This is a genomic window from Streptomyces sp. PTY087I2 (genome assembly GCF_001687325.1).
GTDB lineage: Bacteria > Actinomycetota > Actinomycetes > Streptomycetales > Streptomycetaceae > Streptomyces.
The window spans coordinates 1-56,232 of sequence record NZ_LZRD01000006.1; the positions used below are offsets into that span (position 1 = coordinate 1).

Sequence of the window (56,232 nt, forward strand, 5' to 3'; positions counted from 1 at the left end):
GCCTCGACGGGGCCTGGGCCCCGGCCGCCATGGCCCTCGCCCTGGGCGCCCTGGCCCCGGTCGCCGAATCCGCAGCGGCGCTCGGCCGGGCGGGTGGTCTGCGCGCCGCCGCGGCCCGGGTCCGGGCCGCCGTGCACGCCCCCGCCGGGGCCCCCGCCTCCGCCGAACCCCGCCCCGTACCCCCGGGGCCTCTCGGCCTGCGGCTGCGCGGCGTACGGTTCGGCTACGGGGGAGAAGCCGTGCTGGACGGCGTCGACCTCACCGTCCGGCCGGGTGAGACCGTGGCCCTCGTCGGCGCGTCCGGGGCCGGCAAGTCGACCTGCGCCCACCTCCTGGCCCGCTACTGGGACCCGGCCGAAGGCACCGTGGAACTCGTGCCCACCGCCCCGGACCACCCCGTCGACCTGCGGGACCTCGCCGAGGACGACCTGCGCGCCGCCGTGTCCGTGGTGGGGCAGGAGGCCCCGCTCTTCCACGGCACGCTCGCCGAGAACCTCCGTCTGGGTGCCCCCGAAGCGACGGCGGACCAGCTGGACGCGGTGGCCCGGATCTGCGGGATCGACACCGTCGCCGACGCCCTGCCCGACGGTCTCGACACCGCCGTCGGCGAGCGCGGCGCGACCCTCTCCGGCGGCCAGCGCGCCCGGGTGGCCCTGGCCCGGGGACTGCTGAGCGGACCACGTGTCCTCGTCCTGGACGAGACGACCGCCCATCTGGACCACCGGGGCGACGCGGAACTCGCCCGGGCGCTCGCGGCCGACTCCGCCACCCGGGCGACCCTGGTGATCGCCCACCGCCCGGCCACCGTCCGCAGGGCCGACCAGATCGCCGTCCTGGACGGCGGGCGCATCGTCGAGGAGGGCACCTGGGACGAGCTGATCCGGGCCGACGGCCTGCTCACCCGCCTCTTCGCCCACGAGCAGACGCCGGACGCGGTGCTCAGGGAATCGGCTGCTCCGCCCAGATGATCTTCCCCCGGGGCGTGTACCGCGTGCCCCACCGATGCGCGAGCTGCGCGACGAGGAACAGACCCCGCCCTCCCTCGTCCGTCGTCCTCGCGTGCCGCAGCCGCGGCGAGGTGTTGCTCGCGTCGGACACCTCGCAGGTCAGCGCCGACTGGAACAGCAGCCGCAGCCGCACCGGCCCGGAGGCGTACCGGATCGCGTTGGTCACCAGCTCGCTGACGATCAGCTCCGTCGTCATCGACAGCTCCTCCAGCCCCCACACCTCCAGCTGGCGGGAGACCTTCGCCCGGGTCTCCCCGACCGCCGCCGGATCCACGGGGACGTCCCACGACACCAGGTGCTCCGGGCTCAGGACATGCGTCCGGGCGAGGAGCAGCGCGATGTCGTCCGGCTGCGGGACGGGCAGCAGTTCCTTGACCACCGCCGGACACAGATCCTCCAGCGGCAGCCCGCCCCGGGACACCTCACGGCCCAGCCGTTCCATGCCGCTCTCGACGTCCATGTCGGTCCCCTCGATGAGCCCGTCGGTGTAGAGACCGAGGAGGCTCCCCTCGGGCAGGACCATCTCCAGCGACTCGAAGGGCAGCCCGCCGAGTCCGAGCGGCGGCCCGGAGGGCAGGTCGGGGAAGGTGACCGCCCCGTCGGGGGTGACGACCACCGGCGGGGGGTGGCCCGCCCGCGCCATCGTGCAGCAGCCGCTCGTCGGGTCGTAGACGGCGTACAGGCAGGTCGCCCCCACCACCGTCGAGCCGCCCCGCTCCGCCGGACCCCCCGCGCGTTCCTCCTCGCTGAGCCGCAGGACGAGATCGTCCAGGCGGGCCAGCAACTCGTCCGGCGGGAGGTCCATGTCGGCCAGCGTCTGTACGGCGGTACGCAGCCGGCCCATGGTCGCGGCGGCCCCGATGCCGTGCCCGACGACATCGCCGATGACCAGGCCGACCCGGGCCCCGGACAGCGGGATCACGTCGAACCAGTCCCCGCCGACCCCGTCCTTCGCGTCCGCCGGAAGGTACGACCACGCCACGTCCAGCGCCGTCCCGCCCCGCAGCGTCTGCGGCAGCAGGCTCCGCTGGAGCACCAGCGCCGCGGTGTGCTCCCGGGTGTAGCGGCGGGCGTTGTCCACGCACACGGCGGCCCGCGCCACCAGCTCCCGGGCGGGCGCCACATCGTCCTCGTCGAACGGCACCGGGTTCTGCGACCGCATGAAGGTGGTCAGCCCCAGCACGGTGTCGCGGGCCCGCATCGGTACGGAGATCAGCGAGTGCAGCCCGAACTCCCGGATCCGGTCGGCCCGCGCCGGGTGCTCCGTCATCCACCCGTGGCTGTCCGGGTCGAGCACCGGCAGCAGAACCGGGGCGCCGGCCAGCAGGAAGTGCGCGTCGTGCGGCGGCGGCACGAAGTCCACCGCCTCCCCGACCTGGACGACCGCCTCCGGGCAGCCCTCCCGCACCGAGCTCATGCCCGCGCGGCGCATCGCCGGCCGCTCGCCCTCGGCCGGGGTGGCCGACCCGGGCCGGTCACCGCCGAACGGGGTCTCCAGCAGGTCGACGAAGACGAAGTCCGCGAACCGGGGCACCGCGAAGTCGGCGAGTTCCTGCGCCGTACGCTGTACGTCCAGGGTGGAGCCGATACTCGCCCCGGCCTCGTTGACCAGCGCGAGCAGCCGCCGCGCGTTCCACCGGTCGGTGACGTCGCGGACCATGTAACCGATGCCGATCCGCCGGTCCTGGGCGTCGGCCAGCGGAAAGAACGAGCTGGCGTACGCCCGTCGGCGGTGCGGATCGGCCCAGCTCCAGCCCAGGTACTCGTAATCCGTGACCGCCTCGCCCGTCGACAGGACCTGCCGCATCAGCCGCTCGATGGGCGCCGCCAGCGCACTGGGCAGCACATCGGCGGGCCGGCGCCCCAGACGCTGCTCCCGCGGTACGCCGCCGAACCGCTCCAGGGTGTCGTTGAGCCAGAGATAGCGCAGGCCGGGGTCGAGCACCGCCATCCCGACCGGGGACCGGGCCATGAAGTCGTCCAGCACGGACCCGCTCATCGTCCAGTGCGGGGTGAGCTCACGTCCGGACACCAGGAAGACCTCCTGCCCGGCGATCTGGAACGAGGCGGTGACCCGTACGTCGATGTCCAGGGACCGCCCGTCCCGGCCCCGCAGCGGGACCAGCCCGCTCCACGCCGACCCGGTCCGGCAGCGCGCCGCCACGGCGGCCGTCCGGCGGGGGTCCGGCGGGCCGGTCAGCAGGCGGGCGGCGGACCGGCCGACCACCTCGGCCGCCGGATACCCGAGCAGCGCCTCGGCCCCGCGGGTCCAGCCGATGACCGTGCCGTCCCCGGTGATCACCGCGGCCGCGTCGTCGTCCGTCCGCGCCGGCCCCGGCCCGCCCCCGGAGGGCAGCGGGCCGGACTCCGCCGGGAAGCCCTCATCGGCGGATGCCATTGCACCTCACCACCCTCTGTAGGTTTCCATGGTCGCGCGTCGCCCCGGACCGCGCCCGGTGCGGCGTGCGCGGTCCGCGCGCGAGCCGTCCCCCGTTCGGCGGCGTGACGGAGCGGGACGCGCCCGCGTTGGTGGGGTGACAAGCGGTTGCTCGTCCCCCTGCCCCCGCGCTGGACCCGTGTGGGTGGACGGCTCCGGCCCCCGACCCGAGGGCCGGAGCCGTTTCCATGCCCGGGGTCAGAAGCGGAAGCAGATCTCACGCTCCCGCAGCCACGCGCCCAGCCACTCGGCGAACGGCACGGTGACGCACCACCTGCGGGTCGGCGGCGGCTCGGCTCCGGGCGCCGGGGACGTGGGCGCCACCGGCGGCGACGGCTCCGAGGGAGGCGTGAGCGTCGGGGACGGGGCCGGATCCGTGGGCGTCGGCGTCGGCGAGGGGGTCGGTGTCGGGCTGGGGGAGGGCTCGGTGGGCGCGGCCATCTCCGTCATCATCGTCCGGAACACCTGCGAGGACCGCGGATTGCTCCTGCACTGCCAGACACCGTGCGGGCAGTAGTCCGTGACCGTCTGGTAGAGCGGTTCGTGCCGGTCGATCCACTCCAGCATCCGCCGCATGTACTCGGGGTTGTCGCCGTTGCGGAAGAGCCCCCACTCCGGGAACGAGATGGGCTTGCCGCGCTCCGCGGCGAAGTCGACGTGCTTCTGGAGCCCGTACGGGTCGGTGATCTGGTCGTCGAAGGTCTCACCGGGAGGCTGGTCGTAGGAGTCCATCCCGATGATGTCGACGACGTCGTCACCCGGGTAGCACTCGGTCCACGGCACCGCGTCCCGGCCCCGGCTCGGCGTGAAGTCGAAGCGGAACTCCTGACCGGGCACCGCACGCATCGCCGTGACGATCCGCTCCCAGTACGCCTTCCAGGACGTGGGATCGGGGCCGCACCGGTGCGTGTACGTCGTGCCGTTCATCTCCCAGCCGAGCACGATCACGGTGTCCGGCACGCCCAGCTCCACCAGGCGTTCCGCGAGCCGCGTGAAGTGCTGGTCGTGGTCGCCCGCCGCACCCGCCCGGAGCAGCCTGCGGACCTCACCGTCCGGGACCCGCTCCTCGTTGCGCTCCAGCATCGGTACGTTCAGGACGAACATCCGGTCCGGATCCGCCCGCCTCCACTCCGCCCAGGCGTCGAGGAAATCGGGGGAGCCCTCGATGTTCACCCACAGATCGCCCGGCAGATACGTGTGCCCCACCCGCAGCTCCGCCCCGCCGAGCCAGCGCGAGAACTCGGCCATCCGGCTGACCCCGGCGGGCCCGTAGTCCAGATACGCGCCGTGCGCCGTACCGCTGCCCGCCCTGAGCCCGCCGGGGGCCGCGCCGTCGACGGAGTCGGTGCCCGGAGACGACTGGCCCGCGATACCGCCACCCGCCAGGAGGCTGAGAGCAAGCGCCGCGATGCACGAAACGATGAGACGGCGCTTGGCCGGCATTGTTCCTCCTGGCTGCGGTGAATTCCGGCCGTTTCGGCCGATAGGGAGAGAGTCGCATCATCGTGCACCGGGGGCATGCGCAGGAGTCCATTTATCGTATTCGGCGTTGCGGACGTGCCGTTCAGGTGAATGTGGGGCCGAACGTGAACGGCAGCGATCCGACGCGGTTGTCGAAATTCGAATCCACCAGCCCCGGGTCCCCGAGATCCCGCATGACGGGACGCCGGTCGATCAGTTCCCGGAACAGAGCCGTCATTTCGAGCCGGGCCAGATGCGCTCCCAGACAGTGGTGCGGCCCCCCGCCGCCGTATCCCAGATGGGGATTGGGCGAGCGGGTGATGTCGAAGCGATCCGGATGGGTGAAAACCGTCTCGTCGCGATTGGCGGACGCGTAAATGAGTGCGACTTTCTCGCCCGGGAGGAATGTTCGGCCACCCAGCGCGAATTCCGCGGTGACGGTCCTGCGGAACTGGATGATCGGCGTCGAATGGCGCACGATCTCGTCGACCGCCCCGCCGATGTACCGGTCGAAGTCGGACCGCAGCAGCTCCCGCTGCTCCGGATTCCGGTCGAGCAGGAACAGCCCGTGCGCGATGGCGTTGCGGGTGGTCTCCACCCCGGCGACCAGCAGCAGCGAGAAGAAGGCGCCCAGCTGCCGCCCCGACAGCGCCTCGCCGTCGATGTCCGCACACACGAGCGCCGAGACGAGGTCGTCCCCGGGGCGACGGCGGCGCTCGGCGGCGAGCCGCCCCATGACCCACTGCATCCGGGCCAGGGACGCCAGCCCCCGCCCGGGGATCCGCAGCCGGGCCCGGCCCCGCCGCGCGACGCCGACATGCTCCGACGCGTGGTCGATCTGCTCGGCGATCCGCGCCCGGTACGCCTTCGGGATGCCCATCAGGTCGCAGATCACCTCCAGCGGCAGCCGCGAGGCCGCCGACGGCACGAAGTCCCGGGGCCGCTCGGCGATCAGCTCGTCCACCAGCCGCCCGGCGAGCCGGTCGACGTTCTCCTCGACGCCCGCCAGCAGCCGCGGGGTGAACCGCCGCGAGATGATCCGGCGCAGCGCCGCGTGCTCGGCCCCGTCCATGTTGACCATCGAGTTCCCGAACAGCGCCTTCGCCCAGCCGGCCGGCTCCGGAGTGGTGACCCCGGGAGCGCTCGCGAACACCCCGGGCGTACGGCTCGCGGTCCGCACATCGGCATGGCGCACCAGGGCGTAGAACGGCTTTCCGGCCGTACGCGCCGTACCGGGCCGGGGCGTGAACAGCACCGGTGCGTCCAGCTCCCGCAGCAGCGCGAAGGCCCCGAGCCGCTCGGGGCGCGGCAGCCGCCAGAACGCCGGGTCGGCCAGATCGACGTCCGCCGCGCGCAGCGCACGGTCCCCGGACGGCTGATACGGAACGGTCATGCCCACCACCTCCACGGTTCGCCAGGCCATGGTCCGGTCCACCGGTCACGGGAGCCCCCGCGACGCGGCCTGTCGCCGCCGATCGCCCCGCACCCTCACGCGTTTGCCGGAACGCGACCGCCGCGTGTGCGCCGTACGCCGCACGCACGAGAACTGTTTCGCCACCGCCTCGTTGTCAACATCGCCATCAGAAGCACCTCGGACGAGTTAACGAGAGGCAGGTAGTCATCTCATGAGCCCCACCCCCGCGAAACCGGGCGGCACCCGCATTCCCTCCCGCCGGACCGTCCTGCGCGGAGCCTTCACCGCCGCCGTGGTCACGGGCACCGCCGGCGCCCTGCTGCCGCTGCTCGACCGCGACCCGGCCGCCGCGGACCGGCCCGCACCGGCGCCCGGGCCCGGCTTCGGATCCCGCGCCACGACGGAGGAGTTCGTCGAGATGTACCGGGGCCGGGAGATCCGGGGGACGGCGACCGTCGTCGTCCCCGCGGGCGCCCCGGCCGACGACCGGGCCGCCGTCGCCGCCGAACCGGTCACCGAGATCCGCATCGACGGCCGGCCGCTGCACGTCATGAGGCGGGCGGACGGCACCTATCTGAGCGACGTCCGCCACTACGAGTCGTATCCGACGCTGCGCGAGACGGCCCGGGCCGCCGTCGACGAACTCGGCTCCGCCCGACTCGCCCCGCCCGCCGCGCACCGCATGTGAACCAGGAGGACCAGCACCGGTGTACACCCGCAAGAACCAGCGCGATCTCACGCGCACCGAGAAGCGCCGGCTCATCGACGCGATCCTGAAACTGAAGCGCTCGGGCCGCTACGACGACTTCGTCGTCATGCACCGGGAGTACTACGTCATGGACACCGAACGCCGGCCGCGCCCGGCGCACATGACGTCCTCGTTCTTCCCCTGGCACCGCCAGTACCTGCTGGAGTTCGAGAAGGCGCTCCAGCGCGTCGACGCCGGCGTCAGCGTCCCCTACTGGGACTGGACCCAGGACAACAGGACGACGTCCTCGCTCTGGGCGGAGGACTTCCTCGGCGGCAACGGCAGGCCCGGCGACCGCCGGGTCACCACCGGACCGTTCGCCTACGCGGCGGGCAACTGGAGCGTCGGCAGGGGCGTCACCGACGAGCATTACCTCACCCGCAACTTCGGCAGGCCGGGCAGCGACCCGGTCTCCCTGCCCACCAAGAACGACGTGGCGCGGGCCATGAAGGACCCCGTCTACGACACCGCGCCCTGGAACAGCATCAGCACCGAGGGCTTCCGCAACCGCGTCGAGGGATGGGGCATCCGGGACGTGCGCACGGTCGGCCTGCACAACCGGGTCCACCAGTGGGTCGGCGGGCCGATGGCGGGCGCGGCCTCCCCCGAGGACCCGGTGTTCTGGCTCCACCACTCCTTCATCGACCTGCTCTGGGACCGCTGGCGCAAGGCCCATCCCAAGTCCGCCTACCTGCCGGGCCGCAAACCCGCCTCACCCGGCCCGGACCGCGACTACGTCTTCGGCCTCGACGAGGCGATGCCCCCCTGGGGCGTGACTCCGAGAAAACTCCTCGACCACAGCAAGACCTACCGCTACGCCTGAGGCCGGACGGCGGAACGGCCGGCCCCCTCCGCAAGGAGGGAGCCGGCCGTTCCGGAACCGCGGGAGATCAGCGGCCGTAGCCGTAGTCCCCGTCGCCGCCGTTGTCGTCGTGGCCCTCGGAGACGTTGGCGCAGGTGTTGCCGAAGGCCGGGTTCAGCAGGCCGATCACGTTGATCGTGTTGCCGCAGACGTTCACCGGGACGTGCACGGGAACCTGGACGGCGTTGCCCGAACCGACCCCGGGGGAGCCGGCGGCGATGCCCTGCGCACCGGCGTCGGCGGACGCCAGGCCGGCGCCGCCGGCGATCAGGGCGCCGGTGCCGGCCATGACAGCGGCGACCTTCGTCATACGAGACATGGAGAACTCCTTGTAAAGAAGGGGGTTGTGCTGCGGACACGAGGCCCACACCCCCTGACAACGCGAAAGACGCCGGACGGTAACGGATCTGTGCATAGTGGATATCTCCGACGCCGCCGTCCGGCGTACGCCCGGCGTGTCAGCGTCCGATCACGGGCAGCCCCGACAGCCGTTCGTGCCAGTCCCGCGCCGCCGGGAACCGTGCCTTCACGGTCTCCACCGCCCGCTCCCGCACCGCGACCTGCGACTCGCGCAGCCGCAGCAGCGGCTCCAGACCCGAACGGGCCAGCAGCAGCCGCTGATTGACCACCGGCACCGGCCCCCAGTGGTTCTTGTAGCTCTCCGCGCCGCGCAGCAGGCTCAGCACCGTGCGCCCGCCGTCCGAGGCCTGCTGGGCCACCTCGCGCAGCAGCATCGTCGACACATCGACTTTCCGTTCGCGCAGCGCCGGATCCGCACCGTACAGATAGCCGCCCGTCAACCGCCCGGACTGCAACGACAGGTTGGACGCCACCACCTCGCCGTTCAGCCGGAACTCGGTCATGGCCGCCGTGCCGTCCCCGACCATCCGCCCCACCGACCGGATCAGATGGTCCGAGAACCGCGCCCGCAGATGCTCGGGGTTGACCGTCCGGCCCTCCCACTGCCGCTCGTGCAGCCGCAGCAGCGTGCCGATCGCGGCCGGTACCCGGTCCTGCGGAATCCGGTGCGCCTCGATGCCCAGGGCGTCGACCTTGCGCAGCTTGGAGCGCAGCCGCTGGCCCCGCGAGCCCGTCAGCCTGGCCACGCGGTCGTCCAGTGGCTCGGCCGGCAGCTCCATGCACGTCGAGTCCGTGAGCCGGCTCCGGGCCCCCGGCCACCGCCCGAACAGCAACTGCGCCGACGCGTCCGGCCGGACCTCCCGCAGATCCACCACGGTGTGCCGGGCCGCCCGGTCCAGACCGCGCCCCAGCGCCCCCACCGCGTACCCGGCCTCCTCCTGGTCCAGGAGGATGTCGAAGAAGTCGGAGACGGCCCCGCCCATCGGGACCAGCAGCGGCATCGGACGGTGCACCAGCATCAGCGGCGCCGCCCCGATCAGCCGCCCCGCCCGGCGGACCAGCAGCACCCGCAGCCGACCCTCCTGACCGTACGAGATCCACCACGAGTGCAGCCAGGCATGGCTCTGGAACGGGGTGGGCGTGGCACAGCGGCGGTGCAGCGCGTCCCACTCACCGGCGAGCGCGCCGAACTCCCCGAAGTCCCGGCACAGGGTCACGGCCAGGCCGCCGGCCCGGTGCGCCGTCATCGGACCAGCTCCCGCTCGTCCTGGGCGACGCCCCCGGCCGCCGGACCGGGCACCTGGGCCGAGACGCTCCAGCCTTCCCGGCGCGGCCGCACCAGCAGGACGAGACCGCCCAGGAGACCGCCCGCCGCCGCCCCCACGGCGGCCCCCAGCGGCACCGACGGCGAGACCGGCTGGTCCGGCGTCATCGCATGGGTGAACTTGATCAGCTTGACCCCGGTGTCCTTGGAGACATGACCGCTGCTCACGATGACGGCTTCGATGACCGCGTTGGCGATGTCGGCCGCCTTGTGACGGTCCGAGGAAGTGCCCGTGACGGCGATCATCGGCGAGTCGGGGGAGGTCTCCGACGTGACGTGGGACCGCAGTTCGCGCAGCGGCTCGCCCGCCGCGCCCTGCGCGTACGAGAGGGTCGCGTCGCTCGTCGTCAGCCGCCCGTACGACTGGGCGTACCCCAGCGCCGCCGCGGGGTCCGTCTCCCCTTCCGCGACCGCCATCGCATAACTGGTGGCCTCGTACTGCGGGGTGGCGAGCGCGCCGTACGAGAGCCCGGACGCGGTGCCGATCAGCACGCTGACGGGCAGCGGCCACCAGTGCGGCAGCCGGGTGAGGGCGGTGCGCAGCCGACGGACGCCGACGCGTCGCTGCTGCTGCTCGGGTGAGTCGGTCATGAATGAGCTCTCCGGTTCGGTGGGGCGGTGTCGAGGGCGTACGCGTACACGTCCATCAGGCGCTCGCTGCTGCGCCGGATGTCGTAGTGGCCGACGGCCCGGGGCGGCGGCCGGCGGTCCGGGCCGGCCTGTATCCGCTGCCGCAGCCGGGCCGTCAGCTCCTCGGGGCTCCCGGCGATCCGGGTCGCGCCCGGGGCGTGGGCGGCGGGCAGGTCGTCGATGGCGGGGCAGGCGTCGTGCAGCACGGGGAGCCCGGCGGCGAGCGCCTCCACGGCGGCCAGCCCGAAGGACTCCTCGCGGGACGTGGAGACGAAGACGTCCAGGGCGCTCAGCAGCGCCGGAACACCCGGGACCGGACCATCCCCGTCCTCGTCGCACTCCCCGAGGAACCGGATCCTGTCTACCGCGCCCAGGCGCAGGGCCAGCGCCCGCAGCGACCCGGCCTCCGGCCCGTCCCCGGCCAGCAGCAACCGGGCCTCCGGCAGGGCGGCGACCGCGCGGATCAGCACGTCGAACCGCTTGCCCGGCACCAGCCGGCCGACCCCGCCGACCACGAACGCGTCCTCGGGGAGGCTCAGCGCCGCCCGCACGGATGCTCGCCGCTCCCCGTCGAAGCGGAACCGGTCCGCGTCGATGCCGTTGGGCACCAGCCGGATCCGGTCGGCGGGCACCCCCCAGTCCCGCAGCCGGCCGGCCACGGTGGAGGAGACGGCGACCGTCGCCGCGCCGAGGCGTTCGGTGGAGAGGTAGAGGGCGCGGATGGACCGGGTGAGCGGGCGGCCCTCGATCTCGGCCCGCCCCAGGGAGTGTTCGGTCGCCACGGTGGCCCGCGTCCCCGCGAGGCGCGCCGCGATCCTGCCGTACACACAGGCCCGGTAGAGATGCGTGTGGACCAGGTCGTAGCGGCCGTCCCGGATCAGCCGGGCGAGGCGTCCGACGGCCGACAGGTCCCGGTTGCCGCGCATCCCGAGGTGCGTCACCCGGATCCCGTCGGACCGCAGCTCCTCGGCCACCGCCCCCGGGTTGGTGAGCGTCACCACGTCGCACTCCACCGGCAGATGGCGCAGCAGCAGCCGCAACTGCCGCTCGGCGCCGCCGACCCCGAGCCCGGTGATGACGTGCAGCGCCCTCACCGGGGGCCGCCCGCCCGCACCGGCGCGGCGGTCCGCGGGCCCGCACCGGGCACCGCCACCTGCCGCAGCCCGTGCCGCAGGTCCTTGGCCCACAGCCGCACCCCCCGGTCCGCCTGGCTGATGTGCGTACGGGGCAGGGCGAACCGGCTGAGCAGCGGACCGGGCGTCAGCGCACACGCGTAGCCGTAGCCCGCCGAGCGCGCGGCCCGCGTGACCCGGCGGTCGAGGAAGCCGTACGGGTAGCAGAAGCCCTCCGGGAGCGAGCCCGTGAGATCGCCGATCAGCGCCCTGCTCTCCGTGGTCTCGCGCCGCAGCTCCTCGTCACGGAGACCCGTCAGGTCCTGGTGGTACAGCCCGTGCGAGCCGACCTCCATGCCCGCGGCGGCGACCCGCCGGACGTCGGCGTGGGTGAGCAGCGGCTTGCGCGGGCCCAGCGGATCCCACTCGTTGACCCCGCCCGGGCGGCCCGGCAGCACGAACACCGTGGCCCGGAAGCCGTGCTTGCGCAGCACGGGCAGCGCCTCGTCGAGGAAGTCCGCGTACCCGTCGTCGAAGGTCAGCCCGACCAGCCCGCGCCGCCCCGCCGCCCCCGCGCGCAGCAGCTCCGACACGCCCACCCCCGTCAGCCGCCGGCTGCGCAGCCAGGACAGCTGCTCGTCGAGGCGTTCGGGGGAGACCGTGATGCCGTACGGATCGTCGCTCGGGTCCGTCACCGAGTGGTACGTGAGGATCCACGGCTGACGGCGGGTGTGCGGGCGGAGCCGGGACGAGGGAGCATCGGCGCGATGTACCGAGGATTCAGCGGCCATCAAGGAACCTCCGTCGGATGAGTGCCAGCAGGGAGACGACCTCGGGCGAGCGCAGGGCGAGGCAGGTCAGGAAGAACACGGCGGGGACGAGGAGACACCCGGCGGCCAGGCTCAGCACCGGATCGGGGACGAGCGGGGCGCACGCCCAGCCCGCCGCGCCCGCCACCAGCGACGCCCCGGCGAGCCGGCCCAGCGAGAGCGCCACGTCCCGGGCCCTGATCGGCACCACCCGGGTGCCGAGGCCCATCAGGAGCAGCAGGGCCGTGGAGCTGATCCCGATCGCGTTGGCGGTCGCGATGCCGTCCACACCGAAGCGGTACGTCAGCGCATACCCGGCTCCCATGGTGACCAGCAGCCCGGTCCCCATCGCGAACGCCGGGAACCAGGTGGGCCGCCCGGACGAGAAGAACGGCCGGCTCAGCGCGCCGACCAGACAGTGCCCCAGCAGCCCCAGCGCGTAGACCCGCATGACCTGGGAGGTCGACGCGGTGTCGGCGGAGTCGAACGCGCCGCGCTGGAAGAGCACTTCGACGATCTGGGGCGCGTAACCGAGGACGACCGCCGTGCCGAGCAGCACCACAAGGCCGGCCAGCCCGAGGTCCCGCTCGACCCGCCGCCGGGCCTTCTCGTGCTCCCCGGCCGCCATCGCCTGTGCGACGACCGGGAAGGTCACCGTGCAGATCATCAGCGACAGCACCATCGGCATCTGCGCGACCTTCTGCGCGTAGTTGAGGTGCGAGATGGCCCCGACGGGCAGGGTGGAGGCCAGGAACCGTTCCACCAGCACCTGGGACTGACGGCTCACCACGAACACGACCACCGGGGCCAGTACGGCGAACCCCAGCAGCGGAGCACTCCGCGCCGCCCGCCGCCTCAGCCGCCCGAACCGGGGCAGCCGAGGCCGGGCGAGCGGCACCAGCCGCAGGAAGACGGGCAGCTGGGTGAGGATCATCAGCGCACTGCCGACCGCGACCCCCGCCGCGGCCGCCCGCACCCCCCAGACCGCGTGCAGGGCCAGCGTCATCCCGATGATGCCGAGGTTGTACGCGACATAGACCCCGGCGGGCGGCAGGAAGCTGCCGTGCGCGCGCAGCGCGGCGCTGAAGTAGCCGGTGATCCCGAAGGTGAGGACGGTGACCGCGGTCAGCCGAGTGCAGTCCACCGCGAGCCGGGGATCGGCGAGCCCCGGGGCCAGCACCCCGACGACCCACGGCGCGCCCGCGATCAGCAGCGCCGCGCCGCCGGAGAGCAGCAGGAACAGCCGGGGGAGCGTGGCCGCCACCAGTTCCCGTACGGGGTCGGCGCCTCCCTCTGTCCCGCCGGAGGCACGACGGGTGAGGGCGAGGCTGAACGCCGGGACGAGGAGGAGTGCCATCCCGTCCTCGATCAGCAGCGTCGCCGCCATCTCGGGCACGGTCCAGGCGATCAGGAACGCGTCGCTGGCGTCGCTCGCCCCGAAGTACCGGGCGATGGCCTGGTCCCGCACCAGACCGAGGACGGCCGCCAGCACGGTCAGCACCGCCGTGCCCGCCGCCGCCCGGGCGAGGAACGCCCCGAGCCGGGGCGTCTCACCGCTCGGCGTCTCCGGTGCGGCGGGCCCTTCCGGACCCGCCCCCGGGGCGGGGAGCAGCGGCGGGCGCGGGCCCGCCGCAGCGTCAGCCGGACGTGCCTCGGCCTCCGTGCCCGTACCGGACTCGCTCATGCGGCGTTCACCCGGTCCGGCTCGGCCAGCGCCCACCAGGCGGCCAGCCCCAGCACGACACCGCTGAGCACCGTGGTGGGCCCGCCGATGTCCGCGTACAGGAAGTTGACGCTCTGCCAGGTCATCAGGGCGACCGCCACCAGACCGCAGTCCAGGGCCGCGTGGGCGCGGGAGCGGGCGAGCCACAGCCGGCGGATCGCGCCGACCAGGATCGCCGCCCAGCTGCCGACGAGCGCGGTCAGTCCGATGAGGCCCTGCTCGCCGAGGACGAGGAGATACATGTTGTGCGGGGAGAGAAGGGCCTGCCGGCGGAACTCCTGGCCCGCCCCGGCGGTGTCGCTGCCCGACGAGAGGCCGATCGAGGCGTGCCCGTCGCGGTGGTCGGGGAAGCCCTTGAGACCGACCCCGGCGGCCGGCTGCTCGCGCCACATCGCGCCCGCCGCGCTCCACATCGCGTACCGGTCGCTGACCGACCGGTCCGGGGTGCTGGTCACCCGGGTCACGCTGGCGGCCCGGTCCGCGATCATCTCGGAGCCGATGCCGAACCCGCCGACCAGCACCACGCCCGCCGCGCCCAGCACGGCCAGCGAGGTGAGCGCCTGCCGCCGCCCGCTCAGCGCCAGGGCGACGAGCACCGCGGCGGCCGTGGCGATCCACACGCCCCGGCTGAACGACAGTGTCAGCGGCACGATCAGCGCGACAGCGAGAACGGCGGCGCACGGCCGCAGCCAGGCCGGGGCGCTCCGGGGCGTGCGCAGAGCGCAGGCGGCCGCGGCGAGCAGCCCGTAGGCGACGACGGTCGCCATGCCCATGATGTCGCTGGGCCCGAAGGTGCCGACCGCCCGGATGTCCTCGCCCATGTACGAGGCGCCGGTCCCGGTGACGTACTGATGGACGCCCGTGACGCCCTGGACGACCGCCAGGAGGACCAGCGAACCGGCGACGACCCGGAAGCCGTACGCGTCCCTGAGCAGCAGGAACACCGTGGCGGGCACGAGCACGAAGACCTGGAGGTAGCGGACGAGCCCCGGCAGGGCCGCCCCCGGGTCCGCCGCCGTGACCGTGGCCACCGCGAAGCCCACCGCGGGCAGCCCCAGCACCAGCGCCGCGGTGGCGCTCAGTGGCCGCTGCCGCAGATACAGCACCCGCCCCACGCACACCAGCACGGCGATCCCCGAGGCCACGTCGGCCGGGCCGCCCCCGCCCGAGGTCCCGTACGGGAGGGCGGGCAGCAGGACGGTCGCGACCAGCGGCAGCAGCGGCCAACGTCCGCGCCAGCCGGTCCAGGGGGAGCGGGCGACGGCGCGCGGCGCGGCCGCCGGTGACGGCACGGGCGGGGTGAGGACAGCGGTCATGGTCAGCTGCCTCCGAGCCGGAACAGGGAACCCGCCGTTCGCGCCAGCACGCACGCGTCCTGCCACAGCGACCAGGTCTCGATGTAGTGGTTGTCGAAGCGGGCCCGCTCCTCGATCGAGGTGTCGCCGCGCAACCCGTTCACCTGGGCAAGACCTGTGATGCCCACGGGCATCCGGTGGCGGGCCTGGTAGCCGGGGTGGGCGCGGCTGAACTGCGCCACGAAGAAGGGGCGTTCGGGTCGCGGACCGACCATGCTCATGTCGCCGCGCAAGACGTTCCACAGCTGCGGCAGCTCGTCGAGGGACGTCCGGCGCAGCAGGCGGCCGACCCGGCTGAGCCGCCCGTCGGACGCGACGTTCCAGCGGGTGGCCGACTCCTGGACGTCGGCGGGGCGCAGCGTACGGAACTTCAGCAGGACGAAGGGGCGTCCGTGCCGGCCGACGCGCTCCTGACGGAAGATCACGCCCGGCCCGTCGGAGAGCCGTACGGCGAGCGCGCAGGCCGCCATCACCGGGGCCGCCAGCACCAGCCCGACCGCGGCCAGGACGGCGTCCATCGCCCGCTTCACCCCGTGGCCGAGGGGGCGGTCCGTCCCGTCGGGCAGCGGCTGGGCGGTGAAACCCCACAGATGGTCGGGCCTCCCGCCCGCCGGGGGTGCCGCTACGGCGCCGGGCCCGGTGATCAGCCACACCCGGCAGCCGTGCCCGGTGAGGAGGGTGAAGAGGGCGGCGCCGTCCGGGGTGGCCTCCGGCGGGGCCGTGAACACCGCGTGCCGCACACTGTTCTGCACCACGGCCCGCCCCACCTCCTGGGGCGAGGCCAGGACCGGCAGGGGCACGGCGTCGGAACCCGTCACCTGCTGCTCGTCCCCGGCCGCCGGGGCGACCAGACCGACCGGCCGCAGCCCGTACGCGGGATGGTCGTACAGCGCGGCCGTCACCTGACAGGCCGCCGGCCCCTGGCCCACGACCAGCGTGGACTGCGGGCGGCGCACGGCGGCCCGCCGCCGCGCCCGGTGGACCGCCGCGCGCCCGGCGCAGGTCAGCGCGGTCTGCGTACCGGCCCCGTACACCAGCACCGCCCAGCCGAACCCCTGCTGCGGGGCCCAGGCGTCCAGCACCTCCATCGTCACGTACCACTGGAGGAGGGTGAGACCGAGGAGCGCGGGCAGATCGGAGAGGACCGAGGGGGACAACCGCATCCGGTACAGACCGCGCCAGGCGAAGAGCAGCACCTGCGCCACCGCCTGGACGGCCATCAGCAGCCAGGGCCACGCGACCGGGACCACCAGGGCGAACGTCACCGCCGGGGCCAGGGCGTCCACGCACAGCAGCGGGACGGGACGGCCGTACCGGACGGCCCGGCGCTCACCCGGCCTCGCCTGCGCACCGCCGCCGCTTCTTCGCGGCGGATGAACCGTGTGAGCCTGCACGGCTGTTGCCTGGCCGGCTCCGGGAACCGGTGCACTCTCCATCGTCATCGCTCGGTGCGCTTCCTCGTCGTGGGGCCGGACATGCCGACAAGTTCCTGGTAGAGACCGGCAACCGCCCCCGCGGTCCGTCGGACGTCGAAGGCCGCCCGGGTGTGGCGCAGGGCCCGGCGGGACACCGCCTCGCGCAGATCAGGGTCGGTGAGCAGGGCGGTCAGCGCCGAGGCCAGGGCCGCCGGATCCTCCGGTGGTACGAGGCAGTGGTCCTCGTGGCCGGGCGGGAGACTCTCGCGCGCGCCGTTCACATCGGTGAGGACGACGGCGCGTCCGCAGGCCATCGCCTCCAGCGGGGCCAGCGCCATGCCTTCCCACCGGGAGGGCAGTACGAGGACGTCGGCGGCGTGGATCCACGGCCGCACGTCCTTACAGGCCCCGGTGAACAGCACGCCCGGCGGGGCCGACGCCTCAAGACCGTCCCGGTCGGGCCCGTCGCCCACCAGGACCAGCCGCGCCCCCGGCACCGGCATCCGGCGCCAGGCCCGCAGCAGGACGTCCTGGCCCTTCTGCCGGGTCAGGCGGCCGACGCAGACGACCAGCGGGGCATCCGCGGCGACCTCCTCCAGTAAGGGGAGGGTGGCCCGGGCCTCCGCCCGGACCGAGTGGTCGCCGGGGCGGAACCGGTCCAGGTCGATGCCGTTGTGGATGACCGACCAGCGGGCGGCGATGCCCGCCTCCTGCCCGGTGCGGCGCTCCGACTCGCTGACACACAGGATGTGGTCGGTCCAGCGTGCGCCGAACCGCTCCCAGCCGAGCGCGAGTTCGGCGGTGCGTCCGCCGACGGCCTCGAACGACCAGGCGTGCGGCTGGAAGACCGTGGGGACCCGGCCGCGTACCGCGATCCGGCCGGCCAGGCCCGCCTTGGCGCTGTGGGCGTGCACCACGTGCGGGCGGCTCGCGCGGACGATCCGGCGCGCGGCCGCGACCTCACCGGCCAGCCGGGGCCCGGGAGTACGGGTGGCGGCCCAGCCGTGGACCTCGGCGCCCGCCGCCGCCGCCCCGAGGGCCAGCGGGCTCCCGGGGGGACAGGCCACCACGGGACGCAGTCCGGCACCGGCCTGGGCCCTGACGAGATCGGTGACGACCCGGGCCACTCCGCCGTCCACGGGCTGAACCACGTGAAGGACCGTCAATTGTCTTTCTTCAGTACGACGCATGTTCAGCACGCACGGCTCTCTTCGCTCAATACGGTGAGTAAAGCCGAGGTGCACTTTGGCAGATATGTGGCGATATCGTGCGCGTGACTCGCTCATACGACCACATGGGGATTGCCCGTCCGGATGGGCCGTCCGGGTGGTCGCGCGGCAGACCGGCGCAGGCCCGGGTGCCTTCGCGGGCCGGTGGCGAAAGGGCACCGGGGGTCCGGCGCGGGGAGCGGGCCGATGTTCCGCGCGACGTCCGCCGGTTATACCGTCAGCCTTTTCCGGGAAAGCGCACACCGCCGAACGCCGCACTGGATGGCGTCACCATCCATCGGTGCCGTCGCCGAAAAGCAGGAGCGCCCCGGACGGTGTCCGGGGCGCTCGGCGAGGCGCCGGTGTCAGCCGGTGCGGTCCACCAGATACGGGATCAGCGTGAGCAGATCCCCCCGGGCCTCCTCCTCCAGCGGCACCCGGTCCAGGCAGGCGCGGGCCGCCGCCAGGTGCTCGTGCGCCTCGGCGATCGTCGCCTCGCGCCCGCCGGCCTCGTCGATCAGCTCCGCCGCGCGCCGCGCCGCCGCGTCGTCGAGCGGCCCGGCGGAGGTGAGCAGCGCGTCGAGCCGCCCGGCCGCCGGGTGGTCGGCGGACAGCGCCGCGAGCACCGGGTACGTCTTCTTGAGCCGCCGCAGATCGCTGTGCACGGGCTTTCCCGTCAGCTGCGGATCGCCCCAGATCCCGAGCAGGTCGTCCACCGCCTGGAACGCCACCCCCACATGCCGCCCCGCCAGGTCCAGCGCCTCGGCGGTCGACGCCGGAGCGCCCGCCAGCACCGCGCCCAGGGCGGCCGCGCAGCCGAGCAGGGACCCCGTCTTGTGGGTGGCCATCGCCCGGTACTCGTGCGGCAGGACGGCGCCGGGCCCGGACCACGGCCGGGACTCGAACAGCAGATCCTGCGCCTGCCCCCGCACCAGATCGCCCAGCGCGCCCGCCAGTTGCCGCACCGCGGCCGGGCCGCCGGGACCGGGGGCCTCCGCCAGCGTGGACACGGCCAGCGCGAACAGGGCGTCCCCCGCGAGGACCGCCGGGCCCGTGCCGTACGCCTTCCACAGCGTCGGCCGGCGGCGGCGGGTCTCGTCGCCGTCCATGATGTCGTCGTGGATCAGCGAGAAGGTGTGGATCAGCTCGACGGCGACCGCCCCGAGCACCCCGTCCTCCCCGCTGCCGCCCGCCGCCTCCGCGCCGAGCACCGCGAGCGCCTGGCGGACCCCCTTGCCCTGCGATCCGGGCGACGGTTCGCCGTCGGCTCCGCGCCAGCCCAGCGAGAAGGCCGCCGTCTCCGCGTGCCAGGGGTGCAGCCGGCCCACCGACTCCACCAGGGCCGGGCGGACCAGCTCGCGGCACCGGTCCAGTATCTGCGGCGCGCTCGCCCGGCGGGTCGTGGAGAGCGTCATCGGCGGCCGTCCCCGGCACCGGCCGACGCGGGTTCCACGTCCAGTTCGGCGTACGCCTTCTCGACCATCTCGCGGGCGTTGAGCAGCCCGATCCGGTCGAGCCTGCCCCGCAGTTCGTCCAGGTCGGCGGCGGTGGCGTCGCGGTCCCGGCCGAGCCTGGCCCGGGCCTTCACCAGGCCGAGCGAGGCCAGCGCCTCACCCCGGGGCTCGTCCATCGCGCGGAACTCGCCGAGCGCCTGCTCGTACACCGTGCGCGCCTCCTCGTACCGCCCGGCGCGGAACAGCACGTTGGCCCGCATCTTGTGGTTGTACGCCAGGGCGCTGGAGAGGTTCATCTCGCGGCAGGTGACCTCGGCCTCGGCGAGCAGATCGAGCGCCCGCCCGGTCGCCCCGTCCCGGAGGGAAACGATGTCGGCGATGCCGCGCAGCGCCCAGGCCCGGCCCCGCCGGTCGTCCGCGTCGCCCGCCAGGACCGCCGCCTCCTCGAACATCTCCAGGGCCGTGTCCAGCGAACCGGTGTTGCGGTGGATCTGCGCGATGCCCTCCAGCGCCCAGACGGTGTGCCGGGCCTCGCCCCGGGCGCGGGCCTCGGCCAGCAGCTGTTCGTGCAGCGTCGCGACGGTCGCGTAGTCGCCCTGGATCCGCCCGGTCTCGGCGAGGCCGGCCAGCGAGTAGCCGCGGGCGACCACGTCGCCGCCCCGCTTCCCCAGCTCCGCGGCGAGGCCGAGCAGCCGGAACGCCAGGCGCAGCGCCCCGCGTTGGCGCGCCAGCGTGCCGCCGCTCCACAGCGCCCAGGCCATCGCCCCGGTGTTCCCGGCCGACCGCGCCGCCCGGTAGCTGGCCTTCCAGGCCCGGTCGGCCTCCGCCACCTGGCCGAGCCTGCGGTGCGCCTCGGCCACGGCGAGGCCGGCGCGTGCCACCTCCTCCTGCGATCCGGAGAGCTCGGCCTGCCTCAAGTGGCGTACTCCCTCGGCCAGTACGTCGGTGAGGGAGGCGTTCACCGACATCTTGGTGAGAGCTCCCTGGTACTCGGGCGCCAGTGCCTTGGTCTGCATGGGTGCCTTCCGCGCGGTGCCGGGCCCGCAGCCAACCGGCTATACCTTCTGCGTATACATGGGGGGTATAGTCGGTCGGTCGTGCAGGCCCGGATCTTGTGGGGGTGGGGCGCCGCTCGTCATGTGCGGCGAACCGTCCTGTCGTCGATCAAGACGGCAGGCGGGTGCGGAGGGTTGCTCGGGCGGCCCAGGCCGTTCCGGGCCGCCCTGTCTATGTCCCGTTACGCCCTGCCCTGCACCTTCTCCGTACGTCGCAGCCGGTGACGTACCGCACGCCGGGCCACCGGTCCGAGCTCGTCCAGCACCCCGGCCGGCGCGGCGAGCTGCTCCAGCGCCTCGAAGGCCCGCTCCGCGCCCTCCGGGTCGACGCCCTCGTACATCTCCAGGCCTCGTACCCGAACAGCGGGCCGAAGCGGCGGTTGGTCACCGTGACCCGGATACGGAAGCGGCCCGTGGCGTCGTGGAAGGACTCGCGGACCTCGGCCTCGCCGCCGATCAGGTTCGGGACCCGCAGGTCGAACGGTCCCTCGCGGAACCGGTGCTCGCCGGAGCGGATCAGCAGCGAGCCGTCGGGCTCGGATCAAGTCCCGCCGTGTTCCAGGAAGCTGTCAGAGAGGGTTGAGTGCTCGCTCAACCCCCTCTGACAGGCCGTGCTCAGGCCGTATTCGCGGCGGGGCCGCCGGGGGCCAGGGCACATCGGCCAGGAGCGGCAGGATGTGCTCCTCCTCGTAGTCGAGGTGGGCGGTCAGCTCCTCGGTCATCCGGGCCAGTTCGGCACGGAAGCGGTCCGGTTCCGCGATGGCCACATCGGCCAGCAGGTCCGCGAGCGCCGACTGCACGGCCCCGATGGAGCGGTGCTCCTCCCGCAGCCGGTCGAAGACGTCCCGCAGGTGGGGGTGGTAGCCCTCCATGGTGGGGAACATGTGCCCGTCCTCGGCCGTGTGGTGGAACTCCAGCGCCTGGCAGAACGAGAGGCAGCGCTGCCGGATCTGCATCCCGAGACCGGGGGCGGGCGGTTCGCCGTCGCCCCCGTGCCCGGCCCGGGCGGCGAAGTGCGCCTCGGTCTCGTCGTGCACATGGCGCAGTTGGCCGCGCAGCCAGGTGTGCACCTCCACCAGCTTGTCGGCGAGCGAGGTGATCGGGGGAGCCGCCGCGTCGGGGTCGGGGAGCGCCAGCACCACGACGGGCAGCACCCGGTCGGTGGCGTCCTGGTACTCCGCGTACCCCGGCGCCTCGGCGACGACCCGGGCGAAGAGCTCGTCGCGCCGGGCCCCTTCGGCGGGTACGGCGAGCGAGTCGAACTCCTCACCGCCCAGCTCGACCCGCACGGTGGGGTGGGCGAGGAGATTGCGGTACCAGTCGGGGTGGAGGGGTGCGCCGAGGTTGGAGGCGACGACGAGGAGCCGGCGGCCGTCGCGGACATAGCCGAGCGGTGTGGTGTGCGGCTTCCCGGAGCGGGCGCCGGTGGTCGTGAGCAGGAGGAGATCGGCGCCCTCGAAGGGGCCGCCGACCTTCCCCGCGTTGGCACGGAATTCGGTGATGACGGACTGCTGGAAGGTCTGGGACATGGAGGTTCTGGGTCTCCCGGAAGGAATGCGGGCAGGCGAAGGCCCGGCGTCGCGGAGTGCGGAGTGCCGGCCGCGAGGCGCCCGGGGCAGGAGCGCTCAAAGGTGAGAACGCTCAGAAACAGGGGTGCTCAAGGCCGGAGATGCTCAGAGGCAGGGGGCGATGAATGGACTCATGGCGTCATCCCTGGAAGAAGGTGCTGGCTTGATCGCCGGCCGGCCCAGATCTCTTTGGCCGACGTCACGCTGCACAGACAGCATGAGAACCCGATCCGCTCGTCCCTGTCAACGCGGGGGCGGGCAACGGAAAGGCGGGCAAGGGAAGCGCGGACGACGGAAAGGCGGGCAACGCCGGAAATCGCGTTGCCCGCCCTGCGCCGCTATCTCGTCGTCGCCGGGCTGCTGGTCCGGCCCCGGGACGGGCAGCAGCTACCACCGCGGACGCTGACGGCGAAGACCGTCACCGCAACGGCGCGTCGAACTGCGTCAGTTGAGGGTGTCGGGGTCCGGGCCGGTGCGCATGCCCCGGTCCAGGGCGGCGACGGCGTCCATGTCCGCGGCCGACAGCTCGAAGTCGAAGACGTCGATGTTCTGCCGGATCCGCTCGGGCGTGACCGACTTCGGGATCACGATGTTGCCGAGCTGGAGGTGCCAGCGCAGGACCACCTGGGCCGGGGACTTGCCGTACCGCTCCGCGATGGAGACCAGGGCCTCCTCCTTGAGCAGGGCGCCCTGGGCCAGCGGGCTCCAGGCCTCGGTGGCGATGCCGTGCCCGGTGTGGAAGGCGCGCAACTCGCTCTGCTGAAGGCCCGGGTGCAGCTCGATCTGGTTGACGGCGGGGATGAGCGTGCCCGTCTCCAGCACCCGGCTCAGGTGGGCGGGCTGGAAGTTGGAGACCCCGGCCGCGCGGATCCGGCCGTCGGCGGCCAGCTTCTCCAGGGCGCGCCAGCTCTCCGGGTACAGGTCGTGGGCGGGCGTCGGCCAGTGGATCAGGTAGAGGTCCACATGATCGAGGCCGAGCTTGGCCAGGCTCGCGTCGAACGCGGCGAGCGTGGCCTCGTAGCCCTGGTCGGCGTTCCACAGCTTCGTGGTGACGAACAGCTCCTCGCGGGGAATCCCGGAGGCGGCCAGCGCCCGGCCCACACCGGCCTCGTTGCCGTAGACCGCCGCGGTGTCGATGGACCGGTAGCCCGCCTCCAGTGCGGCGGAGACGGCCGCGGTGGTCTCGTCGTCGGGCACCTGGAAGACGCCGAAGCCGAGCTGGGGGATGGTCACTCCGTTGTTGAGCGTGACGGTGGGAACGGTGGGGGCGGTGGACATGGGGGATCTTCCGTGGCGCGATGCGCGCCGATATGAACGGCGTACGGCGTTTACTGGCGTCAACAATAATTGCATACGCGGGTTATGTGCAAGCGCGGGCAAGGTGGGGCGGGGTGTCCGGGTCGGCGTCCGCCCCGCGGGCCTGTCGAAGGGGGCATGCCCGCGGTCCTGCCCCCTTCGCCGGACCGGTGCGGTCATGTGCTGGACTGGCGTTTTCGCCCGGATCGGCCAGCACCCCGGATCAGGAGTTCTTGTGAGCAGTTACCGGCAGCCCGGCGTCGTCCTCACCGACCGCCGTTTCACCGTGCCCCTCGACCACAGCGACCCCGGCGGCGAGCAGATCGAGGTCTACGGCCGGGAAGCGGTCGCCACCTCCCGGGCCGGCGAGGAACTGCCCTGGCTGGTCTATCTGGAGGGCGGCCCCGGCTTCGGCGCACGCCGGTTCGTCGGTACGGAGGCCTGGCTCGGCCGGGCCCTGCGCGAGTTCCGGGTGCTGCTCCTCGACCAGCGGGGGACCGGTCTCTCCACCCCGGCCAACCGGCAGACCCTGCCGCTGCGCGGCGGCCCGCGCGAGCAGGCCGACTACCTCGCCCACTTCCGCTCCGACTCCATCGTCCGCGACTGCGAGCTGATCCGGTCGCAGCTCACCGGCGGGGCGCCCTGGACGGTCCTCGGCCAGTCCTTCGGCGGCTTCTGCGCCGTCCGCTATCTCTCCGCCGCCCCGGAAGGGCTGAAGGAGGTCCTGATCACCGGCGGGCTGCCCTCGCTGGACGCGCACGCGGACGACGTCTACCGGGTCGCGTACCCCCGTATCGAGCGCAAGGTCGCCGCCCACTACGCCCGCTATCCGCAGGACATCGAGCGCGCCCGCGCGATCGCCGCGTACCTCGCCGAACACCGGCCCGAGAGCGCCGGACACCGGCTCACCCCCGAGGGCTTCCAGTCGCTCGGCATCCTGCTCGGCACCGGCAGCGGCAGCCACCAGCTCCACTACCTGCTGGAGAACGCGTTCGTCCGCACCCCACACGGCACCGAACTCTCCGACGCCTTCCAGGAAGCGATGCGCACCACCGCCTCCTTTGCCGGGCACCCCCTCTACGCCCTGCTGCACGAGGCCATCTACGGGCAGGGCGAGCGCGCCACGGCCTGGGCGGCGGAGCGCGTACGGGGAGAGTTCCCGCAGTTCGACGCGGCGACCGCGCTGGCCGGCGACGGTCCCGTCCTCTTCACCGGCGAGACCATCCACCCCTGGCACTTCGACGTCGACCCGGCGCTGCGCCCGCTGCGCGAGACCGCCGAACTCCTCGCGCGGCGCACCGACTGGCCGGTGCTGTACGACCCCGAGCGGCTCGCCGCCAACGAGGTCCCGGTCGCGGCGGCCGTCTACCACGACGACATGTACGTCGACACCGCGGACTCGCTGCGCACGGCGGCGGCGATCCGGGGGCTGCGGACCTGGGTGACGGACGAGTACGAGCACGACGGGGTCCGCGCGGGCGGTCCCCGGGTCCTGGACCGGCTGCTGTCCCTCGTGCGCGACGAGGCCTGATCCAGGACCCTTCGTTGGGATCATGCCGGGCCCGCGCGCCCGCCCCCGGAACGGGCCGGGCCGGCCGCGAACCGGCCGGCCCCGCCGGGATCAGCGCTGGAGCTCCTCCAGCGTGGCGTCCAGGTCACCGGCGGAGCGCGGGGCCCGGTTGTGCGGCAGCTTGGAGAGGACCGCCGCCATCCCGCAGGTGTTGCTGAGCGCCGAATACACCAGGCCCGTACCGACGCCCGCCGAGAGCCAGCGCGCCGCCGGGAAGCGGATGCCCGCCACCAGCCCCGCCACCACCAGCGAGCCCGCCGCGAGCCGCACCTGGCGCTCCATGGCCCACGTGGTGCGCGCGCCCTCGGGGCGGTCCAGGCCGCGGCCGTCGCCCTCCCAGGCCGACGTGCCGCCGGTCAGCGTCACGGCCTCGATGTCCGCGCCCGCGAGGATCTCGCACGCCCGCGTGGACCGGACCCCGGAAGCGCACACCACCAGCAGCGAACCGCGCGCGGAGGCGGACTTCAGCGCGGGCAGCGCGTCCGGGAGCTTGTCGAGCGGGATGTTCAGGGCGCCGGGGACATGCCCGGCGGCGTACTCGCCCGGAGCCCGTACGTCGATGACGGTGAACTCCTCCAGACGGGCTGCGGCCTGGGCGGGGGAGAGGGAAGCGGGGCTGGGCACGACGGGGTTCCTTTCGTTCGCCGGACTCCAGCGTCGCACGCCCGCCGCCGGTCCCGGAGGTAGCCTGCCCCTATGACGCCGCAGCGACTCGAACCCATGCCCGGCGACTGGCAGCGAGCCCTGGCCGTGGTCGCCCACCCCGACGACCTGGAGTACGGCGCGGCCGCCGCCGTGGCCGAGTGGACCGACGGCGGGCGCGAGGTCGTCTACCTCCTCGCCAGCCGGGGCGAGGCCGGGATCGACACCCTGCCGCCCGAGGAGTGCGCACCGGTGCGCGAGCGGGAGCAGCGGGCGAGCGCCGCCGTCGTCGGCGTACACACCGTGGAGTTCCTGGACCACCGCGACGGCGTCATCGAGTACGGCACCGGGCTGCGCCGCGACATCGCCGCGGCCATCCGCCGCCACCGCCCTGAACTGGTCGTCACCCTCAACCACCGGGACACCTGGGGCGGGGCCGCCTGGAACACCCCCGACCACCGTGCGGTCGGGCGCGCCACCCTGGACGCCGTCGCCGACGCGGGCAACCGCTGGATCTTCCCGGAACTCGGCGAGCAGGGACTCCAGCCGTGGAACGGGGTGCGCTGGATCGCCGTGGCGGGCAGCGACCGGCCCACCCACGCGGTCGACGCGACAGCCGGTCTCGAACGCTCGGTCCGGTCGCTGCTGGAGCACCGGACGTATATCGAGGTGCTGACCCAGGAGGACCCGGAGCGGTACTGCCGGACCTTCCTCACGGGCATGGCCGAGGCCGCCGCCGAGCGGTTCGGCGGCCGGCCCGCGGTCGCCTTCGAGGTCTTCGCCCAGTAAGGCGCGTCGTCCCGTCCGTTGCCCTGTTGACAAAACGGCTTGCCGATTCTGCAATGGCCCGATGAAGGAACACGACCGGGACGATCCGGAACTGGAGTCCGTCCTCTCCGGTGTCGGCCCCCGACTGCGCCGGCTGCGCAAGGACCGCGGTGTCACCCTCGCCGCCCTCTCCGCCGCCACCGGTATCTCCGTCTCCACGCTCTCCCGGCTGGAGTCCGGCGGCCGCCGCCCCAGCCTCGAACTGATGCTGCCGATCGCCCGCGCCCACGAGGTGCCGCTCGACGACCTCGTGGGTGCCGCACCGGTCGGCGACCCCCGGGTGCGGGCCAAGCCGATCGTGCAGCACGGCCGGACCATGCTGCCGCTGACCGCCCGGCCCGGCGGCCTCCAGGCGTACAAGCTGATCCAGGAGCCGGGCAGCGGCGGCCCGCCCGAACAGCGCACGCACGAGGGGTACGAGTGGCTGTTCGTGCTCTCCGGGAAGCTGCGGCTGCTGCTGGCCGAACACGATCTGGTGCTGGAGCCGGGGGAGGCCGCCGAGTTCGACACCCGGCTTCCGCACTGGTTCGGCCCGGCCGAGGACGAGAGGGTGGAGTTCCTCAGCCTCTTCGGTCCGCAGGGCGAGCGCATGCACGTACGGGCGAAGCCCAAGCGGGCCTGACGTCCGAAGCCTTCCCGGGCCGGGGGCGAGGTGTTCCCAGATCGGCAAGCGACCGCTTAGTATGCGCCGGAGCAGTGGTAATGCCGACCGCTTCGGCGGTTGACGCCGACAGTGTTGTGGAGGCCCCTCATGCAGGCATGGCGAGTGCACCGGAACGGCGAGCCGGGCGAGGTGATGCGGCTGGAGGAGACGGACCGGCCCACGCCCGGCGACGGGCAGGTGCTCGTCGAGGTCCGCGCGGCGAACGTCAACTTCCCCGACGCCCTGCTCTGCCGGGGCCAGTACCAGGTGCGGCCGCCGCTGCCGTTCACCCCGGGCGTCGAGGTGTGCGGCACCACCGAGGACGGGCGGCGCGTCCTCGCCACCCCCGCCCTGCCCCACGGCGGCTTCGCCGACTACGTCGTCGCGGACGAGGCGGCCCTGCTGCCCGCCCCCGACGCCCTGGACGACGCCGAAGCGGCCGCCCTGCACATCGGCTACCAGACCGGCTGGTTCGGCCTGCACCGCCGCGCGAACCTCCGGCCCGGCGAGACCCTGCTCGTCCACGCGGCGGCCGGCGGCGTCGGCAGCGCCGCCGTCCAGCTCGGCAAGGCCGCGGGCGCGAAGGTCATCGGTGTCGTCGGCGGCCCCGACAAGGCGGCCGTCGCCCGCGAGCTCGGCTGCGACCTGGTCGTCGACCGGCGGAGCGAGGACATCGTCGCCGCCGTGAAGGAAGCCACCGGCGGGCGCGGCGCGGACGTCGTCTACGACCCGGTCGGCGGCGAGGCCTACGCCAAGTCCACCAAGTGCGTCGCCTTCGAGGGGCGCATCCTCGTCGTCGGCTTCGCCGGCGGCGTCATCCCCACCCCGGCCCTCAACCACGCCCTCGTGAAGAACTACTCGGTCGTCGGACTCCACTGGGGCCTCTACAACACCAAGGACCCGGCCGCCGTCCGCGCCTGCCACGACGAGCTGACCAAGCTCACCGAGCAGGGCATCGTCAAACCCCTGATCAGCGAGCGTGTCGCCATGGCCGGGGCCGCCGACGCCGTCCAGCGCGTCGCCGACGGCACCAGCACCGGCCGCATCGTCGTCCTGCCCGGAGGCGCCCGATGAGCCCCGCCGTGGACGCCGCAGAGGTCCGCCGCCGCACCCGCGAGCTGCTCGCCGCGCACCCGCCCGCCACCACCGGCCGCACCGACTTCCTCAAGGCCCGCTTCGACGCCGGCCTCGCCTGGGTCCACTACCCGGTGGGCCTCGGGGGGCTCGATGCGCCCCGCTCCCTCCAGCAGGTCGCCGACGCCGAACTCGCCGCCGCCGACGCGCCGGACAACGACCCGCGCCGCATCGGCATCGGCCTCGGCATGGCCGCCCCGACCATCCTCGGCTTCGGCACCGACGAGCAGAAGCGCCGCTTCCTGCGCCCGCTCTGGGTGGGCGAGGAGGTCTGGTGCCAGCTGTTCAGCGAGCCGGGCGCCGGATCCGACCTCGCGGCCCTCGCCACCCGGGCCGTCCAGGACGAGACCGGCGACTGGATCGTGGACGGGCAGAAGGTCTGGACGTCCAGCGCCCATCTGGCCCGCTGGGCGATCCTCATCGCCCGCACCGACCCGGACCTGCCCAAGCACCGGGGCATCAGCTACTTCATCTGCGACATGACCGACCCCGGCGTGGAGGTCAGGCCGCTGCGCCAGATCACCGGCGAGGCCGAGTTCAACGAGGTCTTCCTCACCGGCGTACGGATCCCCGACAGCCACCGGCTCGGGCCCGTCGGCGAGGGCTGGAAGGTCGCCCAGACCACTCTGATGAACGAGCGCGTCTCCATCGGCGGCTCCCGCATCCCCCGCGAGGGCGGCATGATCGGCCCGGTCGCGAAGACCTGGCGCGAACGCCCCGAACTGCGCACCCCCGACACCCACCAGCGCCTGCTGACCCTCTGGGTGGAGGCCGAGGTCGCCCGGCTCACCGGCGAGCGGCTGCGCCAGCAGCTCGTCGCCGGACAGCCCGGACCCGAGGGCTCGGGCATGAAGCTCGCCTTCGCCCGCCTCAACCAGGAGATCAGCGGCCTGGAGGTCGAACTTCTCGGCGACGAGGGCCTGTTGTACAGCGACTGGACCATGGTCCGGCCGGAACTGGTCGACTTCACCGGACGGGACGCCGGCTACCGCTATCTCCGCTCCAAGGGCAACTCCATCGAGGGCGGCACCAGCGAGGTCCTGCTGAACATCGTGGCCGAACGCGTCCTCGGGCTGCCCGCCGAACCCCGTAACGACAAGGACGTCGCCTGGAAGGACCTGAGCCGATGACCGCGCCCAGCCAGACCACCGCCACCCAGCCTCCCGCCACCCCCGACCTGCTCTACTCGCAGGACGAGGAGGATCTGCGCTCCGCCGTGCGCGCCCTCCTCGCCGACCGGGCCGACGCGCCGACGGTGATCGCCGCCACCGAGTCCGACACGCCGTACGACCCGCGGCTGTGGTCCTCGCTGGCTTGCGACATCGGCGCGGCCGGACTCCTCGTCCCCGAGAAGCTCGGCGGCCAGGGCGCGTCCCACCGCGAGGCCGCCGTGGTCCTGGAGGAGCTGGGCCGCAGCGTCGCCCCCGCCCCCTACCTGACCAGCTCCGTCGTGGCCACCGAGACCCTGCTCGCGCTCGGCGCCGAGGACGGACCGGCCGCCGCGCTCCTCGGTGAACTCGCCTCCGGCGCCCGTACGGCCGTGCTCGCCGTGCCCTTCGCGACCCCGCCCGCCGGGGCGGGACCGGTCCTCGCCGCGCTCGACGGAACGGTCCGGGGCATCGCCGACGCGGCGGCCGCCGATGTGCTGCTGGTGCCGACCGCCGAAGGGCTGTACGCGGTCGAGGCCTCGGGCCCCGGCGTCACCGTCGAAGCGCTCGTCCCGCTCGACCTGACCCGCCCGCTCGCCGCCGTCACTTTGGCCGGGGCGGCCGGGACCCTGCTGGCCGACGCGGACGCCGGGGCCACCGCCGTACGGCGCGGACTGCTCGCCGGGGCCGGACTGCTCGCCTCCGAACAGCTCGGGATCGCCGAGTGGTGTCTGACCGAGACCGTCCGCCACACCCGCGAACGCCACCAGTTCAACCGGCCGGTCGGATCGTTCCAGGCGCTCAAGCACCGGATGGCACACCTCTGGCTGGAGGTCGTCTCGGCCCGCGCCGCCGCCCGCAACGCCGCCGACGCGCTCGCCACCGGCAGCCCCGACGCCCCGCTCGCCGTCGCGGTGGCCCAGGCGTACTGCTCGGGCGTCGCCGTGCACGCCGCCGAGGAGTGCGTCCAGCTGCACGGCGGGATCGGCATGACCTGGGAGCACCCGGCGCACCTGTACCTCAAGCGCGCCAAGGCGGACTCGATCGCGTACGGCACGGCGGGCAGCCATCGTCAGGCCGTCGCGGAGCTGGCGGAACTCCCGGCTCCGTAGCGCTCGACCGCCTTCCGAGGCGCCGGTCGGCTCGTCCATTGCGGTGGTGTGCGCGTGCGAGGCGACCCGTTCCGCCCCGGTGGGCGTTTGTCCGTGGGGCGCGAGCGCGCTCGGGCAGACGACCGACAAGGGTGTGAGGCAGGCGATGACGGACATGGATCGCAGGAGGGTTCTTCAGCTGACCTCGGCGGCGACCGTCGCCGGGGGACTGGCCGTCGGGGCGGGCGGGGCCGCCCACGCGGCGCGCAGGGCGGACCGCCGGATCGTTCTGACCGGCAGGCGTACGGGGGCGAACATCCCGGACGTCCTCACGGCCGGCGTCCCGTACTTCGTCCGGTACGACCTGTCGGACGCACAGGGCGACAGCGTGGGCACCGAGAACGCGCACTGCCTGCCCGTTTCCGTGGGGCTGGACGGTTCGTCCGTCCTGGCGACGCTGGTGCTCAGCCTCGACGACGGCCTGATCACGGCTGCCACGGTCTTCCAGCGGCCGCTGCCCGCCGTCACCGAGTCCCCGGTGAACGCCCAACCGTGGTCCCACGTCTTCGCTGTCACCGGAGGGACGGGGGCCCACGCCGGCGCGGTCGGCTCGATCACGATCGACCACCCGACGCGGGACGAGGACGTACTCACCATCGAGTTGGCCGACGCCTCGCTCTAGGCGGGCGCGGCCGCCGCGGGAGTCCATCCTCGGTCGTACCGGCCCTGGTACGCCCCGTCTCGTCTGTCGAGGCGGGGTGTACCAGGGCCTTTTTACGTGCTGTTTGACCCGCTGTTCCACCCAAGCCGCTTCGCCTCAGGTCATACGCTTCGGTTGTTCAATGCACTGCGAACTTTTGAGCCGCGATGGCTTACCCATAAGGCAACGGTGAGTTGCGGATGCAAGGGACCTTCGGATGAGTGCCCTTGTGTGAGGCCTGTACGTCTCACCGCCAATCGTGCACGAACTCGTTAGGCCCCAGCGCCAGGAACTTAGCCGCATTTGGTGTGGTAGGGGAGCATGGACAGGTGTTTCTGCCACTGCGAACGGGTCGGGGTGTCGGTGTTGGTACAGATCTGTCGGACGCTTTCGTCTACTGCCAATGGCCACAGCCGAACTGTGTTGTCCTGTCCACCAGTGGCGAGGATCTGGCTGTTGGGGAGGTAAGCCAGTGATGTGATTTCTGCGGGGCTGATGGCAAGGGGATGGTCGATTTCGGCAGGGCGAGCCGGGTCTGTTACGTCCCACAGGCGTACGCCGTCGCCGCTGGTGGCGAGAGTGCGCCCGTCGGGGCTGAAAGCCAGGTCAGTGACACGGGTGGTGTAGCCGCTCAGCGGCGGCCCGAGGAGCGTGGGGTGATTGTGGTCGGAGATGTTCCATAGCTTGACGTCGCCGTCTCCTGGGCCGCCGCTGACGCCAGCTGAACTGACTGTCGCGAGAGTGTCCCCGTCCGGGCTGAGCGCCATCCACCTTGCGCCGCCGGTGATAGGCGGCCCGGAGCGGACCGGATGTTCCGGATCGGTCACGTCCCACAACTGCACCGTGTTGGACGTATAGCGACCGGCAACGGCGAGGGTATGTCCGTCGGCACTGAAAACAAGGCTGGCCTGCGCCCAGTTGCTCGCGCTGTCACCGTCCGCGGTGATCGGCTCGCCGCGCAGCCGGGGACGGGCGGGTTCTGACACGTCCCACAGCCTCACGCTGTTGTCACCACCGACCACACCTGTGGCGGTGGCGGTGGCGAGGGTCTGTCCGTCAGGGCTGAACGCCACCGACACGACGCCAGCTCCGATGCTGGCGGAGATTTGCGAGAGGACGGCAGGCTTGGTCGGCTCTTCAAGGTTCCAGAGGATCACCCGTCTCTCGCCGTTGGCAACGGTGGCGAGGGTGCGGCCGTCAGGGCTGAACGCCAGCGATATCACGGGGCCGCTGAAATCTTTGATCATGCTGAGGGGAACGGGGTGCGCTGGATCCGAGGTGCTCCACAGCCACACGGTGTTGTCATTTGCGGCAGAGGCGAGAATGTGGCCGTTAGGAGCGGGCACGGTTGAGCTGACGGCTTCGGTGTGTCCGGTGAGTAGAGCTGTGGGCAGGTGCCACAGTTGTACCGTTTGGTCACCGTTGGCGGTAGCGAATGTGAGACCGTCCCGGGCGAACGACATGGCTGTCGTGGAGTGGCCCGCCAGGGGTGAGGCCATGGACTTCGGATGGGCAGGGTCGGCGATGTTCCACAGCCGGAGAGTCCGTTCTCCGTCGGGGGCGGCGAGGATGCGGCCGTCCGCGCTCAGCGCCATTGCGCTGCCTCCGCCAAGAAAACTTGTCACAGGATTGCCCAACGCGACCACGTGCTCCGGGTCAGTCACATTCAGGAGGTGGACGGTGCCGCCGTCGCCGATGGCGAGTGTGCGGCCGTCGGGTGTGAACGTCGCGGTACCGACAGCGGTCCAGATCTTGCCGCGCAAGACAGGTTGGGCGGGGTCCGTGACGTTCCACATCCGCGCGCCGTCGTTGACGGAAGACGTCACGAGTGACCGGCCGTCCGGGCTCCACGTGACGACGTTGACTGCGGACGCGTGGCTGAGGGGGTGGCCTAGCGGGACCGGGTTGGCCGGATCCTTCACATCCCATAGTTGCTCCTCCCAGTAGGTGTCGCCGCCGGTTGCCAGCGTGTGCCCGTCAGGGCTGAACGCCAGAGGGCTGCCGCCGTCGCTATGGGGGAGGGCCGCGCCGAGCGCGCGGGGACTGGCCGGGTCGGTGACGTCCCACAGCCGTACTCCCGTATTTCCAGGTACCGGGCCGGATGACGTGGCGAGTGTGTCTCCATCGGGGCTGAACACCATCCAGGTGGCGCCAGGAACTCGGAGGGGGGTACCAAGCAGCACGGGGCGCGTCGGATCCGTCATATCCCAGAAGCGCACTATGCCTGTGTCTTTGGCATCGTCGTGGCCAGCGGCGGCGAGCGTGCGGCCATCGGGGCTGAAAGCCACCTCGCTGACGCTGGAGGAGAATGCGTTCAGGACGGTGGGAAGCGGCTTGTTCGCGTCTTCGACCAAACGCGTGTAGCGGTCTGCGGTGGGATTCAGTCGATATGCCTCGATGTCTGCCCTGGCCGCGAGTGAGGGATCGGTAGCGTGTAGCTGGTCCGCTCGCGCGGTGACTTGGCTGATCAGTGCGGTCTGCTGCTGAGTTTGGGCGAGGTCGCGCTGGTGGAAGGCGAATGCCCCCGTCATCACGGCGGCAAGAATGAGCGCTGTGACAGCGATGCGGCCTGTACGGAACTGCCGGGCGTACCCGTCGGCCTCACGGAGGGTTGCGGCGAACTTTACGTCCCCGGGCCGGGGAGCGGTTGCGGTGACTTCGAGGCGGTTCGGCTCGGGGGCGACCAGGCGGAAGCCCTTACGGCGAGCAGCGAGCAGCTTTGCGTCCAGGCCAGCGACCCTGAGCAGGCGGCCGTCCGTATCGAGAGCGCCGGTCACCACGGTGCGCGGGCGCAGCCCGTAGAAGACATCTCGGAGCCGGCCCGCTCCTGGCCGGCGCCGCAGCAGCGCTCGAAGGCCGAGTGCGAAGGCTACGCCGAGGGAAGGCCCCTCGATCTGTTCCGGGGGCGAGGGTTCGTCGGACAGGACGATCCGCCACACTACGCAGCGGTCTTCGGACTGCGTGCCACCGGCCAGGTGCCAGGCCGTGCCCATCGCGGAGGCGAACTGGGCGTTCGGGCTGCGCACCCCGTCCATCGTTCGCGGGTCGGGATACAGTCCTGCCGGTCCCGGGGGAAACTCTCTCAGTTCCAGAATGCCAGTGGCGCCTTCGGCGGCCGGGCTCTCTCCGTTCTGTCCGGGTGAGCGGCCGAAGACCACTGGTACCCGCACGACGGGTCCCCTGCGCGGTGCTGTGCCCGCCATCATGAGCGTGGAGATCACCAGAAGTCCCTCGGCAGCCCGCGACGACCCGGCCGGAGACGCGGTATGGCGCAACTGCTGACTCCGTTGCAGGAGAGCGTCGACTCTGCCTGCGAGGCGGGGCGAGAGTTGGGCGATCCCCTCGCCAGACGGCTGTGCCGGCCCGGGGGCGGCTTGGGGGCACAGCAGCCCACTGCCTTCCCACGCCGCGAGCAGTCGCCGGAGCGAGCCGTCGTATTCCTCGGCATCGCCTTTGGACGGAACCAGCGCCCTGGCGAGGAGGAAGGGATGGTCGGCTCTCGCCGATTCCGTGTGTTTATGGTCTGGTGTATTCGCCGCGAGCCAGTCGCGTAGTTCCTCGGCTCCATGACTGCCGAGCCACGCAGGATCGTCACGAACCGCTTCACTGCAGCAGTTCCACCACAGTGCTGACTCACCCAGCAATTCCCGGACTGAGGCCTGCGGGCCTGATGCCTGCTCCAGCACTTTTTCGACCATGGTCCGAGCCGTGTAGCTGCCGCGAATTCTCGACAAACGCCAACCCGTTCGATGTCGCTCCGAGGTTCGCGCGGGAGCTACATCCTGGCTACCCGCGTGATGCCCAGGACCCGCTGCCCCGGTCACTGCAGTTCCTGGTCGATGACGCGACGAAGACCGGCGTCCGAAATCAGCGCCCGTACCGCGCGCCAGGCATCACGGGTCGCATCATTGAGCGAAGCGCCGGCCGACAGCGTGATCGTCTCGGCGGTCCACATACTGTCCGGACTCACCGGTGCTGCCGTGGAGGCTGTCCATTCTCTCCCGACGAAGTCCGGGAGCCGGACGTACGAAGCCGCAGGACCAAAGCGCCCCCGCACCACAGGCACCAGCAGCACCCGCTCAGAACCAGCCCCTCCCGTATACCTGACCGTCGTCATCAGAGGTGTGCCGGCGACGCCCTCGGCCCCGTGCACGACAAGTTCCAGACTGTACGCAGGCACGGTGTCCCCGTGCCTGCGCACGAGGAACCGGGCGGTGCCGTCAGGGGACGATGCCTCCACCAGCACGGTGTCGCCTCCTGCAGCAGCCAGTCCGCCGACCATCGGAAGCTGCGGGAGAGGAAACCAGCCCGGAGCAAGTGGCTGAGTGCCTGACCGATCGGGCGTAGTCCTGGAAACGGTATGCCGGTTCCCGGTTGGTTCTTCTCGGAGGACAGGGTCGGCAGTGAGCGGTGCGGAGGGCAAGTCCGCACCAATGAACGAGGCCCATAGCCGCTGCCGCACTGTGTACCCTGCACGGGCGCGACTTCCTGTCCGGGAGCGGTGGGTAACAGTGCTACCGGTGAACGAGCGCCAGGAGCGCCGGGCGATCGCGCTGATCGTCATGACGGCACTTCCCCAGGGACAGGAGACGCTCCCCCGTGATCCGCTGGGGCCACGGGCGTTGCTGGCGGTGCTTCGCCGGGTGCGCGCAGAGCCTCGGCCGGTGTCGTCGCACGCCCGATCTGGGCCAGCAGTGCCGGCGCGGAAGCTCCCACGGCCACCGCTGCGTAGATACCGGTGACCTCCGTGTGGAGCAGCCATCCGGCTGCGCCTCCCAGGGCCACGCGCATGAGCGCGGCGAGCGAGTCCGCAAGTGGATCGACGAACCTGCCGAGCGGTGGGAGCGGTGTCTCTGACATCCGCGCTGAATGTCGAGCCTCTTGCCAGCTGCGTAATCGTCCGTAGGTGACGGCCGCTTCGGCGATCAGTCCACCGACCGCCCCGGACGCCACAGCCTCTATCCACGTCAGCATCAATCCGCCCCCAGCCGACCCAGTAATTACACTGCCTGACGGTCAATTAGCCTACGCCCTCGGCGTGATCGCACCGATGGCGCAATCGGCAACGAGCTCGTCCAATTCGCTCCGCGGGAGCCGTAACCCGTTCGAGCTCCGACATCCCGCGCCTCTCTCGGCCTGGCGACACCGCACACGACGGATGGTAGACAGCCCCTCGCGACATGCGCAGCGGAACCTGAGAACCGCACCAGTAGTCAGGGCTGCCCCTGAATTTGTCCTACCGCAGGCGTTCGGTAGGGGCGAGGTGGCGGTGACCTGGGCCTTGCAGGTCACCAGCTTCCCGGGCGGATCATGTCGTGCGGCGCTCTTTGATCACCATTGTCGACGTCCTGAGCCGCGACGCCGGGCAGACGTGTTCCACTGCGGACACCACGCTGCCTGCCCCTCGGGCGCGGAACGGGTCATTGCTGGGGTTGTGGCCTCAACGTGCCGGGGCCTGCACTCATCGGCGTTCACGTCCTCCACTTTGCGACGTGGAGCACGGTGTCTACAGGGCGGTCGTTGGTGGAGATGGTTTCATCGGACAGCTGCCGACCGCATAGCCATGAGGGTGATGGCGGTTCAGGTGGTGAGGGTTGCTGAGGCCGAGGGCGGATTCGATGGAGTTGGGCTGGCAACGATGTGCCGCGCCCACTTGCTGTTCGTATGCCTCCAGACCAACTGATGAAATCTCAGTCTGGTGGGCCGGGCTTTGAACAGGACAAAGCGGACGTGTTTGCATGCCGTCTGGCGGCGTCTCCCTTGTGTCGGGAAGCGAGAGGCGCGACTACTCGCCCCGCAATATGACCGCGAGCTTGTCGCCCAAGTCGTCTCCTGGCCCACAACTTCACTCGTCAGCGTGGCGATCTGCCCGAAGGTGGGTATGCAGAGATCCACGGCCGTCGATTTCCCTTTTGCCGCGGCCGCGGGTTGATCGATCTTCCTCTCAGCGCAGACGATGCTGACGCGGAGATGTTCGACTTCGTCGAGCCCCCGTTCAGCTTGATCCATCCAAGCGATGAGATTGTCGCGGGACCTCGACGACGAGGAGGAGACGTTGCGTCGGCCCGGCCGCTGGTGTCCACGGAGAATTTGCGCCGCGCGGTATCGGCCAGCGGGCGAAGTGGCCGTTCTCGTCGGGACAGCTGGCCGTGGGGCCAGCCACCCAGAGTTCCACGCTCGTCGGTGTTCAGGTCCTCCAGCGCGTCTCCTCCAACCAGCAAGCCGATCGAAGAAGTTGTTCGCCGAGGCGGCGTGGCAGCGCACGTTCAGCTCCTGGAACCGGGTGGTGTGGTCGTCACCGAGACGGTGCTGGATCCGGCGCATGTGGTGCCAGGACGCACAGCCATGCGGGGTTCGCCGTTCGGCGAGGTCGGTGCAGGCCTGGACCGTCGCGGTGATCCATCGCTCCAGGGCGACCAGCTGTTCGTCGCGCGAGGTGAGTGCGCCGGTCGTGGCCAGGACACTCCGCAGGTGGGCCGGCACTCCCCGTGGGCAATTCGTCGAGAGCCTCGTGGGTCACGGGCCGCTCGTCGCGGGCTGCGAGTTCCAGGAGGCCGCGGGCCTTGGATCGGGAGGCCCAGGCGAAGGCGACGTCGGGCGCTCGGTACTCGTCAACGCGTCGTCGAACGGGCCGAGTTCGGGGCGGTCAGCTCTTTCAGGCACTGAGAACCCAGGAGTGGTATCCGGAATCGACCTTCGAACGGAGCCAGCGAAGTCTCGAGGATCGCGGTCGTGGAGGCTGTCGTGCGTCTGGTGCTGGGAGAGGCAGGCCCCGACATCGCGGCTCGGCCCGGCGAGCGGAGCCCGGCGCAGAAGTTCAGAGAGATTTCCTTTGGCTGCCTCCGATCACCTCTGCTACCCAATCCCGCAGGTCACAGCGGATTCGTCGCCTATTGGCACAGGTCGAAGAGGGGCAGCGGAAAACGTGCTGTTTAATTGCATGCTGTTCGCAACAACAGTCGATCTTGAACAGGGATGTGCAGAGTATGACGGCCCGATCCATACGGGTGGCGGTCGCCGCCACACTGGCGACCGCCCTGTCCCTGACCGCGGCGGCCTGCTCGAACCCGGACAGCGCCAAGAGCGGATCCGGTTCGGGCTCCACCTCGGCCGTCGTCGGCATCGCCTACGAGCCCGACAGCCTGAGCCCGCTGCTCGGCTACGGCAAGGACGGCAACTCCAAGATCTTCGACGGGCTGCTGGCCCTGGACGCGGACATGAAGCTCCGCCCCGCCCTCGCCGCCGCGCTCCCCGAGGTCAGCGATGACGGGCTGACGTACACGTACAAGCTGCGTCAGGGCGTGAAGTTCAGCGACGGCAAGGCGTTCGGCGCCAAGGACGTCGTCTTCACCTACCGCACCATCCTCGACGAGAAGACCAACAACCCCTCCCGCACCGAGCTGGACGCCGTCAAGGACGTCACGGCGAAGGGCGAGGACACGGTCGTCTTCACGCTCAAGTACCCCTACGCGCCCTTCGCCCAGCGCACCGTCCTGCCCATCGCCCCCGAGCACATCGCGGGCGAGCAGGACGTCAACTCCGGGGCCTTCACCACCAAGCCGATCGGCACCGGGCCCTACGTGCTCACCAAGTGGTCCAAGGGCGAGAAGCTCAGCTTCACCGCCAACCCCCACTACTGGGGCGGCGAACCCGAGGTGAAGAAGTTCACCATGGCGATCATCAAGGACGACGACGTGCGCGCCACCCGGCTGCGCTCCGGCGACCTCGACGGCGCGATCCTGCCGCCCAACCTCGCCAAGGGCTTCGCGAACGACAAGGGCAAGAAGACCTACGCGGCGACCAGCTACGACTACCGCACGGTGACGCTCCCGACCAACAACAAGGTCGCGGGCGACACCGCCGTGCGCCGCGCCCTCGATGTGGCGGTCGACCGGCAGACGATGGTCGACGCCATCCTCAACGGCAGCGGCAAGCCCGCCTACGGCCCCGTCCCCACCGACAGCGAGTGGTTCACCAAGGGCACCGAGCGCACCCACGACCTGGCCGCCGCGAAGAAGATCCTGGACGAGGCCGGATGGAAGCCCGGCAAGGACGGCATCCGGGTCAAGGACGGTGTGCGCGCCACCTTCCCCCTCTGGTACCTCAGCGGTGACAAGCTCCGCCAGGAGCACGCCCTCGCCTACGCCTCCGACGCCAAGAAGGCGGGCATCGACATCCGCACCGAGGCCGGGACCTGGGAGGTCATCGAGCCCCGCATGAAGCACGACGCGGTGCTCGCGGGCGGCGGCTCCCCGGCCGACCCCGACTTCGACCAGTACACCCTGCTCAAGTCCTCCCTCGCGGGCGACGGCTTCAACAACATGGCCTGGTACGACAACAAGGCCGTCGACGCCGCGATCGAGGCGGGCCGCAGGAGCGGCGACAAGGCCGAGCGGAAGAAGGCGTACGACACCGTCCAGCGCGAGCTGGTGAAGAACCCGGGCTACACCTTCCTCACCCACATCGACCACCTCTACGTCGTCGACGACCGCTTCGGCGCCCTCACCACCCAGGTCGAGCCGCACGACCACGGGCTGGCCTCCGGACCCTGGTGGAACGTCGAGAAGTGGTCCACCGAGAACGCCGGGGACACCGGGGACGCGAAGAAGTGAGCCGCCGCCTCCCCTGGGGGCCGATGGCGCGGATGGCGGGACGGCGGGCCCTGTTCGCCGTCCCCGTCCTCGGCGTCGTCACCTTCGGCGTGTTCGCCGTCGCCGCCGCGTCCCCCTTCGACCCGGTCAAGGCCTACGCGGGCACCGCCGGGCTCACCGCGTCGCAGGAGAACCTCGACCAGCTGCGGGCCAACCTCGGCGTCGACCAGCCGCTCGTCGCCCGCTGGTGGGACTGGCTGACCTCCGCCCTCCGGGGTGACCTCGGCGACTCCAGCGTGATGCGCCAGCCCGTCGCCGACGTCATCGCCGAACGCATGGGCTGGTCCGTCCTGCTCGCCGCCACCGCCTTCCTGATCGCGATCCTCCTCGGCACCGGACTCGGCGTCCTCGCCGCCCGCAGGCCCGGCGGCTGGCTCGACCGGTGCGTCAGCTCCGTCGCGTACACCCTGGAAGCCGCCCCCGCCTTCTGGCTCGGGCTGCTCGCCATCTGGTTCTTCGCCCTGAAGCTCGACGTCCTGCCGGCGGGCGGGCTCACCGACGCCGCCAGCGACGTCGTCACCTTCGGCCAGGTCGCCTCCCACCTGGTGCTGCCCGCCGCCGTCCTCGGCATCTCCCAGCTGCCGTGGTTCTTCCTGTACGTACGCCAAGGGGTCGCCGACGCGCTGGCCGAGGACCCGGTCCGCGGCGCCCGCGCCCGGGGACTGAGCGAGCGCACCGTGCTCATCGGCCACGCCCTGCGCTCCGGGATGCTGCCGATGCTCACCCTCATCGGCTCCCGCGTCCCCGAACTCATCACCGGCGCGCTGCTCGTCGAGACGGTCTTCAGCTGGCCCGGCATCGCCGCCGCCACCGTCCAGGCCGCCACCTCGGTGGACTTCTCCCTGCTCGCCGCGCTCACCGTGCTCGCCACCGCCGCCGTCCTGCTCGGCAACCTGCTCTCCGACCTCCTCTACGGACTCGCCGACCCCCGGGTGGCCTTCGATGGCTGAGACCGCACTTGCCCAGCCGGGGCGCACCACTCGCCGCGTCCGGGTCGTCACCTCGGCGGTGATCGTCACCGCCGTCGCGCTCGCCGTCCTCGTCGTCCCGCCGCTGGCCCAGCTCGACCAGCAGGCCGTCGACCTGGCCAACAAACTCGACCCGCCGTCCCTCGCCCACCCCTTCGGCACCGACGACGTCGGCCGCGACCTCCTGCTCCGCTGCGTCTACGGCCTGCGCGTCTCCCTGCTCGTCGGTCTCGTCGCCGCCCTCACCGCCACCGTCATCGGCACCGCGATCGGCGCGCTCGCCGGGGCGTTCAGCGGCTGGGTGGACCGGATCGTGATGCGGGTCGTCGACACCCTGTCCTCCATCCCGCACCTGCTGCTCGGCATCTTCATCGTCGCGATGTTCCGGCCCGGCGTCTGGCCGGTCATCATCTCGGTGGCCCTCACCCACTGGATCTCCACCGCCCGGATCGTCCGCTCCGAAGTGCTCTCGCTGCGCTCGCGCCCCTTCATCGACGCGGCCGTCTCCGGCGGCGCCTCCCGCACCCGGGTCATCGTCCGCCATCTGCTGCCCGGCGTGCTGCCGCAGGCGGGACTCGCGGCGGTGCTCATGGTGCCGCACGCCATGTGGCACGAGTCCGCGCTGTCCTTCCTCGGGCTCGGCCTCCCGGCCCACCAGGCCAGCCTCGGCAACCTCGTCCAGTCCGCGCGCGGTTCGCTGCTCGCCGGGGACTGGTGGCCCACCCTCTTCCCCGGCCTCTTCCTGATCATCCCGACCCTCGCGCTCGCGGGACTCGCCGGAGCCTGGCGCGACCGGATCAACCCGCGCCGGAAATCGGAGCTGATGCTGTGACCGCCGAGCCCCCTGTCCTGGACGTCCGGGACCTCTCCGTCCGCTTCCGCATGCGCGGCGGCCGGGACATCGCCGCCGTCACCGACGCCCGCTTCTCCGTCGCACCCGGGGAGTGCCTGGCCCTGGTCGGCGAGAGCGGCTGCGGCAAGTCCGTCCTGGCCTCCGCCCTGCTCGGCCTGCTGCCCGCCAACGCGGCCACCACCGGCAGCGCGCTGCTCGGCGGGGACACGGATCTGCTCACCGCCGGCGAACGCACCCTCGCCCGCACCGTACGGGGACGGCGCATCGGCCTCGTACCGCAGAGTCCGGCCGCCCACCTCACGCCCGTGCGCACCGTCCGGGCCCAGCTGGAGGAGAGCCTGCGCGAGCTGACCGGGGCGCGGGGCGGCGAGCTGCCGAAGGCCGCCGTGGCGGCCGCCGCCCGCGCCTCGTTCCCCGAGGGCCACCTCGACCGCTACCCGCACGAACTCTCCGGCGGCCTCGCCCAGCGCGCCGCGACCGCCCTCGCCCTGATCGGCGACGCCCCGCTGCTGCTCGCCGACGAACCGACCACCGGACTCGACCGGGACCTCGTCGAGCGGACCGTGGACGAACTGCGCCGCCACACCGACGGGGGCCGGGCGCTGCTGATCATCACCCACGACCTGGCCGCCGCCGAACGCATCGCCGACCGGGTCGCCGTCATGTACGCGGGCCGGATCGTCGAGATCGCGGACGCGGAGACCTTCTTCGGCGCACCCGGCCCCCGCCACCCGTACGCCAAGGGGCTGCTGGACGCCCTGCCCGAGCGGGAGTTCACCCCGATCCCCGGGATGCCGCCGGAGCTGGGGGCGCTGCCCGACGGCTGCGCCTTCGCCGACCGCTGCGCGTACGCCGATGCCCGCTGCACCGGCGAACGCCCGGCCTTCACGGCGGGCCTGGCCTGTCACCACGCGCCGGCGGGCCGGGCGCCCTCCCTGTCGAAGGAGTCCGCCGATGCTTGAGCTGACCCGGATCACCGCCGGCTACGACCGCCGCGACCCCGTCGTCCGCGAGGTGTCGCTGCGCGTCGCGGCGGGCGAGGCGGTCGGGCTGCTGGGCCCCAGCGGCTGCGGCAAGTCCACCCTGGCGAAGGTCGCCGCCCTCCTGCACCGCCCGGACGCCGGAACCATGACCCTCGACGGCACGGTGATACGCGGCTGGCGGCACCGGGCCCCGCGCGAGCAGCGCACCGCCGTCGGCGTGGTCTTCCAGCAGCCCCGGCTCTCCGCCGACCCCCGCCTCAGCCTGCGCGAACTGATCGCCCAGCCCCTGCGGTCCACCGGCCGCCGCCGCGACGTCCCCGAGCGGGTGGCGGAACTGGCCCCGCTGGTCGGCCTCTCCGCCGAACTGCTGGAGCGCCGCCCGCACGCGGTGAGCGACGGGCAGCTCCAGCGGGCCTGCCTCGCCCGGGCCCTGGTGCTGCGGCCCCGGCTGCTGATCTGCGACGAGATGACCGCGATGCTCGACGCGTCCACCACGGCAGCCCTCGTCGCCGTCGTCGAGCGCTACCGCGCCGAGTCCGGCGCGTCCCTGCTGGCCGTCGGCCACGACCGGGTGCTGCTGGAGCGCTGGTGCGACCGTACGGTCCGCTGGGGCGAGCGCCACACCGAAAAGGCACCGGCCGCGTGAGCCGCTAGGAGGAGAGTGAGAGCGAGTCGACGACCACCGTGGCCGCTTCGGCGATCAGCCGGTCGTCCGGCTCCGCGTCCTTCGTACCGCGGTGCGACAGGATGGCGATGACGATGGGCGCGGAGTCCGGGGGCCACACCACGGCGATGTCGTTGCGGGCCCCGTAGTAGCCGCCGGTCCCGGTCTTGTCGCCCACGACCCAGCCCTTGGGCACCCCCGCCCTGATCACCGCGTCCCCGGTGGTGTTGGTCCGCAGCCATGTCGTCAGCTGCGCCCGCTCGGGTGCGCGCAGGGCCTTGCCGAGGACGAACGCGCGCAGATCCTCGGCCAGCGCCCGGGGCGTGGAGGTGTCTCTCTTCTCGCCGGGAACCCAGCCGCTCAGCTCCGGCTCCTCCCGGTCCATCCGCGTGATGTCGTCGCCCAGCTTCTCCAGCGAGGCGTCCAGGCCCTTCGGACCGCCGACGTGGTCGAAGAGGAGGTTGGCGGCGGTGTTGTCGCTGTAGCGCACGGAGGCGTCGCACAGCTCCTTCAGCGTCATGCCGGTGTCCACGTGCTTCTCGGTCACCGGGGAGTTGGCGACCAGGTCCTCGCGGGTGTAGGTCACCCGCTTCTCCATGCCGTCCAGGGAGTAGGTGCTGAGCACGACCGCGGCCTGGAGCGCCTTGAAGGTCGAGTGGTAGCCGAAGCGCGCCCGGTCGTTGTGGGCCACCTCGCGCCCCGTGCCGGTGTCGATCGCGTACACACCCAGCCGCGCGTCGAACTTCCGCTCCAGCTCCTTGAAGTCGCCGGCGTACGGCTTCACGGCGGCAGCGGAGGCCGACGTACTCGCGGCGGGCTTGGGGGAAGAGTCCCGCGAGGCGGATTCGCTCTGCCCGCAGGCCGCCAGCGGTACGAGGGACAGCGCGGCGACCAGACCGGCGACGGCGGTCCTGGCACGGGAGTGACGCATGGGCGGAACCTCCAGGCGCTCCGGTCCGGAGCGCATCGGGGACGGGGCCGCACAGCTCCGTCCCGGGTACGTGATCATGCCTGCGAAGCCACCTTCGTCCCCGCCGGTCATGCGGTCCAATACGCTCTTGCGCGTTTCCATGCCGAAACCGCATAGGCTCGGGGGCGTGGATCTGGTCGGAGCGTGTCGGGCGTTCGTCAGCGTCAGCGAGTACGGCGGCTTCACCGACGGGGCCGCCGCCGCGGGGATGTCCCAGTCGGTGGCGAGCCGCCGGGTCGCGGCCCTGGAGGAGCGCTTCGGCGAGCAGCTGTTCGAGCGCACCTCGCGGCGGGCCGTGCTCACCCCCTTCGGGCGCGACATGCTGGCCGCCGCCAGGCAGCTCGTCCAGGCCGCCGACGTCCTGCTGGAGGAGGCCGAAGCCGTCAAGGACAAGCCCTGGCGACTGGCCGTCCCCGCCATCTGCTCCCCGTCCGCCCTGGCACGCCTGGTCGCCGAGGCACGGGGCCACGGCGTCCGGCTCGACCTCCGGACCGCCGGACCGGCGCGGCGCAGGGAACTCGTCCAGGCCCAGCAGGTGCGCGCCGCCCTGCTCGCCGTACCCGCGGAAGGGGCGCCCTGGTCCGTACCGCTCGGGCTGGCCGGGGCGCGGGAGGCCGGGGTGCGGCGGATCTACGTCGAGACACTGCGGCTCGGGCGGGCCTCGCCGGGCCCGGCCCGCCGCGTCTGGATCCAGCCGGAGGACGACGTACCGCACATCCGCGACCCTCTGACGCGGCTGCGGGACGCGGTGGGCCTGCGGCCCGCGCAGGTGCTCGCCGCACCGGACCTGACGGCCGCCGCGGCCGAAGTCCTCTGCTCCGGTGACCTGTTGCTGTGCTCCCGGGCCCAGGCGGCGGAACTCGCCCTGGCCTGGCACCCCATCGGCGAGATGACCCCGCGCCGGGGCTACGCCCTCACGGTCGTGGCGGACGGCAACCCCCTGCCCGTCGAAGCGCGGCTGGGCGAGGCCATCGCCCGCTGCCTGGGCGCGGACGACCCGGCCCGCGCCGGGGGAGGGAAGGCGGCATGAACACCGAGGCCCTGTTGCGGGACGTGCGCACCCGGCTGTCCGAGGGCGGCCTGCGCGCGTGCCTGCTGGTGCGGGACCTGGACACGGGGGAGGAGCTGGGCATCGAGCCGGACACGGAGCTGCCGTCGGCCTCCCTGGTGAAGGTTCCGCTCGCGTTCGCCACGCTCGAACGCATCCGGCGCGGCGAACTGGACGGCGCGACCCTTCTGGACGTGGCGCCCGGCCGCGTCGACACGCCGGGCCCGACCGGCCTCAGCCGCTTCCGGCACCCCGCCCGGATCGCCATCGACGACCTGCTCTACCTCAGCACCTGCCTGAGCGACGGAACGGCCGCCGACGCGCTGTTCGACCTCACGCCGCCCGCCCGGGTCGCCGGTCTCCTCCGCGAAGCCGATCTGCGAGGGATCACGGTCCGGCACCGCACGGAGGAGCTGTTCGACACGCCCGTGGAGCGTTTCGACGCCGACCAGGCGCACCTCGCCCACGCGCTGGCCATCGACGCGGGCACCAGCGGCCGCGGCCACCGGGTGCCCCAGCTCGACACGACCCGCGCCAACACCGGCAGCGCACGCGCTTTCGTCGACCTCCTCCAAGCCGTGTGGACCCCGTCGAAGATCCATCCGGAAGTGGCCGAACGGCTCCGCGACCTCCTGGCCCACAACGTGCTGCGCCACCGGCTGACCCCCGACTTCAGTTCCGACGCGAGCCGGTGGTCCTCCAAGACGGGCACCCTGCTGAACCTCAGACACGAGATCGGCGTCGTGGAGCACGCCGACGGACAGACCTTCGCCGTCGCCGTCCTGACCGAGTCGTCGGTCCCGGCGGGCGCGCAGCCGGGCGTCGACGCGCTGATGGCCGAAGCCGCCCGGCGGCTGCGCGACCACCTGCGACAGCTCTAGGGAATGTCCGGCCGGCCACGCGCCCCCGAGGTGGCCACGGCGTGAAACATCGCCGAACACCTGTCAGGTACCTGACGGAGGGGCCGGTCGCGCACGCATACTCGTCGCGACCCCGTCCGCCGCTCAGGGAGTCCCCATGGCCCACCTCACCCGCCGCCGCGCGCTCACCGTCGCCCTCGCCACCGCCGCCGCGGGCATCGCCGTCCCCGCCACGACGGCGGCCGCCGCGCCCGCCCGACCGCGCGGCCCGCGCCCGTTACGCCACGCCCACGCGCACAACGACTACCTCCACCCGCGCCCGCTGCACGACGCGCTCGCCCACGGGTTCACCAGCGTCGAGGCGGACATCTTCCTCGTCGACGGCGAACTCCTCGTCGCCCACGAGCCCGCCACCCTCGACCCCACCCGCACCCTCGCCTCGCTCTACCTCGACCCGCTCGCCGCCCTCGTCCGCGCCGGACACGGCAGCGTCCACCCGCACCACCGGACCCCGGTCCAACTCCTCATCGACATCAAGGCCGACGGCGTCGCCACCTACCAGGAGCTGGACCGGCAACTGCGCCGCCACCAGCACATGCTCACCCGCTACCAGCACGGCCGCGTCGTCCCCAAAGCCGTCACCGCCGTCATCTCCGGCGACCGCGCCGCCCGGGCCCCCATGGAGGCCCAGCGCACCCGCCTCGCCTTCTACGACGGCCGCCTCGACGACCTCGGCACCCCGGCCCCCGCCTCCTTCGCCCCGCTCGTCAGCGCCAACTGGACCCAGAGCTTCAGCTGGCTCGGCGCGGGCCCCTTCCCCCGCGCCGAGCGCGACCGGCTCCACAGCCTCGTCACCACCGCCCACCGCGAAGGCCGCCGCATCCGCTTCTGGGCCACCCCGGACGTCGCGGGCCCCGAACGCGAGGCCGTCTGGTCCGAACTGCTCGCCGCGGGGGTCGACCACCTCAACACCGACGACCTGGCCGGGCTCGAAAGCTTCCTGCGCGCCCGGCGGAACACCGCGCCGACCTCGTAACGCACGACCTTCCGGAAGTACCCGTTCGGCGGACACGCCAGTGCGCCGAACGGCCCCTCCGCTGCGCCACACTGGCGGCCGAAAGCCGCAAATCAGGCGCGGCGGAGGAGGTTGGTCATGGCCATTTCGATCTCACTGGTACTGCTCCTGGTGATCCTCGCGGTGATCTTTCTGCGCAACGGAGGCCTGAAGGTCTCGCACGCCCTGGTCTGCCTCCTGCTGGGCTTCTTCCTCGCGGGTACGAGCATGGCCCCGACCATTCACGACGGCGTCGGGGCCACCGCCGACCTGGTCAGCAGCCTGCACCCCTGACGGGATCCGCCGCCGGATTCCGTACGGCTGCGCCACCGGCCCCGTACGAGGGACCGCGCGGGGGACCGTCCGCATCCGCACCGGACATCCCGCACAATGGGCAGATGTCTTTTCCGCCCTCCGGCCGGCACTCGGGCGCCGCCCACCACGAGTACTGCAACACCGCCCTGTGCTGCCGGTGCCAGATGCGGACCTGGACGACCAAGGCGGGCAACGAGCGGCTCTGCGGGCCGTGCGCGGCCTGCTGCCACGAGTGCGGCCGGGCGCCCGCACCCCATCTGGACGGGCTCGACGGCGGGCTGTGCGCCGAATGCCGCGGACTGTGCGGCCGCTGCCACGCACCCCGGCGCCCCGACGGATCCTGCGCCTGCGACCGCTGGCGGGAGAGCGCCCGGAGCAACCCCCGCGGTTACGTCCTCCAGGCCCTGCCGCACCAACTCCTCCAAGGCCTCGGCGGCCGGGTGCCCAGCACCGTCCACGACCTCATCCACCAGGAGATCGCCGTCCGCAGCGCCGCCCAGCTCCGCGAGCGCATCGAACGGCGCTGGAACCTGCGCTGGGCCCACGCCCTCGGCGAACTCGACGAGGACGGCCGCCGCCGGTGGAGCGCCCAGGACATCGCCGAACAGCTCCTGCGGCCCGGCTCCTGCACCGACCCCCTGTGCGAGGACGGCTACCACCTCACGACCGACGCCCCCTGCGCCCACTGCCGGCAGCCCCTGCACCGCTTCGTCCCCTCGGTCGCCGACCACACGGCGACCTCGGAACACGCACGCTCCACCGCCGCAGAGATCCGCCGGGCCATCAAGGACAACCGCTCCCGCCCGAAGCGCCCGCAGCGCTGAGCGACCCGCCCCGGGCCCGGGCATGTTGCGGCAGCGTGTCGGGCCCGCGAAACCCTCCTCGTTTCCATGGACACTTCACGGACCTCCTCCTAACGTCGGGCGGCGGCGCGACCCCCGTCCGTAACCGAGGAGCCCGATGCCCCCGCCGTACCGCAGAGCGCTCGCCCGCGCCCTGGCCCTGACGCTCGCCGTCGCCACCCTCACCCTGGCCGGGCCCACGGCCCCCGCCCTGGCCGACGACATCCCCAAGGCCCCCGGCCACCGCCTGGTCAAGGCGTACGAAGGCGCTCCCGCCACCGCGTCGCCGGTCCCCGGGCAGGCGCCCCCGCAACACCCCTACCTCGCCCCCAACGGCCGCAGCGGCATGCACGCGGACGCGGCGGGCAGCGGCACCCACCCGTACGCCGGACCGCTCGGCCGGAGCCCGGAGGTGACCAGCGAGAAGATCGCCCCGGTCGGCGGCGAGTGCGCCACCGCGACCTTCGACGCGGCCGGCCGGCTGATCACGGTCTGCGGAACGTTCACCGGCTTCCTGCTCAAGCTGCTCGACCCGCGCACCCTCGACACCCTCGCCGAGTACAAGCTGCCGCAGCGCTCCTCCACCGTCGAGGCGATCACCCGGCTCGACTTCTCGAAGATCTTCAAGGACACCTCGGGCGGCGCCTACTTCTACCTGGACGACCGGGACCGGGTCGTCCTCGCCGACTCGCGCCAGCACGTTCTGCGCATCGCCCACCGGCAGGACGCCGACGGCCGCTGGGAGTTCGCCGTCGAGGACGACTGGGACCTCACCGGACATGTCCCGCACGACTGCGTGTCCTGGACCAACCTCTTCCCCAGCGGCGTCTGCGACCCGGTGACCTCCGTGATGCCCGACTGGCAGGGCCGCATCTGGTGGGTGACCCGGCTCGGCCGGGCCGGCACGGTCGACCCGGACACCTCGGCCATCCGGTCCGTCCGGCTCGACGGCGAGGAGATCCAGAACTCGTTCTCCGTGGACCGGGACACGGTCTCCATCGTCTCCGACCACGCTCTCTACAGCTTCACGGCCGAGGCGGACGGCACCCCGCGCGTCCAGTGGCGGCAGACGTACGACCGGGGCACCGGCACCAAACCCGGCTCGGTCAACCAGGGCTCCGGCACCACCCCCGACCTGTTCGGCACCGATGAGCAATACGTCGCCATCACCGACAACGCGGACGACCGGATGAACGTCCTGGTCTTCCGCCGGGGCGCCGATGTCCCCGCTGACCGCCGCCTCGTCTGCTCGGTCCCGGTCTTCGGCCACGGCCGCTCCACCACCGACAACTCGCTGATCAGCTGGGGCAACAGCCTCGTCGTCGAGAACAACTACGGCTACGAGAACCCCACCTCCCTGCTGCTGGGCCGCAGCGTCGTCGGCGGCGTCACCCGGATCGACGTACGGCCCGACGGCAGCGGCTGCGACACGGTGTGGGAGAGCGCCGTCCGCTCGCCCTCCACCGTGCCCAAGCTGTCCACGGCCAACGGGCTCCTCTACTTCTACGAGAAGGAACCCAACGCCCTGGGCATCGACGCCTGGTATCTGACCGCCGTCGACTTCCGTACCGGCGAACGCCGCTGGCGCACCCTCACCGGCACCGGACCCGCCTACGACAACAACTGGGCACCCATCACGATCGGCCCCGACGGCACCGCGTACGCGGGTGTCTTCAACGGGATCGTCGCGGTGCGCGACACCGTCTGACGGGCAGCACGCCTCCTCATCCGTCCCCGTCCACCAGGCGGGAACGGATGAGGAAGCGCACCCCTTCCGGGGCCTCCAGCGAGAAGCCGCTGCCCCGGCCCTCCACCACGTCGACGATCAGCCGAGTGTGGGCCCACACCGCGTACTGGCTCCGCGACATCCAGAAGGGCACCGTTTCGGACATTCCCTCGACGACGAGTTCCGCCAGCAGCACATCGGCGTCCCCGGTACGGAACTCGTCCGCCGGGTAGCACATCGGCGCGCTGCCGTCGCAGCAGCCGCCCGACTGATGGAACATCAACGGGCCGTGGTCCGCCCGCAGCCGCCGCAGCAGTCCGGCGGCGGCGGGCGTCAGCCCGACGGCGGGTGATACCGGGTCACACTCCATGGACCTGCCCCTTTCCGGCCGTGGCAGCGCTGCGACAACCGGACGCGAGTCAACTCGACCGGACGTTGCGACCGGGTTGCACACCCTATGCTCGCGCCCATGGAGCAACGGGAAGTCGTGAAGCGCGTGATCGGCATCCTCACAGAGGCGCGCGAAATGCAGCGCCTGCTGGAGGCGGACCTCGAACGGGAAGATCTGGACGCGGGAGCGGGCGCGGTCACCGCCCTGCTGAACGAGACGATGCCGCACATCGCCATCCCCGACGACTTCTCCGTCGAGGAGGTGGTCGCCGTCGTCGGGCGCGAGGTCGGCGGTGCGGTCGAACAGCTCGTGAGCGCCTTCACCCTCGCGTTCACGATGCTCGCCCAGGTCCACGACTCCGGGCAGACCGACGTGTCGTCGGCCGACGTCCTCCAGGACCTCGCGCTGCGGGTCGAGGGCGGCGGACCGGACGACGACGAGAACCCGCTGCTGTAGCCCCCTGCGTTCCGTGGCGCGGGTATGCATAGTGGAGGGAGGAAGCGCGTATCTCCCTCGCGGCATGGAGGCAGCTGTGGGAAAGAGCACCGAGATAGCCCGCGCCAAGGCGCGAAGGCTCAAAGGCATGATCAAGGAGTCGGACGGCATCGCCCTCGAGGACGAGCGGCTGAAGGCCGAGGGCAGGAGGGAACAGGCCGAGGCCCGCCGCGAGGAGGCCCTGGCACGCGCGTCACGGGCTGCTTCCGACCGCTGAGAGTGAGCGAGGCGCCCGAGCCGTCACCGTACGGCCGGGCGCCTTCGCCCTGGCACGCGCGCGTTTGCCGGGTCGGGCGCCTTCGCCATGGCTGGAGCCTTTGCGAGGCCGACGCCTTGGCCATGGCCTGCGCCTGTGCGAGGCCGGGGCGTCTTCGCCGAAGCTTGGGCCTTCGTGGGGCCGCGCGGTGGTCACTTCCCGGCGAGGGCCGACTCCCGTACCGTCTCGGCGGTCTCCCGGTCGAGGGCCGCCCTGACCAGCGCCGCCGCGAACGCGGCCCGGTCCCGGTCGCGCGTCACCTCGGCGAGCCGGCCCGTGGAGGTCGGCAGACCGAGCCGCTCGGCCCCCTGGAGTCCCTTCGCGCCGACCCAGAACCCGGTCTCCGGCCATACGGCCTGCACCTCGCGTACGAAGATGTCGGCCCCGGCCGGGCCGATCCCCGGCACCCGCTGGAGCCCCGCCCGCACCGCCTCCGTATCGCCGTCCGCCTCCGCGCGCAGCCGCCGCAGGTCGCCCTTCCAGACGTCCAGGACCAGGTGGGCGCCCTCGCCGAGCTGGGTGGAGGTCCGCTCGTCGTAGCGGCGGTAACCGCCCTCGCCCAACGCGTCCACGCGCTGCTGCCAGGTCGCGTCCGCCATCCGGCGCGGGGTGCGCATCCCGTGCGCGAACAACGCCCGCGCGGCGGCCACGGCCACCGATGCGCGGATCCTGGCGCTCAGCAGATGGCTCAGCACCAGAAGCTGGTAGAGCGGCTGCGGGGTGTCGCGCAGCCGGATCCCCGCCTCCGCCGCATACGTCCGCCCGCACTCCTCCAGCAGCGCGTCGGTGATCCGGCGCGCTGAAGGGGACGCCGTCCCGGTCATCCGTAACCGAAGATCCGGGCGAGGAAGAATCCGGCGACCACGAGCGCTCCGATCACGATCAGGGCGGTCCAGACGCCCGGGTGCTCCCACAGCCCTCCGTCCGCGCGCTCCTCGTGGGCCTCGCTTGTGGAACCCTCGGCCGGCGGTGTCTCTCCTGGGGGATTCAGTAGTACAGCCATGCCTCCAGGGTCCCTCCGACCGTGGCCCCGCGCACGCCGTCCGGATCCCCGCACCCGGATGCGGGGCCGTACGGCGGAGCCCGGCCCGTGGGAGCGCTGCGGCGGGACGAAATCGGGGCACCGTCAAGGAATGCCCCGAGTCTCCGCCCCCGTCGTCAAGCTCGTGCAGCGCACCACCGAACCCGCCGGGGTGCAGACGCTGCGCTCGACCGCGGCCGCCGTCATCGCCTACTCCGTGGCCGTCTGGCTGCTGCCCGAACCGGCCCCGCTCACCGCGCCCCTCACCGCGCTCCTGGTCGTCCAGGTGACCCTCTACGCGACCCTCACGACCGGCATCCGCCGGGTGAACTCGGTCATCGTCGGCGTCCTCATCGCCATCGGCTTCAGCTCCCTGGTGGGGCTGAGCTGGTGGAGCCTCGGCCTCACCATCTTCACCTCGCTGCTGATCGGGCGGCTGGTCCGGGTCAACGAGTTCGTGCCCGAGGTGGCGATCAGCGCGATGCTCGTCCTCGGCGTCTCCCAGGTCGCCGACACCGCATGGGACCGGGTGTGGGAGACGCTGATCGGCGCGGTGGTCGGGCTCCTGTTCAACCTGCTCCTCGCCCCGCCGGTCTGGGTCGGCTCGGCCGGTTCCTCCATCGAGTCGCTGGCCGTCCGGATGGGCACGATGCTGCGCAGCATGGGCGAGGAGGTCGTGGGGCACAACCCCGTCTCCCGGGCCGCCGCCCGGCTGCACGAGGCCCGCAGGCTCGACCACGACATCGTGGAGGTCGACGCCTCCCTGCGCCAGGCGGAGGAAAGTCTCACCCTCAACCCCAGGGTGAGACAGGGGCTGCTGCACCGGGTCGTCCTGCGGACCGGGCTCGACACGCTGGAGATCTGCGCCGTCGTCCTGCGCGTCCTGTCCCGCACCCTCACCGACCTGGCGAAGGCCCGTACCGAGGAATCACTCTTCCCGGCCGATGTGACGGAACTGCTCCAGGAACTCTTCGGCCGCCTCGCCGAGGCGATCGAGAGCTTCGCCGTCCTGGTCACCACCCAGCTCGCCGCCGACGCGGAGGCGGCCGAGGAACGGCTCGCCGACGCGCTCGCCCGCAGCCGTGCCACCCGCGACCGGGTGGCCGACCTGCTGCTGGAGGACGTCCAGGAGCACCCGCGCCAGTGGCAGCTGCACGGCGCCCTGCTCGCCGAGATCGACCGGGTGCTGGCCGAACTCGACATCGAGGAGCGCACCAAACGGCTCGGCGAGGAGCTGGACCGCCGCTCGGGGGAGGCACACGCCCGCCACCCCCGGCTGCGCGCGCTCCTGCGGCGCCTCGGCAGGCAGCCTGAATGAACCGCCTGAACCGGGGCGGCGCCGCCGATTCCGGCGACCGGGCTCCGGTCACGCGGGATGCGGAGGCGGCCGGTCGCTGGTTCGCTGGGGGCAGAGATCCCGTACCCGGCGTCCAAGGAGTGGTGATGAGCGGTTCGGACGAACCCGCCGACCTGGCTCGGCAGATGCGTGAGAAGGCCCAGCAGCTCCACGAGGCGGCAGAGCGCGCGAGCGACCCGCAGGAGCGTGAGCGGCTGGAGAAGAAGTCCCGGACGATCCGGGACCGCAGCGAACAGCAGAGCGCGATGGAGGCCGGGGACATCTACCCCCAGAAGTAGCCTCGCCGCTGCCTGCCCACCCGCCCGTTCCCGGAGGACGTACGAAACCTCCGGGGGCGGGCGCGTGAGCGCCTGCGGCGCAGACGCGGGTCAGCCCGCCCACTCCAGCAGCCGTTCCGCGCTCCAGGTCGTCACCACCCGGTCCGCCGGCACCCCGCACTCCTCGGCGCGGGCGCACCCCGACCGCTGCCAGTCGAGCTGCCCCGGGGCGTGCGCGTCCGTGTCGATCGCGAACAGCGTCCCCGCCGCGACGGCCGCGCGCAGCAGCCGCAGGGGCGGGTCCTGCCGCTCCGGGCGGCAGTTGATCTCCACCGCGGTCCCGGCCTCGGCGCAGGCCGCGAAGACCCGGTCCGCGTCGAACCGCGACTCCGGCCGACCGCGCCCGTCGAGCAGGCGTCCCGTGCAGTGGCCGAGCACATTCGCCCGTGGATGGCGCACCGCCGCCTCCAGCCGCCGGGTCATCGGGGCCGGGTCCATCCGCAGTTTGGAGTGGACGGAGACCACCACCACGTCGAGCCGTTCCAGCAGCTCGTCCTCCTGGTCGAGCGAGCCGTCCGGCAGGATGTCGCACTCGATCCCCGTCAGCAGCCGGAACGGGGCCCACTCCTCGTTGAGCCGCTCCACCACCTCCAGCTGCTCCCGCAGCCGCTCCGGCGACAGGCCCTTGGCCACCGTCAGCCGGGGCGAGTGGTCGGTGAGAACGGCCCACGCGTGGCCCAGCTCCGCGGCGGTCCGGCCCATCTCCTCGATCGGGCTGCCCCCGTCCGACCAGTCCGAGTGCATATGGCAGTCGCCCGTCAGCCGCGCGAAGAGGTCCTGGCCCGCCTCGACGGGCGGCTCGGCCGCGGCCTCCTGCTCCAGCCGGTCCAGATATCCGGGCGTCTTCCCGGCCAGGGCCTCACGGATCACCTCGGCCGTACGCGGCCCGATGCCGGGGACCCGCTCCAGGGATTTCGCGGCCACCCGCTCCGCCGCCTCCCCGGCGGCCATGGCGTCCACAGCGGCGGCGGCCGTACGGAAGGCCTTCACCCGGTACGTGGCGGCCTGCGAGCGTTCCAGCAGGTAGGCGATCCGCCGGAGAGCGGTGACGGGATCCATCGGCACCTCCACCAGGAGCGGCTGCGGCCGACGCCGGTCCGCCGGGCACGCCGCCCGCCCCATCCAGCATGAGCGCCCCCGGCCCGGCCCGCCTCCGCGCCCCGGTCACCGGCTCAGGACGCGCCCTCCGTGGCCTCGGCGTCGTCCGCCACGGACACCCAGCGGCCGGTGGCCGTGTCGTAGTCGAGTACGGAGTGCCCGCGCACCCCGCTCGTACGGAACGGCCGCCCGCCGTCGTCGATACGCACCGAGCCAGACCGGCCGCCGCTGCTCCAGGCCAGCTCCGCCACCCACGAGCAGTCGCAGCCGACCGTGCGGCCGGTGATCAGGAAGACCTCGGGGTCGGTGACCGAGACGCGGTACGGGAAGGCGACCGCCTCGATGGGCTCGCCCGAGTCGTTCCCCGCGACCGAGCGGGCCACGGGGCGGGAGGCGTCGAGATCCACGTCGAACATCCTCGGGGTGAGGGAGCCGCCGCAGCCGGAACTCATCCGGTAGACCCGGCCCGGGGCCGGTGAGCCGCGCTCGACCACCCGGATCCGCAGGGATTCCAGCACCACGGCCCGCTCGTCGCGGCCCTGCAAGGTGATCCGGACCCCGGTCTCGCCCGCGTGCACCGCGCCGAGCGCCCCCGCCCAGGACGCCGCGTCGGCCTGCACCGGGGGCGGCGGAACGGCGCCCGGCGCCCGGTCGAGGAGGTAGGAGTGGCCGCAGCCGTTCTTCCAGACATGGTCGTCACCGGTCCAGGTGAACGGCACCCGCCCGGCTTCGGGCCCCGACGCGGGCCCGGAGGACCGGGGGACGCTCTCGTCGCGCGGCCCGACACCGGGTGACGCGGTCGGCGAGGGGCTGCCCGACGGCGTGCCGTGCGAGGACCCGCTCTCCGTGCTCTTCGGCTTCCCGGGCGTGGGGGAGCGGGACGAGGTGGCCTCCGGGGCGTCCACGGGAGGCTCGCCCGGTGCTCGGGCCACCGACGCGCGCCCATCGGGACCCGAGGACCATGGCCGCCCGAAGGCCGCGACCAGGGCGAGGACGAGGAGCGCGGCGGCGAGGACGCCGAGCCCTTGCCCGTACCGGCGCGCGCGAAGCGACCGGAGCACCGGCTTCCGGGAAGGCCGGCCCCCGATCGCGCCCGACTGTCCGGAGCCGGAGCCGGAGCCGGAGCCGGAGCCGGGGTCGGGGTCGGAGCCGGAGTCGGAGGCGGCGACCGGTGCAGGCCCCGGGGCCTGCACCGCGTGCGGCCCCTCCCCGTCGGGCGGCTCCGAAAGGGCCCCCGGCGCAGGCGGCCCAGCGCCTTCCGGCGGCGGCCCGGACAGGACCCCGGACACAGGCGGCCCCGCCACAGCGCCTCCCGCAGGCGCTCCGGCCATCACCTCCTCCGCGCCCGCCTCCGCCCCCGACGGCCCCG

50 protein-coding genes and 2 pseudogenes (1 of these 52 only partly in view) are annotated in these 56,232 nt (G+C 72.6%); 25 read left to right on the plus strand and 27 right to left on the minus strand.

What is annotated here, in order from left to right; genetic code table 11:
• Positions 1-968, plus strand: a 968-nt coding sequence (locus A3Q37_RS07585; protein ID WP_141693550.1) for an ABC transporter ATP-binding protein, incomplete at its 5' end; no start/stop codon positions are given.
• On the opposite strand, the gene A3Q37_RS07590 is transcribed toward A3Q37_RS07585, so the two are convergent.
• The 3 genes from A3Q37_RS07590 to A3Q37_RS07600 all read right to left on the minus strand — a co-directional run bounded on the left by A3Q37_RS07590 (position 940) and on the right by A3Q37_RS07600 (position 6,298).
• On the minus strand, positions 940-3,405 hold the full coding sequence (locus A3Q37_RS07590) for a SpoIIE family protein phosphatase (protein ID WP_065479578.1): 2,466 nt from the start codon (positions 3,403-3,405) through the stop codon (positions 940-942). The two genes, A3Q37_RS07585 and A3Q37_RS07590, sit on opposite strands and share 29 nt — an antisense overlap.
• A 237-nt stretch (positions 3,406-3,642) precedes the next feature.
• Positions 3,643-4,887: a glycoside hydrolase family 26 protein gene (locus tag A3Q37_RS07595; protein WP_065479581.1), complete on the minus strand. Its 1,245-nt coding sequence runs from the start codon at positions 4,885-4,887 to the stop codon at positions 3,643-3,645.
• Positions 4,888-5,008: 121 nt separating this feature from the next.
• Complete coding sequence (locus tag A3Q37_RS07600; protein WP_065480221.1) at positions 5,009-6,298, minus strand: cytochrome P450; 1,290 nt, start codon at positions 6,296-6,298, stop codon at positions 5,009-5,011.
• Positions 6,299-6,530: 232 nt separating this feature from the next.
• Between A3Q37_RS07600 and A3Q37_RS07605 the strand changes: the two genes are divergently transcribed.
• Positions 6,531-7,007 carry a tyrosinase family oxidase copper chaperone gene (locus tag A3Q37_RS07605; protein ID WP_065479590.1) on the plus strand — a complete coding sequence of 159 codons (477 nt, stop codon included), beginning with the start codon at positions 6,531-6,533 and terminating at the stop codon, positions 7,005-7,007.
• Between the two features lie 19 nt (positions 7,008-7,026).
• Positions 7,027-7,890: a tyrosinase family protein gene (locus A3Q37_RS07610; RefSeq protein WP_065479593.1), complete on the plus strand. Its 864-nt coding sequence runs from the start codon at positions 7,027-7,029 to the stop codon at positions 7,888-7,890.
• 67 nt (positions 7,891-7,957) lie between these two features.
• Here the strand turns inward: A3Q37_RS07610 and A3Q37_RS07615 are convergent, their stop codons facing one another.
• The 15 genes and pseudogenes from A3Q37_RS07615 to A3Q37_RS07675 all read right to left on the minus strand — a co-directional run bounded on the left by A3Q37_RS07615 (position 7,958) and on the right by A3Q37_RS07675 (position 23,220).
• A complete protein-coding gene (locus tag A3Q37_RS07615) occupies positions 7,958-8,248 on the minus strand; it encodes a chaplin (RefSeq protein WP_065479595.1) in 291 nt (96 codons plus the stop codon).
• A gap of 139 nt (positions 8,249-8,387) precedes the next feature.
• Positions 8,388-9,536, minus strand: coding sequence for a GNAT family N-acetyltransferase (locus A3Q37_RS07620; protein WP_065479598.1), 1,149 nt, complete (start codon positions 9,534-9,536; stop codon positions 8,388-8,390).
• The gene (locus A3Q37_RS07625) at positions 9,533-10,204 is read right to left on the minus strand and encodes a lipopolysaccharide biosynthesis protein (RefSeq protein ID WP_065479601.1); all 672 of its coding nucleotides are present in this window, start codon (positions 10,202-10,204) and stop codon (positions 9,533-9,535) included. Before A3Q37_RS07625 ends, A3Q37_RS07620 begins: the two co-directional genes overlap by 4 nt.
• Positions 10,201-11,337: a glycosyltransferase gene (locus A3Q37_RS07630; RefSeq protein WP_065479604.1), complete on the minus strand. Its 1,137-nt coding sequence runs from the start codon at positions 11,335-11,337 to the stop codon at positions 10,201-10,203. The genes A3Q37_RS07625 and A3Q37_RS07630 overlap by 4 nt, the downstream gene beginning before the upstream one ends.
• Positions 11,334-12,146 carry a polysaccharide deacetylase family protein gene (locus A3Q37_RS07635; protein ID WP_065479607.1) on the minus strand — a complete coding sequence of 271 codons (813 nt, stop codon included), beginning with the start codon at positions 12,144-12,146 and terminating at the stop codon, positions 11,334-11,336. The genes A3Q37_RS07630 and A3Q37_RS07635 overlap by 4 nt, the downstream gene beginning before the upstream one ends.
• Positions 12,136-13,848 carry a murein biosynthesis integral membrane protein MurJ gene (gene murJ / locus A3Q37_RS07640; protein WP_065479610.1) on the minus strand — a complete coding sequence of 571 codons (1,713 nt, stop codon included), beginning with the start codon at positions 13,846-13,848 and terminating at the stop codon, positions 12,136-12,138. The genes A3Q37_RS07635 and murJ overlap by 11 nt, the downstream gene beginning before the upstream one ends.
• Positions 13,845-15,203: an O-antigen ligase gene (locus tag A3Q37_RS07645; protein ID WP_065479613.1), complete on the minus strand. Its 1,359-nt coding sequence runs from the start codon at positions 15,201-15,203 to the stop codon at positions 13,845-13,847. Before A3Q37_RS07645 ends, murJ begins: the two co-directional genes overlap by 4 nt.
• Positions 15,204-15,205: 2 nt before the next feature.
• Entirely contained in the window at positions 15,206-16,528 is a 1,323-nt protein-coding gene (locus A3Q37_RS07650; RefSeq protein ID WP_255311772.1) for a sugar transferase, read from the minus strand.
• A 152-nt stretch (positions 16,529-16,680) separates the two neighbouring features.
• Positions 16,681-17,847 carry a glycosyltransferase gene (locus tag A3Q37_RS07655; RefSeq protein ID WP_065480224.1) on the minus strand — a complete coding sequence of 389 codons (1,167 nt, stop codon included), beginning with the start codon at positions 17,845-17,847 and terminating at the stop codon, positions 16,681-16,683.
• Positions 17,848-18,230: 383 nt separating this feature from the next.
• Positions 18,231-19,280, minus strand: coding sequence for a polyprenyl synthetase family protein (locus A3Q37_RS07660; protein ID WP_065479619.1), 1,050 nt, complete (start codon positions 19,278-19,280; stop codon positions 18,231-18,233).
• On the minus strand, positions 19,277-20,335 hold the full coding sequence (locus tag A3Q37_RS07665; RefSeq protein WP_065479622.1) for a tetratricopeptide repeat protein: 1,059 nt from the start codon (positions 20,333-20,335) through the stop codon (positions 19,277-19,279). Before A3Q37_RS07665 ends, A3Q37_RS07660 begins: the two co-directional genes overlap by 4 nt.
• 221 nt (positions 20,336-20,556) lie before the next feature.
• Positions 20,557-20,724, minus strand: a pseudogene (locus tag A3Q37_RS35500) (TetR/AcrR family transcriptional regulator); the annotation flags it as partial.
• Positions 20,724-20,915 (minus strand): annotated as a pseudogene (locus A3Q37_RS35505) (DUF4166 domain-containing protein); the annotation flags it as partial. The pseudogenes A3Q37_RS35505 and A3Q37_RS35500, both read right to left, overlap by 1 nt.
• Before the next feature lie 28 nt (positions 20,916-20,943).
• Complete coding sequence (locus A3Q37_RS07670; RefSeq protein ID WP_065479625.1) at positions 20,944-21,903, minus strand: nitroreductase/quinone reductase family protein; 960 nt, start codon at positions 21,901-21,903, stop codon at positions 20,944-20,946.
• Between the two features lie 483 nt (positions 21,904-22,386).
• Positions 22,387-23,220, minus strand: coding sequence for an aldo/keto reductase (locus A3Q37_RS07675; RefSeq protein WP_065479628.1), 834 nt, complete (start codon positions 23,218-23,220; stop codon positions 22,387-22,389).
• 253 nt (positions 23,221-23,473) lie between these two features.
• On the opposite strand from A3Q37_RS07675, the gene A3Q37_RS07680 reads away from it, so the two are divergent.
• Positions 23,474-24,769, plus strand: coding sequence for an alpha/beta fold hydrolase (locus A3Q37_RS07680; RefSeq protein ID WP_065479631.1), 1,296 nt, complete (start codon positions 23,474-23,476; stop codon positions 24,767-24,769).
• Positions 24,770-24,859: 90 nt separating this feature from the next.
• Here the strand turns inward: A3Q37_RS07680 and A3Q37_RS07685 are convergent, their stop codons facing one another.
• Entirely contained in the window at positions 24,860-25,432 is a 573-nt protein-coding gene (locus A3Q37_RS07685; protein ID WP_030586230.1) for a rhodanese-like domain-containing protein, read from the minus strand.
• A gap of 72 nt (positions 25,433-25,504) precedes the next feature.
• On the opposite strand from A3Q37_RS07685, the gene A3Q37_RS07690 reads away from it, so the two are divergent.
• The 6 genes from A3Q37_RS07690 (at position 25,505) to A3Q37_RS07715 (ending at position 30,976) form a co-directional block, all read left to right on the plus strand.
• Complete coding sequence (locus tag A3Q37_RS07690; RefSeq protein ID WP_065479634.1) at positions 25,505-26,239, plus strand: PIG-L deacetylase family protein; 735 nt, start codon at positions 25,505-25,507, stop codon at positions 26,237-26,239.
• Positions 26,240-26,300: 61 nt separating this feature from the next.
• Complete coding sequence (locus A3Q37_RS07695) at positions 26,301-26,900, plus strand: helix-turn-helix domain-containing protein (protein ID WP_065479637.1); 600 nt, start codon at positions 26,301-26,303, stop codon at positions 26,898-26,900.
• Positions 26,901-27,029: 129 nt separating this feature from the next.
• Positions 27,030-27,995: an NADPH:quinone oxidoreductase family protein gene (locus A3Q37_RS07700; protein WP_065479642.1), complete on the plus strand. Its 966-nt coding sequence runs from the start codon at positions 27,030-27,032 to the stop codon at positions 27,993-27,995.
• On the plus strand, positions 27,992-29,185 hold the full coding sequence (locus tag A3Q37_RS07705; protein ID WP_065479645.1) for an acyl-CoA dehydrogenase family protein: 1,194 nt from the start codon (positions 27,992-27,994) through the stop codon (positions 29,183-29,185). The genes A3Q37_RS07700 and A3Q37_RS07705 overlap by 4 nt, the downstream gene beginning before the upstream one ends.
• On the plus strand, positions 29,182-30,315 hold the full coding sequence (locus A3Q37_RS07710) for an acyl-CoA dehydrogenase family protein (protein ID WP_065479648.1): 1,134 nt from the start codon (positions 29,182-29,184) through the stop codon (positions 30,313-30,315). Before A3Q37_RS07705 ends, A3Q37_RS07710 begins: the two co-directional genes overlap by 4 nt.
• A gap of 145 nt (positions 30,316-30,460) precedes the next feature.
• Entirely contained in the window at positions 30,461-30,976 is a 516-nt protein-coding gene (locus tag A3Q37_RS07715; protein ID WP_065479651.1) for a hypothetical protein, read from the plus strand.
• Positions 30,977-31,287: 311 nt separating this feature from the next.
• On the opposite strand, the gene A3Q37_RS07720 is transcribed toward A3Q37_RS07715, so the two are convergent.
• Together A3Q37_RS07720 and A3Q37_RS07730 are read right to left on the minus strand one after the other, a co-directional pair.
• Complete coding sequence (locus A3Q37_RS07720; RefSeq protein WP_079137697.1) at positions 31,288-34,692, minus strand: WD40 repeat domain-containing protein; 3,405 nt, start codon at positions 34,690-34,692, stop codon at positions 31,288-31,290.
• A gap of 122 nt (positions 34,693-34,814) precedes the next feature.
• The gene (locus A3Q37_RS07730; RefSeq protein WP_065479660.1) at positions 34,815-35,240 is read right to left on the minus strand and encodes a hypothetical protein; all 426 of its coding nucleotides are present in this window, start codon (positions 35,238-35,240) and stop codon (positions 34,815-34,817) included.
• A 2,740-nt stretch (positions 35,241-37,980) separates the two neighbouring features.
• Here A3Q37_RS07730 and A3Q37_RS07735 point away from each other — a divergent pair.
• From A3Q37_RS07735 to A3Q37_RS07755, 5 genes are read left to right on the plus strand one after another with little or no spacing between them, the layout of a single operon-like run.
• Positions 37,981-39,606, plus strand: coding sequence for an ABC transporter substrate-binding protein (locus A3Q37_RS07735; RefSeq protein WP_065479663.1), 1,626 nt, complete (start codon positions 37,981-37,983; stop codon positions 39,604-39,606).
• 23 nt (positions 39,607-39,629) lie between these two features.
• Positions 39,630-40,595, plus strand: coding sequence for an ABC transporter permease (locus A3Q37_RS07740; RefSeq protein WP_176711379.1), 966 nt, complete (start codon positions 39,630-39,632; stop codon positions 40,593-40,595).
• On the plus strand, positions 40,588-41,445 hold the full coding sequence (locus A3Q37_RS07745; RefSeq protein ID WP_065479669.1) for an ABC transporter permease: 858 nt from the start codon (positions 40,588-40,590) through the stop codon (positions 41,443-41,445). Before A3Q37_RS07740 ends, A3Q37_RS07745 begins: the two co-directional genes overlap by 8 nt.
• 50 nt (positions 41,446-41,495) lie before the next feature.
• Complete coding sequence (locus tag A3Q37_RS07750) at positions 41,496-42,428, plus strand: ABC transporter ATP-binding protein (RefSeq protein WP_255311773.1); 933 nt, start codon at positions 41,496-41,498, stop codon at positions 42,426-42,428.
• Positions 42,421-43,095 (plus strand): ABC transporter ATP-binding protein, encoded by a 675-nt coding sequence (locus A3Q37_RS07755; protein WP_065479672.1) that lies wholly within the window; start codon positions 42,421-42,423, stop codon positions 43,093-43,095. The genes A3Q37_RS07750 and A3Q37_RS07755 overlap by 8 nt, the downstream gene beginning before the upstream one ends.
• 4 nt (positions 43,096-43,099) lie before the next feature.
• Here A3Q37_RS07755 and bla read toward each other — a convergent pair whose 3' ends face one another.
• The gene (gene bla, locus A3Q37_RS07760) at positions 43,100-44,044 is read right to left on the minus strand and encodes a class A beta-lactamase (RefSeq protein ID WP_065480227.1); all 945 of its coding nucleotides are present in this window, start codon (positions 44,042-44,044) and stop codon (positions 43,100-43,102) included.
• A gap of 166 nt (positions 44,045-44,210) precedes the next feature.
• On the opposite strand from bla, the gene A3Q37_RS07765 reads away from it, so the two are divergent.
• The 6 genes from A3Q37_RS07765 (at position 44,211) to A3Q37_RS07790 (ending at position 49,910) form a co-directional block, all read left to right on the plus strand.
• Positions 44,211-45,113, plus strand: coding sequence for a LysR family transcriptional regulator (locus A3Q37_RS07765; protein ID WP_255311769.1), 903 nt, complete (start codon positions 44,211-44,213; stop codon positions 45,111-45,113).
• Positions 45,110-46,012, plus strand: coding sequence for a serine hydrolase (locus tag A3Q37_RS07770; protein ID WP_065479676.1), 903 nt, complete (start codon positions 45,110-45,112; stop codon positions 46,010-46,012). The genes A3Q37_RS07765 and A3Q37_RS07770 overlap by 4 nt, the downstream gene beginning before the upstream one ends.
• Positions 46,013-46,148: 136 nt before the next feature.
• Positions 46,149-47,027 (plus strand): phosphatidylinositol-specific phospholipase C/glycerophosphodiester phosphodiesterase family protein, encoded by an 879-nt coding sequence (locus tag A3Q37_RS07775; protein ID WP_065479679.1) that lies wholly within the window; start codon positions 46,149-46,151, stop codon positions 47,025-47,027.
• Positions 47,028-47,144: 117 nt separating this feature from the next.
• Positions 47,145-47,339, plus strand: a complete 195-nt coding sequence (locus A3Q37_RS07780) for a hypothetical protein (protein WP_006129323.1) — start codon at positions 47,145-47,147, stop codon at positions 47,337-47,339.
• 104 nt (positions 47,340-47,443) lie between these two features.
• Complete coding sequence (locus tag A3Q37_RS07785) at positions 47,444-48,184, plus strand: hypothetical protein (RefSeq protein WP_065479682.1); 741 nt, start codon at positions 47,444-47,446, stop codon at positions 48,182-48,184.
• A 136-nt stretch (positions 48,185-48,320) separates the two neighbouring features.
• Complete coding sequence (locus tag A3Q37_RS07790; RefSeq protein WP_065479685.1) at positions 48,321-49,910, plus strand: hypothetical protein; 1,590 nt, start codon at positions 48,321-48,323, stop codon at positions 49,908-49,910.
• A 16-nt stretch (positions 49,911-49,926) separates the two neighbouring features.
• Here A3Q37_RS07790 and A3Q37_RS07795 read toward each other — a convergent pair whose 3' ends face one another.
• Positions 49,927-50,298 (minus strand): DUF779 domain-containing protein, encoded by a 372-nt coding sequence (locus tag A3Q37_RS07795; RefSeq protein WP_065479688.1) that lies wholly within the window; start codon positions 50,296-50,298, stop codon positions 49,927-49,929.
• An 87-nt stretch (positions 50,299-50,385) separates the two neighbouring features.
• On the opposite strand from A3Q37_RS07795, the gene A3Q37_RS07800 reads away from it, so the two are divergent.
• Positions 50,386-50,775 carry a hypothetical protein gene (locus A3Q37_RS07800; RefSeq protein WP_065479692.1) on the plus strand — a complete coding sequence of 130 codons (390 nt, stop codon included), beginning with the start codon at positions 50,386-50,388 and terminating at the stop codon, positions 50,773-50,775.
• 76 nt (positions 50,776-50,851) lie between these two features.
• The gene (locus A3Q37_RS07805; protein ID WP_065480233.1) at positions 50,852-51,031 is read left to right on the plus strand and encodes a hypothetical protein; all 180 of its coding nucleotides are present in this window, start codon (positions 50,852-50,854) and stop codon (positions 51,029-51,031) included.
• 191 nt (positions 51,032-51,222) lie between these two features.
• Here the strand turns inward: A3Q37_RS07805 and A3Q37_RS07810 are convergent, their stop codons facing one another.
• Together A3Q37_RS07810 and A3Q37_RS07815 are read right to left on the minus strand one after the other, a co-directional pair.
• On the minus strand, positions 51,223-51,894 hold the full coding sequence (locus A3Q37_RS07810) for an endonuclease (protein ID WP_065479695.1): 672 nt from the start codon (positions 51,892-51,894) through the stop codon (positions 51,223-51,225).
• Positions 51,891-52,073 (minus strand): DUF6480 family protein, encoded by a 183-nt coding sequence (locus tag A3Q37_RS07815; RefSeq protein WP_065479698.1) that lies wholly within the window; start codon positions 52,071-52,073, stop codon positions 51,891-51,893. Before A3Q37_RS07815 ends, A3Q37_RS07810 begins: the two co-directional genes overlap by 4 nt.
• 130 nt (positions 52,074-52,203) lie before the next feature.
• Here A3Q37_RS07815 and A3Q37_RS07820 point away from each other — a divergent pair, with 130 nt between their 5' ends.
• The gene (locus tag A3Q37_RS07820; RefSeq protein WP_065479702.1) at positions 52,204-53,409 is read left to right on the plus strand and encodes an aromatic acid exporter family protein; all 1,206 of its coding nucleotides are present in this window, start codon (positions 52,204-52,206) and stop codon (positions 53,407-53,409) included.
• A gap of 125 nt (positions 53,410-53,534) precedes the next feature.
• On the plus strand, positions 53,535-53,726 hold the full coding sequence (locus A3Q37_RS07825) for a DUF6381 family protein (RefSeq protein WP_065479705.1): 192 nt from the start codon (positions 53,535-53,537) through the stop codon (positions 53,724-53,726).
• 90 nt (positions 53,727-53,816) lie between these two features.
• On the opposite strand, the gene A3Q37_RS07830 is transcribed toward A3Q37_RS07825, so the two are convergent.
• Together A3Q37_RS07830 and A3Q37_RS38205 are read right to left on the minus strand one after the other, a co-directional pair.
• Positions 53,817-54,824, minus strand: coding sequence for a PHP domain-containing protein (locus tag A3Q37_RS07830; protein WP_065480237.1), 1,008 nt, complete (start codon positions 54,822-54,824; stop codon positions 53,817-53,819).
• Positions 54,825-54,937: 113 nt separating this feature from the next.
• Positions 54,938-56,232, minus strand: partial view of a helix-turn-helix transcriptional regulator gene (locus tag A3Q37_RS38205; RefSeq protein ID WP_065480239.1) — the 3' portion only. The gene runs 268 nt beyond the window's last position; the window shows 1,295 of its 1,563 coding nt (coding positions 269-1,563); its start codon lies beyond the right edge, outside the window; the stop codon is at positions 54,938-54,940.

Excerpts from the sequence above, each read along its gene's own strand:
- A3Q37_RS07665 (WP_065479622.1), bottom strand. The coding sequence starts at position 20,335 with ATGCAGACCAAGGCACTGGCGCCCGAGTACCAGGGAGCTCTCACCAAG.
- A3Q37_RS07695 (WP_065479637.1), top strand. The coding sequence starts at position 26,301 with ATGAAGGAACACGACCGGGACGATCCGGAACTGGAGTCCGTCCTCTCC.
- A3Q37_RS07660 (WP_065479619.1), bottom strand. The coding sequence starts at position 19,280 with ATGACGCTCTCCACGACCCGCCGGGCGAGCGCGCCGCAGATACTGGAC.
- murJ (WP_065479610.1), bottom strand. The coding sequence starts at position 13,848 with ATGAGCGAGTCCGGTACGGGCACGGAGGCCGAGGCACGTCCGGCTGAC.
- A3Q37_RS07600 (WP_065480221.1), bottom strand. The coding sequence starts at position 6,298 with ATGACCGTTCCGTATCAGCCGTCCGGGGACCGTGCGCTGCGCGCGGCG.
- A3Q37_RS07590 (WP_065479578.1), bottom strand. The coding sequence starts at position 3,405 with ATGGCATCCGCCGATGAGGGCTTCCCGGCGGAGTCCGGCCCGCTGCCC.
- A3Q37_RS07720 (WP_079137697.1), bottom strand. The coding sequence starts at position 34,692 with ATGGTCGAAAAAGTGCTGGAGCAGGCATCAGGCCCGCAGGCCTCAGTC.
- A3Q37_RS07785 (WP_065479682.1), top strand. The coding sequence starts at position 47,444 with ATGTCTTTTCCGCCCTCCGGCCGGCACTCGGGCGCCGCCCACCACGAG.
- A3Q37_RS07815 (WP_065479698.1), bottom strand. The coding sequence starts at position 52,073 with ATGGCTGTACTACTGAATCCCCCAGGAGAGACACCGCCGGCCGAGGGT.
- A3Q37_RS07595 (WP_065479581.1), bottom strand. The coding sequence starts at position 4,887 with ATGCCGGCCAAGCGCCGTCTCATCGTTTCGTGCATCGCGGCGCTTGCT.
- A3Q37_RS07740 (WP_176711379.1), top strand. The coding sequence starts at position 39,630 with ATGGCGCGGATGGCGGGACGGCGGGCCCTGTTCGCCGTCCCCGTCCTC.
- A3Q37_RS07830 (WP_065480237.1), bottom strand. The coding sequence starts at position 54,824 with ATGGATCCCGTCACCGCTCTCCGGCGGATCGCCTACCTGCTGGAACGC.
- A3Q37_RS07825 (WP_065479705.1), top strand. The coding sequence starts at position 53,535 with ATGAGCGGTTCGGACGAACCCGCCGACCTGGCTCGGCAGATGCGTGAG.
- A3Q37_RS07745 (WP_065479669.1), top strand. The coding sequence starts at position 40,588 with ATGGCTGAGACCGCACTTGCCCAGCCGGGGCGCACCACTCGCCGCGTC.
- A3Q37_RS07670 (WP_065479625.1), bottom strand. The coding sequence starts at position 21,903 with ATGTCCCAGACCTTCCAGCAGTCCGTCATCACCGAATTCCGTGCCAAC.
- A3Q37_RS07715 (WP_065479651.1), top strand. The coding sequence starts at position 30,461 with ATGACGGACATGGATCGCAGGAGGGTTCTTCAGCTGACCTCGGCGGCG.
- A3Q37_RS07800 (WP_065479692.1), top strand. The coding sequence starts at position 50,386 with ATGCTCGCGCCCATGGAGCAACGGGAAGTCGTGAAGCGCGTGATCGGC.
- A3Q37_RS07655 (WP_065480224.1), bottom strand. The coding sequence starts at position 17,847 with ATGCGTCGTACTGAAGAAAGACAATTGACGGTCCTTCACGTGGTTCAG.
- A3Q37_RS07810 (WP_065479695.1), bottom strand. The coding sequence starts at position 51,894 with ATGACCGGGACGGCGTCCCCTTCAGCGCGCCGGATCACCGACGCGCTG.
- A3Q37_RS07645 (WP_065479613.1), bottom strand. The coding sequence starts at position 15,203 with ATGACCGCTGTCCTCACCCCGCCCGTGCCGTCACCGGCGGCCGCGCCG.
- A3Q37_RS07620 (WP_065479598.1), bottom strand. The coding sequence starts at position 9,536 with ATGACGGCGCACCGGGCCGGCGGCCTGGCCGTGACCCTGTGCCGGGAC.
- A3Q37_RS07700 (WP_065479642.1), top strand. The coding sequence starts at position 27,030 with ATGCAGGCATGGCGAGTGCACCGGAACGGCGAGCCGGGCGAGGTGATG.
- A3Q37_RS07795 (WP_065479688.1), bottom strand. The coding sequence starts at position 50,298 with ATGGAGTGTGACCCGGTATCACCCGCCGTCGGGCTGACGCCCGCCGCC.
- A3Q37_RS07735 (WP_065479663.1), top strand. The coding sequence starts at position 37,981 with ATGACGGCCCGATCCATACGGGTGGCGGTCGCCGCCACACTGGCGACC.
- A3Q37_RS07770 (WP_065479676.1), top strand. The coding sequence starts at position 45,110 with ATGAACACCGAGGCCCTGTTGCGGGACGTGCGCACCCGGCTGTCCGAG.
- A3Q37_RS07690 (WP_065479634.1), top strand. The coding sequence starts at position 25,505 with ATGACGCCGCAGCGACTCGAACCCATGCCCGGCGACTGGCAGCGAGCC.
- A3Q37_RS07790 (WP_065479685.1), top strand. The coding sequence starts at position 48,321 with ATGCCCCCGCCGTACCGCAGAGCGCTCGCCCGCGCCCTGGCCCTGACG.
- A3Q37_RS07780 (WP_006129323.1), top strand. The coding sequence starts at position 47,145 with ATGGCCATTTCGATCTCACTGGTACTGCTCCTGGTGATCCTCGCGGTG.
- A3Q37_RS07775 (WP_065479679.1), top strand. The coding sequence starts at position 46,149 with ATGGCCCACCTCACCCGCCGCCGCGCGCTCACCGTCGCCCTCGCCACC.
- bla (WP_065480227.1), bottom strand. The coding sequence starts at position 44,044 with ATGCGTCACTCCCGTGCCAGGACCGCCGTCGCCGGTCTGGTCGCCGCG.
- A3Q37_RS07755 (WP_065479672.1), top strand. The coding sequence starts at position 42,421 with ATGCTTGAGCTGACCCGGATCACCGCCGGCTACGACCGCCGCGACCCC.
- A3Q37_RS07635 (WP_065479607.1), bottom strand. The coding sequence starts at position 12,146 with ATGGCCGCTGAATCCTCGGTACATCGCGCCGATGCTCCCTCGTCCCGG.
- A3Q37_RS07625 (WP_065479601.1), bottom strand. The coding sequence starts at position 10,204 with ATGACCGACTCACCCGAGCAGCAGCAGCGACGCGTCGGCGTCCGTCGG.
- A3Q37_RS07710 (WP_065479648.1), top strand. The coding sequence starts at position 29,182 with ATGACCGCGCCCAGCCAGACCACCGCCACCCAGCCTCCCGCCACCCCC.
- A3Q37_RS07705 (WP_065479645.1), top strand. The coding sequence starts at position 27,992 with ATGAGCCCCGCCGTGGACGCCGCAGAGGTCCGCCGCCGCACCCGCGAG.
- A3Q37_RS07820 (WP_065479702.1), top strand. The coding sequence starts at position 52,204 with ATGCCCCGAGTCTCCGCCCCCGTCGTCAAGCTCGTGCAGCGCACCACC.
- A3Q37_RS07750 (WP_255311773.1), top strand. The coding sequence starts at position 41,496 with ATGCGCGGCGGCCGGGACATCGCCGCCGTCACCGACGCCCGCTTCTCC.
- A3Q37_RS07605 (WP_065479590.1), top strand. The coding sequence starts at position 6,531 with ATGAGCCCCACCCCCGCGAAACCGGGCGGCACCCGCATTCCCTCCCGC.
- A3Q37_RS07675 (WP_065479628.1), bottom strand. The coding sequence starts at position 23,220 with ATGTCCACCGCCCCCACCGTTCCCACCGTCACGCTCAACAACGGAGTG.
- A3Q37_RS07615 (WP_065479595.1), bottom strand. The coding sequence starts at position 8,248 with ATGTCTCGTATGACGAAGGTCGCCGCTGTCATGGCCGGCACCGGCGCC.